The sequence below is a fragment of the Polaribacter gangjinensis genome (assembly GCF_038024125.1).
Classification (GTDB): Bacteria; Bacteroidota; Bacteroidia; order Flavobacteriales; family Flavobacteriaceae; genus Polaribacter; species Polaribacter gangjinensis.
In genome coordinates this window covers 2,825,515-2,883,185 of the sequence record NZ_CP150662.1, presented here as the reverse complement: position 1 = coordinate 2,883,185, position 57,671 = coordinate 2,825,515, and the positions used below count along the sequence as shown (strand labels likewise).

At 31.7% G+C, this 57,671-nt stretch carries 49 protein-coding genes (2 of these 49 only partly in view); 28 read left to right on the top strand and 21 right to left on the bottom strand.

Going from position 1 to position 57,671, the window contains the following annotated elements; all coding sequences use genetic code 11:
• The 3 genes in view from murQ to WHA43_RS12655 are tightly spaced (each overlapping or abutting the next) and all read left to right on the top strand, a layout consistent with a single transcriptional unit that may run on beyond the window.
• Nucleotides 1-537 carry the 3' portion of an N-acetylmuramic acid 6-phosphate etherase gene (murQ, locus tag WHA43_RS12665; RefSeq protein WP_105045096.1) on the top strand. The gene continues 276 nt to the left of window position 1, outside the view, so 537 of the gene's 813 nt are visible here — the last part of the coding sequence; its start codon lies beyond the left edge, outside the window; it ends in the stop codon at nucleotides 535-537.
• Complete coding sequence (locus WHA43_RS12660; protein ID WP_105045095.1) at nucleotides 534-779, top strand: DUF6095 family protein; 246 nt, start codon at nucleotides 534-536, stop codon at nucleotides 777-779. Before murQ ends, WHA43_RS12660 begins: the two co-directional genes overlap by 4 nt.
• On the top strand, nucleotides 769-1,839 hold the full coding sequence (locus tag WHA43_RS12655) for a D-alanine--D-alanine ligase (protein ID WP_105045094.1): 1,071 nt from the start codon (nucleotides 769-771) through the stop codon (nucleotides 1,837-1,839). The genes WHA43_RS12660 and WHA43_RS12655 overlap by 11 nt, the downstream gene beginning before the upstream one ends.
• Nucleotides 1,840-1,848: 9 nt before the next feature.
• Here the strand turns inward: WHA43_RS12655 and WHA43_RS12650 are convergent, their stop codons facing one another.
• On the bottom strand, nucleotides 1,849-2,340 hold the full coding sequence (locus WHA43_RS12650; RefSeq protein ID WP_105045093.1) for a DinB family protein: 492 nt from the start codon (nucleotides 2,338-2,340) through the stop codon (nucleotides 1,849-1,851).
• 206 nt (nucleotides 2,341-2,546) lie between these two features.
• On the opposite strand from WHA43_RS12650, the gene WHA43_RS12645 reads away from it, so the two are divergent.
• A complete protein-coding gene (locus WHA43_RS12645) occupies nucleotides 2,547-3,365 on the top strand; it encodes a hypothetical protein (RefSeq protein WP_146104872.1) in 819 nt (272 codons plus the stop codon).
• A 148-nt stretch (nucleotides 3,366-3,513) separates the two neighbouring features.
• On the opposite strand, the gene ettA is transcribed toward WHA43_RS12645, so the two are convergent.
• On the bottom strand, nucleotides 3,514-5,205 hold the full coding sequence (ettA, locus tag WHA43_RS12640; RefSeq protein ID WP_105045091.1) for an energy-dependent translational throttle protein EttA: 1,692 nt from the start codon (nucleotides 5,203-5,205) through the stop codon (nucleotides 3,514-3,516).
• A 30-nt stretch (nucleotides 5,206-5,235) separates the two neighbouring features.
• A complete protein-coding gene (locus tag WHA43_RS12635) occupies nucleotides 5,236-5,418 on the bottom strand; it encodes a CAL67264 family membrane protein (RefSeq protein ID WP_105045090.1) in 183 nt (60 codons plus the stop codon).
• A gap of 285 nt (nucleotides 5,419-5,703) precedes the next feature.
• On the opposite strand from WHA43_RS12635, the gene WHA43_RS12630 reads away from it, so the two are divergent.
• Both WHA43_RS12630 and WHA43_RS12625 read left to right on the top strand, forming a co-directional pair.
• Nucleotides 5,704-6,513, top strand: coding sequence for an aspartyl protease family protein (locus tag WHA43_RS12630; RefSeq protein ID WP_170039474.1), 810 nt, complete (start codon nucleotides 5,704-5,706; stop codon nucleotides 6,511-6,513).
• Entirely contained in the window at nucleotides 6,513-7,481 is a 969-nt protein-coding gene (locus tag WHA43_RS12625) for a hypothetical protein (protein WP_105045088.1), read from the top strand. The genes WHA43_RS12630 and WHA43_RS12625 overlap by 1 nt, the downstream gene beginning before the upstream one ends.
• On the opposite strand, the gene WHA43_RS12620 is transcribed toward WHA43_RS12625, so the two are convergent.
• The 6 genes from WHA43_RS12620 to WHA43_RS12595 all read right to left on the bottom strand — a co-directional run bounded on the left by WHA43_RS12620 (nucleotide 7,482) and on the right by WHA43_RS12595 (nucleotide 13,030).
• On the bottom strand, nucleotides 7,482-9,506 hold the full coding sequence (locus tag WHA43_RS12620; protein WP_105045087.1) for an NADPH-dependent 2,4-dienoyl-CoA reductase: 2,025 nt from the start codon (nucleotides 9,504-9,506) through the stop codon (nucleotides 7,482-7,484).
• Between the two features lie 135 nt (nucleotides 9,507-9,641).
• Nucleotides 9,642-10,349: a pirin family protein gene (locus WHA43_RS12615; RefSeq protein ID WP_105045086.1), complete on the bottom strand. Its 708-nt coding sequence runs from the start codon at nucleotides 10,347-10,349 to the stop codon at nucleotides 9,642-9,644.
• Between the two features lie 99 nt (nucleotides 10,350-10,448).
• Nucleotides 10,449-11,318 (bottom strand): pirin family protein, encoded by an 870-nt coding sequence (locus WHA43_RS12610; protein ID WP_105045085.1) that lies wholly within the window; start codon nucleotides 11,316-11,318, stop codon nucleotides 10,449-10,451.
• Between the two features lie 53 nt (nucleotides 11,319-11,371).
• A complete protein-coding gene (locus WHA43_RS12605) occupies nucleotides 11,372-11,809 on the bottom strand; it encodes a MarR family winged helix-turn-helix transcriptional regulator (protein WP_105045084.1) in 438 nt (145 codons plus the stop codon).
• A 55-nt stretch (nucleotides 11,810-11,864) separates the two neighbouring features.
• Nucleotides 11,865-12,398: an NADPH-dependent FMN reductase gene (locus tag WHA43_RS12600; RefSeq protein ID WP_105045083.1), complete on the bottom strand. Its 534-nt coding sequence runs from the start codon at nucleotides 12,396-12,398 to the stop codon at nucleotides 11,865-11,867.
• Nucleotides 12,399-12,475: 77 nt separating this feature from the next.
• Nucleotides 12,476-13,030: an NUDIX domain-containing protein gene (locus WHA43_RS12595; protein WP_340828327.1), complete on the bottom strand. Its 555-nt coding sequence runs from the start codon at nucleotides 13,028-13,030 to the stop codon at nucleotides 12,476-12,478.
• A 222-nt stretch (nucleotides 13,031-13,252) separates the two neighbouring features.
• Here WHA43_RS12595 and WHA43_RS12590 point away from each other — a divergent pair, with 222 nt between their 5' ends.
• The 5 genes from WHA43_RS12590 (at nucleotide 13,253) to WHA43_RS12570 (ending at nucleotide 24,658) form a co-directional block, all read left to right on the top strand.
• Nucleotides 13,253-18,787: a T9SS type B sorting domain-containing protein gene (locus WHA43_RS12590; RefSeq protein ID WP_105045081.1), complete on the top strand. Its 5,535-nt coding sequence runs from the start codon at nucleotides 13,253-13,255 to the stop codon at nucleotides 18,785-18,787.
• 77 nt (nucleotides 18,788-18,864) lie between these two features.
• Complete coding sequence (locus tag WHA43_RS12585; RefSeq protein WP_105045080.1) at nucleotides 18,865-20,493, top strand: acyl-CoA carboxylase subunit beta; 1,629 nt, start codon at nucleotides 18,865-18,867, stop codon at nucleotides 20,491-20,493.
• Nucleotides 20,494-20,576: 83 nt separating this feature from the next.
• Entirely contained in the window at nucleotides 20,577-22,670 is a 2,094-nt protein-coding gene (gene pta, locus WHA43_RS12580; protein ID WP_105045079.1) for a phosphate acetyltransferase, read from the top strand.
• A gap of 2 nt (nucleotides 22,671-22,672) precedes the next feature.
• Nucleotides 22,673-23,860, top strand: coding sequence for an acetate/propionate family kinase (locus WHA43_RS12575; RefSeq protein WP_105045078.1), 1,188 nt, complete (start codon nucleotides 22,673-22,675; stop codon nucleotides 23,858-23,860).
• Nucleotides 23,861-23,941: 81 nt separating this feature from the next.
• Nucleotides 23,942-24,658, top strand: a complete 717-nt coding sequence (locus tag WHA43_RS12570) for a YebC/PmpR family DNA-binding transcriptional regulator (RefSeq protein WP_105045077.1) — start codon at nucleotides 23,942-23,944, stop codon at nucleotides 24,656-24,658.
• A 196-nt stretch (nucleotides 24,659-24,854) separates the two neighbouring features.
• Here WHA43_RS12570 and WHA43_RS12565 read toward each other — a convergent pair whose 3' ends face one another.
• On the bottom strand, nucleotides 24,855-25,313 hold the full coding sequence (locus WHA43_RS12565) for a DUF4442 domain-containing protein (RefSeq protein ID WP_105045076.1): 459 nt from the start codon (nucleotides 25,311-25,313) through the stop codon (nucleotides 24,855-24,857).
• Nucleotides 25,314-25,516: 203 nt separating this feature from the next.
• Here WHA43_RS12565 and WHA43_RS12560 point away from each other — a divergent pair, with 203 nt between their 5' ends.
• The 5 genes from WHA43_RS12560 to WHA43_RS12540 all read left to right on the top strand — a co-directional run bounded on the left by WHA43_RS12560 (nucleotide 25,517) and on the right by WHA43_RS12540 (nucleotide 29,437).
• Nucleotides 25,517-25,957: a DUF4870 domain-containing protein gene (locus WHA43_RS12560; RefSeq protein WP_105045075.1), complete on the top strand. Its 441-nt coding sequence runs from the start codon at nucleotides 25,517-25,519 to the stop codon at nucleotides 25,955-25,957.
• Nucleotides 25,958-25,967: 10 nt separating this feature from the next.
• Nucleotides 25,968-26,312: a PadR family transcriptional regulator gene (locus tag WHA43_RS12555; protein ID WP_105045074.1), complete on the top strand. Its 345-nt coding sequence runs from the start codon at nucleotides 25,968-25,970 to the stop codon at nucleotides 26,310-26,312.
• Nucleotides 26,305-27,996, top strand: coding sequence for a PspC domain-containing protein (locus WHA43_RS12550; RefSeq protein ID WP_105045073.1), 1,692 nt, complete (start codon nucleotides 26,305-26,307; stop codon nucleotides 27,994-27,996). Before WHA43_RS12555 ends, WHA43_RS12550 begins: the two co-directional genes overlap by 8 nt.
• A 98-nt stretch (nucleotides 27,997-28,094) precedes the next feature.
• Entirely contained in the window at nucleotides 28,095-28,820 is a 726-nt protein-coding gene (locus WHA43_RS12545; RefSeq protein WP_226742831.1) for a head GIN domain-containing protein, read from the top strand.
• 92 nt (nucleotides 28,821-28,912) lie between these two features.
• Nucleotides 28,913-29,437 (top strand): nuclear transport factor 2 family protein, encoded by a 525-nt coding sequence (locus WHA43_RS12540; RefSeq protein ID WP_211290284.1) that lies wholly within the window; start codon nucleotides 28,913-28,915, stop codon nucleotides 29,435-29,437.
• Between the two features lie 76 nt (nucleotides 29,438-29,513).
• On the opposite strand, the gene WHA43_RS12535 is transcribed toward WHA43_RS12540, so the two are convergent.
• The gene (locus WHA43_RS12535) at nucleotides 29,514-29,921 is read right to left on the bottom strand and encodes a DUF2721 domain-containing protein (protein WP_105045071.1); all 408 of its coding nucleotides are present in this window, start codon (nucleotides 29,919-29,921) and stop codon (nucleotides 29,514-29,516) included.
• Between the two features lie 61 nt (nucleotides 29,922-29,982).
• On the opposite strand from WHA43_RS12535, the gene WHA43_RS12530 reads away from it, so the two are divergent.
• From WHA43_RS12530 to WHA43_RS12515, 4 genes are all read left to right on the top strand, one after another.
• Nucleotides 29,983-30,651, top strand: coding sequence for a M15 family metallopeptidase (locus WHA43_RS12530; RefSeq protein ID WP_170039471.1), 669 nt, complete (start codon nucleotides 29,983-29,985; stop codon nucleotides 30,649-30,651).
• A gap of 73 nt (nucleotides 30,652-30,724) precedes the next feature.
• Complete coding sequence (locus tag WHA43_RS12525; RefSeq protein ID WP_105045070.1) at nucleotides 30,725-31,396, top strand: hypothetical protein; 672 nt, start codon at nucleotides 30,725-30,727, stop codon at nucleotides 31,394-31,396.
• Nucleotides 31,397-31,527: 131 nt separating this feature from the next.
• On the top strand, nucleotides 31,528-32,517 hold the full coding sequence (pdhA, locus tag WHA43_RS12520; protein WP_105045069.1) for a pyruvate dehydrogenase (acetyl-transferring) E1 component subunit alpha: 990 nt from the start codon (nucleotides 31,528-31,530) through the stop codon (nucleotides 32,515-32,517).
• A gap of 3 nt (nucleotides 32,518-32,520) precedes the next feature.
• A complete protein-coding gene (locus tag WHA43_RS12515; protein WP_105045068.1) occupies nucleotides 32,521-34,152 on the top strand; it encodes a pyruvate dehydrogenase complex dihydrolipoamide acetyltransferase in 1,632 nt (543 codons plus the stop codon).
• A gap of 90 nt (nucleotides 34,153-34,242) precedes the next feature.
• Here the strand turns inward: WHA43_RS12515 and WHA43_RS12510 are convergent, their stop codons facing one another.
• A complete protein-coding gene (locus tag WHA43_RS12510) occupies nucleotides 34,243-34,926 on the bottom strand; it encodes an alpha/beta hydrolase-fold protein (protein WP_105045067.1) in 684 nt (227 codons plus the stop codon).
• 202 nt (nucleotides 34,927-35,128) lie between these two features.
• Between WHA43_RS12510 and WHA43_RS12505 the strand changes: the two genes are divergently transcribed.
• On the top strand, nucleotides 35,129-35,827 hold the full coding sequence (locus tag WHA43_RS12505; protein WP_105045066.1) for a hypothetical protein: 699 nt from the start codon (nucleotides 35,129-35,131) through the stop codon (nucleotides 35,825-35,827).
• Nucleotides 35,828-35,955: 128 nt separating this feature from the next.
• Here WHA43_RS12505 and WHA43_RS12500 read toward each other — a convergent pair whose 3' ends face one another.
• The 8 genes from WHA43_RS12500 to hemA all read right to left on the bottom strand — a co-directional run bounded on the left by WHA43_RS12500 (nucleotide 35,956) and on the right by hemA (nucleotide 45,457).
• A complete protein-coding gene (locus WHA43_RS12500) occupies nucleotides 35,956-37,272 on the bottom strand; it encodes a dihydrolipoamide acetyltransferase family protein (protein WP_105045065.1) in 1,317 nt (438 codons plus the stop codon).
• Between the two features lie 181 nt (nucleotides 37,273-37,453).
• On the bottom strand, nucleotides 37,454-38,356 hold the full coding sequence (hemF, locus tag WHA43_RS12495) for an oxygen-dependent coproporphyrinogen oxidase (protein WP_105045064.1): 903 nt from the start codon (nucleotides 38,354-38,356) through the stop codon (nucleotides 37,454-37,456).
• A complete protein-coding gene (locus tag WHA43_RS12490; RefSeq protein WP_105045063.1) occupies nucleotides 38,346-39,104 on the bottom strand; it encodes an EI24 domain-containing protein in 759 nt (252 codons plus the stop codon). Before WHA43_RS12490 ends, hemF begins: the two co-directional genes overlap by 11 nt.
• Before the next feature lie 75 nt (nucleotides 39,105-39,179).
• A complete protein-coding gene (gene hemE, locus WHA43_RS12485) occupies nucleotides 39,180-40,226 on the bottom strand; it encodes a uroporphyrinogen decarboxylase (RefSeq protein WP_105045062.1) in 1,047 nt (348 codons plus the stop codon).
• A gap of 54 nt (nucleotides 40,227-40,280) precedes the next feature.
• On the bottom strand, nucleotides 40,281-41,576 hold the full coding sequence (hemL, locus tag WHA43_RS12480; protein ID WP_105045061.1) for a glutamate-1-semialdehyde 2,1-aminomutase: 1,296 nt from the start codon (nucleotides 41,574-41,576) through the stop codon (nucleotides 40,281-40,283).
• A gap of 65 nt (nucleotides 41,577-41,641) precedes the next feature.
• Nucleotides 41,642-42,604 (bottom strand): porphobilinogen synthase, encoded by a 963-nt coding sequence (gene hemB, locus WHA43_RS12475; protein WP_105045060.1) that lies wholly within the window; start codon nucleotides 42,602-42,604, stop codon nucleotides 41,642-41,644.
• 18 nt (nucleotides 42,605-42,622) lie between these two features.
• Nucleotides 42,623-44,212, bottom strand: a complete 1,590-nt coding sequence (hemC, locus tag WHA43_RS12470) for a hydroxymethylbilane synthase (protein ID WP_105045059.1) — start codon at nucleotides 44,210-44,212, stop codon at nucleotides 42,623-42,625.
• A 9-nt stretch (nucleotides 44,213-44,221) separates the two neighbouring features.
• A complete protein-coding gene (gene hemA, locus WHA43_RS12465) occupies nucleotides 44,222-45,457 on the bottom strand; it encodes a glutamyl-tRNA reductase (protein ID WP_105045058.1) in 1,236 nt (411 codons plus the stop codon).
• A 204-nt stretch (nucleotides 45,458-45,661) separates the two neighbouring features.
• On the opposite strand from hemA, the gene WHA43_RS12460 reads away from it, so the two are divergent.
• The 4 genes from WHA43_RS12460 (at nucleotide 45,662) to WHA43_RS12445 (ending at nucleotide 48,845) form a co-directional block, all read left to right on the top strand.
• Complete coding sequence (locus tag WHA43_RS12460) at nucleotides 45,662-46,546, top strand: helix-turn-helix domain-containing protein (RefSeq protein WP_105045057.1); 885 nt, start codon at nucleotides 45,662-45,664, stop codon at nucleotides 46,544-46,546.
• 32 nt (nucleotides 46,547-46,578) lie between these two features.
• Complete coding sequence (locus tag WHA43_RS12455) at nucleotides 46,579-47,115, top strand: TrmH family RNA methyltransferase (protein ID WP_105045056.1); 537 nt, start codon at nucleotides 46,579-46,581, stop codon at nucleotides 47,113-47,115.
• A 91-nt stretch (nucleotides 47,116-47,206) separates the two neighbouring features.
• Nucleotides 47,207-48,223 (top strand): ferrochelatase, encoded by a 1,017-nt coding sequence (gene hemH, locus WHA43_RS12450; protein WP_105045055.1) that lies wholly within the window; start codon nucleotides 47,207-47,209, stop codon nucleotides 48,221-48,223.
• A gap of 67 nt (nucleotides 48,224-48,290) precedes the next feature.
• Nucleotides 48,291-48,845: a CopD family protein gene (locus WHA43_RS12445; RefSeq protein WP_105045054.1), complete on the top strand. Its 555-nt coding sequence runs from the start codon at nucleotides 48,291-48,293 to the stop codon at nucleotides 48,843-48,845.
• A gap of 69 nt (nucleotides 48,846-48,914) precedes the next feature.
• On the opposite strand, the gene recR is transcribed toward WHA43_RS12445, so the two are convergent.
• Nucleotides 48,915-49,532 (bottom strand): recombination mediator RecR, encoded by a 618-nt coding sequence (gene recR, locus WHA43_RS12440; RefSeq protein ID WP_105045053.1) that lies wholly within the window; start codon nucleotides 49,530-49,532, stop codon nucleotides 48,915-48,917.
• Between the two features lie 91 nt (nucleotides 49,533-49,623).
• Here recR and WHA43_RS12435 point away from each other — a divergent pair, with 91 nt between their 5' ends.
• The 3 genes from WHA43_RS12435 to WHA43_RS12425 form a co-directional block, all read left to right on the top strand.
• Nucleotides 49,624-51,060, top strand: a complete 1,437-nt coding sequence (locus tag WHA43_RS12435) for a sodium:solute symporter (protein WP_105045052.1) — start codon at nucleotides 49,624-49,626, stop codon at nucleotides 51,058-51,060.
• A 259-nt stretch (nucleotides 51,061-51,319) separates the two neighbouring features.
• Complete coding sequence (locus WHA43_RS12430; protein ID WP_105045051.1) at nucleotides 51,320-51,574, top strand: hypothetical protein; 255 nt, start codon at nucleotides 51,320-51,322, stop codon at nucleotides 51,572-51,574.
• A 117-nt stretch (nucleotides 51,575-51,691) separates the two neighbouring features.
• Nucleotides 51,692-57,671, top strand: the 5' portion of a protein-coding gene (locus WHA43_RS12425; protein WP_340828325.1) for an Ig-like domain-containing protein. The gene runs 2,747 nt beyond the window's last position; only the first 5,980 of its 8,727 coding nucleotides appear in the window; it begins with the start codon at nucleotides 51,692-51,694; its stop codon lies beyond the right edge, outside the window.

Below are 57,671 nucleotides of genomic sequence, written 5' to 3'. Positions count from 1 at the left end.
GTAATTGGTTTGATTGCTGGTGGTGATACTGCAATTAGAAAAGCAGTTGAATTCGCTGAAGATTCCACCACACAAGGTTGGGAAGATTTACAAAAATTTTCCGTTTCAACAAATGATGTTGTTATTGGCTTAGCAGCCTCAGGAACAACACCTTATGTAATTTCTACTTTGCAAAAATGCAATGAACATAATATTACAACTTCCTGCATCACCTGTAATAAAAATAGTCCGTTAGCTGCAGTTTCTAAATTTCCAATTGAAGTAATTGTAGGTCCAGAATTTGTTACAGGAAGTTCAAGAATGAAAGCTGGCACTGCTCAAAAGTTGGTTTTGAACATGATTTCAACATCAACTATGATTCAATTAGGAAAAATAAAAGGTAATAAAATGGTTGATATGCAACTTTCAAATAATAAATTAGTAGAAAGAGGTGAAAAGATGTTAATGAATGAACTTCAGATAAACCGAAAAGAAGCCAATGAACTATTGAAAAAATATGGAAATGTTAGAAATGCACTCTTAAATTATAAAAAATGAGCATCGACATAAATTTATTAAGAAAGGGATTGATTCGTTTAGCAATATTAGTAATTCTATTTATTGTAACTCCGATAATTACAACTATGGGATTTAAAGGAATTGAAAAGTTTACTGAGAGTCCACAATTATATGTGTCTTATTTTCTGATATTTTTAGGACTTTCTGGAATTATTTTTACAATTTATTTCGCTTTTAAAGCTTTTTCAATTTTGAAAAAAGCTTTTTTTAATGAAATTTAATTCATTGAAATACAGTTATTTACACAAGATATTTCATTGGGAATATTGGCCTACATCACTTTTTTACATTCCGAATTTACCATATGCTTTTTATTTAGCATTGAAAGCAAAAAATTTGACATTTTTTAGTGCGGCAAATCCAGGGATAAAAAGTTCAGGAAATGGATCTGAAAGCAAATTTCAAACTTTAGCCTTGATTCCTGATGAATACAAACCAAAAAGTATTTTTCATAAAAAAGGAGAAGTTTTTGATACAACACTCAAAAAAATCCAAGAAAAAAACATCCAATTTCCTGTAATTGCAAAACCTGATATTGGTTTTCGTGGGTTATTGGTTGAAAAAATCCATTCTGAAAATACCTTAAATAAGTACCTAGAAAAATTTGAAATCGATTTTATAATTCAAGAATTTATTGATTTTAAAAATGAATGTGGGATTTTTTATACAAGAAATCCAACAGAACAAAACGGAATGATCTCCTCAATAACTTTAAAAAAGTTTTTAACAATTACTGGAGATGGAATTTCTACTATTAAAAAATTAATAATTTCGGATAAAAGAGCTGTTTTATATAAAGAGTTGATTTTTGAATATCATAAAGAGATGTTGGATTTAGTTTTAGAAAAAAACAAAGAATTTCAGCTTTCTGTTATAGGAAATCATTGTAAAGGAACACAGTTTATAAATGGAAATCACTTAATATCCAAGGAATTAACAAGCTCTTTTGATAAATTGAACTCAAAAATTCCTGGTTGGTTTTATGGGAGAATTGATATTAAATATGATGATTTTGAAACATTAAAAAATGGTAAAAACTTTAAAATTTTAGAAATTAATGGCATCATCTCAGAACCAACACACATTTATGATGCGCAAAAATCATCCTATTTTGGTGCATTAAAATCCATCAGAAATCATTGGAAAATCTTATTTAAAATCTCTACAACAAATCACAAAGTCTATAAAATTCCTTATAAAAATTCAGTTGATTTTTGGAGAGAAACTTTAGATCTTAAGAAATATTCCAAAAAAATAACAGCCTTTCATGCTATAAAATAAAGCTAAAATCTACTTTAAAATATTTTTTGGAGTTGTGGGATTATAGCCAAAATCAGCATCAGGTAATTCAACTCCTAATTGATAAATGCAATATCCAATACTTGCAAAATGGTGAATTGCATGGCTATGAGCCTGAATTAAAACTGCTGCTAACGTAGTTTTAGCTCCCATTTTCCCTAATCCTAAATCGTCAATAAGAATAATTTCAGATTGCAAATCTTCTTCAGAAAATGAGCGTATTTTAAAAATAATCTCTTCAAAATAGGCAATTCCAAATTCAATATTTTGCTCTATTGATTGATTTCTTTCACGATTTGTCAAATCAACTTTTTTAGCTTCAAACCCCTTTAATATGCAAGAAAATACATCTAAAATGTGACGAATATGACATCCAATACTCGAATAATATGGTGGAATTGATTCGTTTGTGTACTCAGGTTCTGAGAGATTTTGCAACAATTTTATTCCTCTCTGCAAATTGAATTCTATGGCATCTATCATGAAATAAATTTAAGTATAAGTCGTATAAATGTACATTATTTACAATCTCAACACATTATTTATTTCAAAAAAAATATTGAATTTAATCTTCTTTTCAAAAACATCATTTCAACAAATTAATTTTTGGCATGCTATTTGAAAATTAAATTACAAATGCGGAAGCTGAAAAGCAAATAGAGTAAGCAAAATCAAAAAAACCTCAAATCATGAAAAATAATATTTTTTTTTTAGTAGGAATCTTAGGAATGTTTGCTACTAATATTGCAAAGGCTGAGGCAAAAAACCCTATAAATTTTGAAGTAAATTTCAACTATGACCATGCTGTAAATTTCTTTGAAAGAGGCATTGAATTTTTTGTTTTTACCAATGGAGATTTTGATTTTGATACTTCCAATAGTTATCATAGAGGTGTAAGAATTGATCGAGATTTTAGAGGAAGAATTCGAAGTGTTGGAAATGTTTTTATCAATTATGATCGTTTTGGAAATGTAACTCGAATTGGTTCGGTTTTCATCAATTATCATCGAGGGCAATTGATAAGTGTTGGTGATTTACGAGTGTTTTATGACAGGTATGGATATCCTGTTTTTAGAGGAAATGTACATGATTTTTATTATGATAATGGCATTCGATTTTCAATAAATTTTGGAAGAGTTTACAATTTCAATGATGTATTTTTTTCCCATAGAGATTTTGATAGAAACTATGTAAGATTCAGAGAAGATCGCAATTTTTACTATTACAAATCAAATAGAAACAACAATTTTGCAGACGAAAATTCGATTATAAAAAGAAGAAAACCCTCTTTTGATAGTAACAATAGAAGAGAAACAGCAAGAAATTTGAATAGTTATAGAAAATCAGAGATAAAAGAGAATGGCAGAAGAGAAGTTATAGGCAAAAATGATGCAAATAGAAAGTTTGGGGAATCTAACAACAGACGAATTATCACTGAAAGAAATGAAACTGGAAATAGAAAAAATGAAGCAAAAAAGTTGGAAAGAAGAAGAGTTGAAAGAAATTAAAAAAGGTATTTTTCCTGCATAAAAAACAGTGTTTTTCCTGTAAATGCATTTAAAGCCCATTTGTAATTTTACCTCATTAAACAATGGATTCAAAAACTATTTGAAAAAGAGAAAACTAAAAATCCTCATTTTATAATGAGGATTTTTTTTATCTAATTAACTTTTTATATTTCAATCTCTTAGGAATTAAATCACCTCCCAAACGTTTTTTCTTATTCTCTTCATAATCAGAGAAAGAACCTTCAAAAAAGTACACTTGGCTATCTCCTTCAAATGCTAAAATATGAGTACAAATCCTGTCTAAAAACCATCTATCGTGAGAAATAACCACAGCACAACCCGCAAAATTTTCCAATCCTTCTTCTAAAGCTCGTAAAGTATTTACATCCAAATCATTGGTTGGCTCATCTAATAACAAAACGTTGCCTTCTTCTTTTAAGGTCATTGCCAAATGCAAACGGTTTCTTTCACCTCCAGATAAGGTAGAAACTTTTTTATTTTGTTCATTTCCAGAGAAATTGAAACGACTCAAGTACGCTCTTGAATTTACTTGTCTTCCTCCCATTAAAACTAAATCTTGTCCATCTGCAAAATTTTCCCAAATTGTTTTATCAGGGTTAATATTCGAGTGATTTTGATCTACATAAGCAATTTTTGCGGTTTCACCAACCATAAAACTTCCTTGATCAGGAGTTTCTTCTCCCATAATCATTTTAAAAATCGTCGTTTTTCCTGCACCATTTGGACCAATAATTCCTACAATTCCTGCTTGTGGCAATCTAAAAGCCAAGTTTTCATATAACAATTTATCTCCATATGCTTTTGAAACTCCAGTAGCTTCAATAACATTTGTTCCTAAACGTGGTCCATTTGGAATGTAAATTTCCAACTTTTCATCAACCTGTTTTTGATCTTGACTTAATAACTTGTCATAATTATTCAGACGTGCTTTTTGTTTTGTTTGGCGACCTTTTGCTCCTTGACGAACCCACTCTAGCTCACGTTCTAATGTTTTTTGACGTTTAGAAGCTACTTTGCTTTCTTGCGCCATTCTTTGAGATTTCTGATCTAACCAAGAAGAGTAATTGCCTTTCCAAGGAATACCTTCTCCTCTGTCCAATTCTAAAATCCAACCAGCTACATTATCTAGAAAATATCTATCGTGAGTAACTGCAATTACAGTTCCTTTATATGTTGCCAAATGATGCTCTAACCAATGAACAGATTCTGCATCTAAGTGGTTTGTTGGCTCATCTAATAATAAAATTTCTGGCTCTTGTAATAATAATCTGCACAAAGCAACACGTCTTTTTTCTCCTCCAGAAAGAATTCCGATTTTTTTATCAGAATCAGGAGTTCGTAAAGCATCCATGGCAATTTCTAGTTTAGTATCTAATTCCCAAGCATTTGCAGCATCAATTTTGTCTTGCAATTCTGCTTGCCTTGCCATGAGTTTGTCCATTTTATCAGCATCAGAATAGACCTCTTCTAAACCAAACATATCGTTTATTTTGTTGTATTCATCTAAAATAGCAACCGTTTCTGCAACACCCTCTCTTACAATTTCTATGACTGTTTTTTCTGGATCTAATTGCGGCTCTTGCTCTAAATAGCCTACTTTATAACCTGGTGAAAATGTGACTTCACCTTGATAATTCTTTTCAACTCCAGCAATAATTTTTAACAAAGTTGATTTTCCTGAACCATTTAAACCAAGAATCCCAATTTTAGCTCCGTAAAAAAAGCTTAAATAAATATCTTTTAATACTTGTTTTCCTGTTGATTGATAGGTTTTAGAAACCCTATTCATCGAAAAGATGACCTTCTTATCGTCTGACATTTTTTATAAAATTAAATTGAAAAAAAAGAATTATACGCGCCCTTTCAAAGCATTAAAAACCCATGCAATTGCAAAAAAGCCAATACCAACTGAGGCAAAACCCCAACCTGCAACATCATCATATCTAAAAGCACCCAAAGCAATCAATGCCAAGCCAACAATAATCATAATCAATGTTGCCCAACCCAAAACTGTGTTTTTATTCATTCCCATAAATTGATAATCGTTTATTTTAAAGGACAAATATCGTTAATTATTTTGATTTCTATAGTTGTTTATTTAAAGAAGCTCTCATAAGATGCGTAACAAAAAGATGTTTTTTGTCGTCTTTGTTTCATGAAAAATAGTCATTTTATTTTCACTGTAGTTCTATTTTTGAGTTTCAAAACTCATTGTGACAATATTGTATCTAATTTTGACCCATCAATATATTTTACAAAATCAAAGAAAGTTAATAAGTTCACTTCACAAATTCCTTTTAAAATTGTTGATAGATTGATGATTATTGAAGGAGAAATAGACAATAAAAAAGGAAATTTTATTCTTGATACAGGTTCAGAAACTTTGATTTTGAATAAAAAATATTTTAATTTTTATCAATTTAATTTTGAAAAAAAAGGAGAAACTTTTGGTGTTACTGGAAGCTTAGAAAATCCGATTGAAAAAACAATTGGAAAAATGCGTTTAAATAATTTAGATTTGAATGATTTAAATTCAGATGTTATTGATCTTTCGCATATTGAAAAGAGCAAAAAAATAAAATTATTAGGCATCATTGGATTTTCGATTTTAAAAGATTTCGAAATATTTATTGACCTTTATTTAAATCAAATTACACTGACAAAAATTGATAAATTTGGGCAAAAACTAATTAAAGAAGATTATTTAGAGGAAATTATTGATACTGTTCAATTTTCATTAAAAAAACACACAATTGTAATTGAAGTAACAATTAATAACGAAAAATTACTTTTCGGACTTGATACAGGTGCTGAATTGAATCAAATAAATTCATCCATCAATAAGAAAGTACTTTCGTCATTTCGTCCCAAAAAGAGAATAAAGTTAATTGGTACAAGTTCCCATGAAATTGAAGTAATTTATGGAAATTTACATAAAGTAAAATTAAACGATAAAAATTATTTTGGACCAATGAAAACCATTTTAACCAATTTATCGAATTTGAATAAAGCATTTGGAACAGATTTGGATGGTATTTTAGGACATGATTTTTTTGCACAAAAAAGAGTCATTATTAATTATAAAAAACAAGAATTATATTTTATCAAATATCCTATTTTTAGATAATGAAAAACTGGATTTTACATAGTATCTATTTAATTTTCTTGAGTGTGATTTTTACAAATTATGCTCAAGAAAAACCTATTATGGGATATAAAATTGAAGGTGATTATATCGTTTTTACTTTTGATAAAAGAGATTATGATAATGGTTCGCATCATCAAGGAAAAAATCAATTAGAATTTGATGATTTTGAGATAAAAAATGTTGTTGTTGCAGGTAACTTTAATAATTGGTCTAGAAGTAAATGGAAAATGAAAAAAATTGATGAAAATATTTATCAATTAAAAAAGAAAATTGAAGATTTTGATGATCAATTTAATTGGGAATTTAAATTTGTAGTTAACAATAATTATTGGGCTGAACCAAACAAAAAATCGGCAAATTTAACTCCCTCAAAAACATCTTTTGGATATATTTTACCAACCTACAATTATAAAATAATTCCTATTGAAATTAATGAAAATGGGAATGCTTCCTTTTTTTTAAATGGCTATAAAAATGCTAAAAAAGTAGTTTTAAGTGGTTCTTTTAACAAATGGGATGAAGAACACTTTTTGATGAAAAAAACTGAGAATGGTTGGAAATTAACACTACAACTCAAACCAAATTTATATGAATATAAGTTTATTGTGGATGGTAAATGGATTGAAGATCCTAGCAACAAAAATAAAATAGAAAATGAATATGGTGAGTACAATTCTGTTCTTGATATTCAGCAAGAAATTAATTTTTTACTAGAGGATTTTCAAAACGCAAAAGAAATATTTTTAGCAGGTGATTTTAACAATTGGTCTAAAGATTCCTTTAAAATGGTAAAGACCAAAAATGGATGGAAATACACCACAAAACTCTCTTATGGTAAACATCATTATAAATATATTGTTGATGGTATTTGGAAATTAGATCCTAAAAACCCAGTAAAAGAATACGATTTTTCTGGAAATATCAACTCTGTAAAAATGGTAAAATAATTACAAATTTGCAGCCAATCTTGCTCCTTGATTGATGGCTCTTTTGGCATCTAATTCAGCTGCAAAATCTGCACCTCCAATAATGTGAACCTTTTTTCCTAAATCTACCAAAGGTTGGTACAATTCTTTGAAAGGAACCTGACCTGCACAAATAATAATGTTATCAACTTCTAAAATTTTATCTTCTTGATTTTGAGTATAATGCAATCCTTGATCATCAATTTTTTTGTATTCCACTTCATTGATAAACTGTACATTTTTCTTTTTCAAATTCGCTCTGTGAATCCAACCTGTAGTTTTTCCCAAATTTTCTCCAAATTTTCCTTTGCTTCTTTTGAGCATGAAAATCTCTCTTGGCGAATTTTCAAAAACGGGTTTCATTCCTTCAATTCCAGCTCTTGCGTTTAATGACTTATCAATTCCCCATTCTTGTAACCAAGAATCAATATCTTGCGAAGTTGATATTCCTTCATGAGATAGATATTCTGACACATCAAAACCAATACCTCCTGCACCAATTACAGCTACTTTTTTTCCAACGGATTTTTTGTGTTTCAACACATCAATATAACTCAAAACTTTTGGATGATTAATTCCTTCAATTTTAAGATTTCTGGGTTGAATTCCTGTTGCAATGATAATTTCATCAAAATCTGATTTTTCTAAATCAGCTACAGATATTCTTTTATTCAATTGCAAATCAACCTGATGCAATCCAATTTGTTTCTTAAAATAACGAATTGTTTCATAAAATTCTTCTTTCCCTGGAATCTGTTTTGCCATATTAAACTGTCCTCCAATTTCGGAATCAGCATCAAAAAGGGTTACAAAATGACCTCTTTTTGCTGCAATTGTTGCCGCTGACAAACCAGCAGGACCTGCTCCAATTACCGCAATTTTCTTTTTGATTTTAGTTGGAAAATAATTCAATTCTGTTTCATGGCAAGCTCTTGGATTTACCAAACAACTTGCTACTTTTCGTTGAAATACATGATCTAAACATGCTTGATTACAACCAATACACGTATTTATTTCATCATCTTTTTCTTCTTTGGCTTTATTAACCCACTCAGGATCAGCTAAAAAAGGACGTGCCATAGAAATCATATCAGCATGACCCTCTGCTAAAATTTTTTCAGCAGTGTCTGGCATATTAATTCTATTAGAAGTGATTAAAGGAATTTTAATTTCTTCTTTCATTTTTTGAGTAACCCATGTAAAAGCAGCTCTTGGAACGGATGTAGCAATAGTTGGAATTCTGGCTTCATGCCAACCAATTCCTGTATTTATAATAGTTGCTCCTGCTTTTTCAATTTCTTTTCCAAGTTGCACAATTTCTTCCCAAGAACTTCCATTTTCAACCAAATCTAACATTGACAATCTGTAAATTATGATAAAATTTGAACCTACAGCTTCTCTAATTTGTTTTACAATTTCAATAGGTAATCGCATTCTATTTTCATAATCACCTCCCCAATTATCCTTTCTTTTATTGGTTCTTTTGGCAATAAATTGATTGATTAAATATCCTTCTGAACCCATGATTTCAACACCATCATAGCCTGCCAATTTTGATAATTCAGCCGAATTTACAAAATCTCTGATGGTTCTTTTGATTCCTGATTGTGTTAATTTAAATGGCGTAAAACGATTTATGGGTGCTTTAATTTTTGAAGGTGCTACATTAAAAGGATGATATCCATAACGTCCTGAATGTAAAATTTGCATGCAAATTTTTCCTCCTTCTTTATGCACAGCTGTTGTTATTTTTTGATGCTCAACAGCATGCTTTTTATTTGACATTCTTGCAGCAAAAGGCCCAGTCCAACCTTGAATATTTGGCGAAATTCCTCCAGTTACGATCAATCCAACTCCACCTTTAGCACGTTCTGCATAATAGGCTGCAATGCGTTCAATTCCGTTTTTTTCTTCCTCTAAACCTGTATGCATAGAACCCATTAAAATTCTATTTTTTAAGGTTGTAAAACCTAAATCTAAGGGCTCAAAAATGTGTTTGTATTTCATATAATCAGCATTAATTTATTATGCACGCATAACAACTGCAATATATACTTATTTTATGAAATTAAAAAGCCAAAGAAATTGATTCTTTGGCTTGGTTTTTTAAATAAATCGCTTTTGAAATATTCTCAAAAAAAATCAATTCATTGGAACATCAATCACTAATAACTTACTGTTTTTCAATGCTTTAATAGATATTTTTTCTAAACCTTCAATTCCTAAAGCATCTCTTTTTTCTAAAGTTTCATCTGCAGCTACAATTGCACCATCAATTAAGAAGAAATAGGCTCCATTTTTTAATTCATAGGATATTTCAAATCCTTCTTCTAAATCAATCATCGAAATATATCCTTGTTGATTGATTGGCAAAGAACCTTCCACTTGTTTATCTTTAGGAGAAACTAAGGTTTGGAATTTGTTTTTTCTTTCAGCTTCATTGAATCGTTTTTGATTGTAATAAGGCTCAACTTCATTCTTTTCTGGAATAATCCAAAGTTGTAAAAAGTTGGTTTCAGCAGTTTTACTATCATTAAATTCTGAGTGTGTTAAACCTGTTCCTGCACTCATTACTTGAACCTCCCCAACTTCAATAGAACGTTGATTGTTCATGCTATCTTTGTGAGAAAGTGCGCCTGAAATCGGAATAGAAATGATTTCCATATTTTTATGAGGATGTGTTCCAAAACCCATTTTTGGCTGAACAATATCGTCATTTAAAACACGTAACATTCCAAAATTCATTCTCTCTGGATTGAAATAATTTGCGAAGCTAAATGTATGATATGATTTTAACCAACCATGATTGGCAAATCCTCTTGAAGCTGCTTTGTGAATTGTTTTTTTCATAATTTTAAATTTAGACTGTAGTCTTTAGACTTTGGACTGTAGACAACTGACTACTGAATACTGACTACTGTTTACAGTCAACAGTCTACAAACTTTATACTAATACAAATACCCCATTTTACCTTGATTGTAATCGCGCATTGCTTCTAAAATTTCGGTTTGCGTGTTCATAACAAATGGACCATACTGCGTAATTTTTTCGTTGATTGGTTCACCAGATAAAATCAAAATTGTACTTTGTTTTACAGCTTTGAATTGAATTGAATTTCCATCTTGATGAAATGTAATCATTTGATTTCCTCCTTTTTCAAGAATTTCTGAATTATTTACTAAAATTTCACCTTCCAAAAGATAAATTAATGATTGATGATTTTCTGGAATATAAATCGTCATTTCTCCATTTTCTTTGGCAATTGCAGAAAAAACATTGACTTCAGTTTGGGTTTTAATCAAACCTGTTTTTGTTGATTGATTTCCAGCAATGATGTTTAATTGCACTTTTTTATCATCAGAAAAAACTTTTGGAATTTGCTCATCCTCTAAATGCTGATAATTTGCAGGCATCATTTTGCGATTTGCAGGTAAATTCAACCATAATTGAATGCCTTCTAAATCTCCTCCTTTTTTCACAAACTCTTTGGTAGGTGCTTCTGCATGAATAATTCCACGTCCTGCAGTAGTCCATTGAACACCTCCAGCTTTTACAACCATTTCATTTCCTAAAGAATCTCTATGAAATTGTTCTCCTTTAAAAAGTAATGTAATTGGTTCAAAACCTCTGTGAGGATGTGGGCCTAAATCAAAAGGATTGTTGAATTCTGAGATGGCATAAGGACCATAATGATGCAATAACAAAAAAGGATCTACATTTTCAATTCCCTGAATTGGCAATGGTTGTCGCAATTTTATAGGCCCCATATTTACAAAAGGACTTGGTACTATATGCTGAATGGTTTTTAAAGTTTTCATTGAGTTTTTTTATTAAAATAATTTCCTTGGAAACTAATTTTATAATTTTTTTTTTATCTGATTTTATCTAACAAATCACTTAATAACGTTGCCTCTTCTTCCGTTAGTTTTTCTAAAAATGACATACTTTTATTATCATCAATAGTGGCTAACATTTCGAGACCCAATTCAGAAATTTTAACATAAACAACTCTTCTGTCATCTTCACAACGCGTTCTTTCAATAAGCTTTTTATCACATAATTTATCCATTAAACGTGTGGCATTTGGAGCACGCTCAATCATTCTGTCTTTAACAATTTGAACTTTTACACGGTCTTTTGCACCTCTTAAAATTCGCAAAATATTGTACTGTTGAGGCGAAATTCCGTAAGGTTTAAAAAAATCAATTTCTTTACTACTCAACCAATTGGAAGTGTATTTGATATTGATTAACGCCTTTACTTTATTGTTTTTAAAACTCGATTTAATGTCTTTTGAAATATCGCCCATGATTGGTTTAATGTTTAAAGTTCAAGACTTAAAGTTTAGAATTGTTCAATAATTTTTAATTATTCACTGCATTCTCAAACTGAGAAATTTTTTCTTTTAAGGTAGATACTAATGATTCGTTTACAATTTTTCCATCTTGAAAATTATCTTGAAAACTAGGTAATGAAAAAGTAATTACTTCCTTTGCTCCCATTCTTGCAAAACGATCTGCACCTGCCTCTAAAACTGTTAATCCACCTCTTGGTCCTGGTGAAGTTGCCATTAATAATAATGGTTTATCTCTAAAAACGTTGTTATTGATTCTTGAGCTCCAATCATAAATATTTTTAAAAGCTGCTGCATAAGACCCATTGTGTTCTGCAAGAGAAAGAATAAATCCATCATAATTATCTAAAAGAGATGTGAACTTTTTTGCGTTTTCAGGAAAACCAATTTTTTCTGCATCCGAACTGTATATTTCCATCGGAAAATCACGTAAATCAATCACATCAAAGTCAGTATTTTTTAAATTTTGTGCGGTAAATGTTGCTAATTTTTTGTTGATAGATGTTGAACTTGTACTTCCTGCAAATGCTAAAACTTTTTTCATATTTTCTAATTTAGAGTACAAAGTTACGATAAATTATTTTATTTTCCAAGGAATATATTTCTATGGAATTAATTTAATTAAAAAGTAATTAGTTGGTTTATTTTCAAATACTGAAGTAGCATGATGGTTCTTGCATCAATAATTTCTTCTCTATCAATCATTTGTAATGCTTCAAAAAACGGAATTTCTAAAACTTCTATTTCTTCATTTTCTTCATAGACTCCTCCTCCATTTTTAGTATTTTGCTCTTCATCATATTCACCAATGAAAAGATGTACTTTTTCTTTTAAAATTCCTGGAGATAAAAAAGCTGTGGTCACTTTTTTAATTTCATTGATTCTATATCCAATCTCTTCTTCTGTTTCTCGAATTGCAGTATTACCAGGGGTTTCATTTACATCCATAGCACCACCTACAACTTCAATTGAATATCCTTGATTGATTCCTGCTACATAAACTGGCATTCTGAATTGCTTAGTTAACAATACATTTTGGGATTTTGAATTGTATAATAAAATGGCAATACCATCGCTTTTTCCATAAACTTCATGAGTAAGATTTACAGATTTTCCGTTATTAAAAGTAAAATCAAAATTAATTCGCTCTAAAGTCCCCCAAAAATTTGAAATCATATTTGAGGTAACATTTTTAACTTTCGATGAAATATTCATGCTTTTATGCGTTATAGATTTTCAATAAACTAAGGTACTCATTTCCGTAGGAAAACTAAATATTTTCAAACAAAAAGCATATTAAAATTCTAGAAACCTAAACAAATTTGAAACCATTAATTTCTATATTAAAATGTTTTATAAATTCTTGTTACATTTACAAATCGATACTTAATATTTATCATGTTTAAATTCATTTTACGCTTTTTAAGCCTTTTATTGTTCGTTTTTTTTACACAAATCACTGTAGCTCAATTAAGTAAAAAGCATTTTATTCCGCCATTAACTTCAGGAGATGATTTCGGCGAGCAGTACATATATATATCAACTCCAAACAAAAGCAATGTTAGTTATAAAATAACAGCAATTGGCAAACCAAACTTAGCCACTTACTCTGGAGTTGTATCAAATAGCAACCCAGTTATTCAAATAATTCTAGATGAAACTGGCAATCCTGATTTAGATAATGACACACAACTTCATATTAATAGAACAAATTTAAATGGTAATAAAATAACCGATAAAGGATTAATTATTGAAGCTAGTGATGTTATTTATGTTTCAATTAGGGTTAATTCTTCACAAAGAAATAATACTGGACCAATCCATGGAGGTGCCCTAGTCAGTAAAGGTTCTTCTGCTTTAGGTAAAGAATTTAGAATTGGCGGTTTTGTCAATGAACCCGAAGTTCCTTTTAGTCATACTACATTCGTAAGTATGATTGCAACTGAAAATAATACAACTATTGATTTTTCTGATATTCCAACTGGAACATTGTTACCTAGTGGAGTAGTAATTCCTCAAAGTGTAATATTAAATGAAGGTGAAAGTTATATAATTGCACTAGGAGGAAATGAAGATCCCAGAAATTTAATTGGCAAACTTATTAAAAGTGACAAACCAATAGTTGTCAATTCAGGCTCTGCATCTGGAAGTTTTGCTGATAATCCGCCGGCTGGTGGCACTACACAAGATTATGGTTTTGATCAAATTGTAGGTGCTGATAAAATTGGAAATGAATACATTTTAGTTAGAGGAAATGGAACAAACCAAACAGAAAATGTTTTAATTATTGCTCATTTTGATAATACAGAGATTTCAATAAATGGCTCAGTATTTACAACAATCAATAAAGGGCAATATTACGTTGCCGAAGGAAATTTTTTTAGTTCACAAGGAAATATGTATGTAAAAACAAGTAAAGATGTTTTTGTATATCAAGGAATTGGGGGAACAAACTCTAAGGCAAATCAAGGATTATTTTTTGTACCTCCACTAAGTTGTGAAAATAAAGGTAATGTTGATAATATTGCCAGTATTGATAAAATAGGTGATTTCACACTAACAGGAGGAGTTACAATAGTGACAAATAAAGGTGCTAAAATTAACATTAATGATTTGGAAATTTCTAATTTCAATCCACAAGGTCCATTTGATGTTACTGGAAATTCTAACTATGTCACCTTTACTGTTACTGGTTTATCTGGTAATGTAAGCGTTAGTAGTGACCAAGAGCTATATTGCGCATATTTCAATAGAAACGGAGCTGCGACAACAGGAGCTTTTTATTCTGGTTTTCCTTCGGCACCAGAAATTAATTTCGAAACAACTGTTGCCAGTCTTGGAAGTTGTATTCCAAATGTTACTTTAGAAGCTGCAAATACTGATATTTTTGATAGTTTTGAATGGCAATATTTTAATGAAATTTCGGGTCTTTGGGAAAAAAGATCTACAAATCCAAGCTATAAACCTTTAGATTCAGAACCTGGAAGGTATAAATTAATAGGAATTGTAAATTGTACAGGAGCTACTTTCGAATCTGTAGAAATTCCTGTAAGTATTTGTCCTGATGATTTTGATGGTGATTTAATCATCGATAATTTAGATGTAGATATAGACAATGACGGAATTTTAAATAGTACTGAATCTCTTGGAAATGCAACTTTAAATTTAGCAGACAAAGACAATCCCCAAATAATCTTTCAAGATGCAACAACAAACTCAACTATCATTTCTAGCGTTTTTACTTCAAGTGAAGCTACAAATACCTTTACAGGTCAAAATACGGGAGATTTTATTTCTGTGGTAAATGCAGCTCCATCATCAAACGAAATTTACGAATTGAACTTCACGCAAAAAATCAATTTTTTATTCAAGCAAAGCACTTTGGGAAATCATGTGATAAATGAAGGTGAATTTTTTAGTTTAAAAATTGGGCCGAGCAATAAAAATATCACCCTTTTAGATCCTGATGACCAACTTTTAATTGATACAAATTTTGATGGCGAATTTGAACCAAATATCACTTCAATTTCAGCTTCTGAGATTCGTTTTAAATTCAAAGCAAATCTTGCTGGAAATCAAAGTACTTTTCAATTTGTTGCAAATCAAGTTGATCAAATTATTTTTGAACACAATTTAACTGGCGCAAATAGCTCTTCTACTTTCAATGGCTTTCTTCAATTAACCACTTTTGCTAAAGATTCTGATGGTGATGGAATTGAAGATATGTTTGATGTGGATTCAGATAACGACGGGATTCCAGACTTTTACGAATCAACTGCTACTAAAATAACTTTATTAGGAACTGATGCAAATTTAGATGGTTTGGATGATGTTTTCAATGGAATCATAACAGGAATTGATTCAGATAATGACGGAATTCCAAATTATTTAGATGTAGATTCTGATAACGATGGAATTTTCGATTTAGTAGAAGCTGGTCACGGAAATTTAGACGCCAATAATGACGGAATTTTAGACAACGCAAATGCATCAACTGTCGGAATTAACGGAATTTTAAATGCTTTAGAAACATCTGCTGATACTAAAATTGTTGATTTAAATTACACAATTGCAGATACTGATTCTGACAATATTTTCAACTTTTTAGAGCTTGATAGTGATGACGATGCTTGTTTTGATGTTATTGAAGCTGGATTTACTGGAACCAATCTTGGAATTTTATCTGCGAATCCTTTTGCAGTTTCTTCAATTGGAAAAGTCATCAATAATACAGATGGTTATACAACTCCAAATGCAAATTACATCACAATTGCACCTATCATTTTAAATACTCCTTTTGAAAATGCTGTTTTTTGTGAAAACATTACAGATGTTTTATCCATAGATTCAACTGCTGATGGTTTTCAGTGGGAAGTTTCCAGTGATAATGGTACAAATTGGACTACCATTGTTGATGATGCAGTGTACACAGGAAGCACAACTAAAGATTTACAAATCACAAATCCACCAATAACATTCAATAATTATTTATTTAGAGTGTTGTTAACCAGAACAGGAAATTCTTGTGATACTACATCAAACAGTATTTCTTTACGAGTAAATCCAGAGCCGGTAACAAATAATATTGTAGATTTATTACAATGTGATGACGATTTAGATCGAATTTCAACCATCAATTTAACAGAAGCTGAAATCAGCATTTCTGCCAATTATCAAAATGAAACGTTTACTTATTTTGCCACAGAAGCTGATGCTATTGCTGGAACTCCAGAAGTTGCAGACAAATTGCGTTATCCTGTAAATCAAATTGGTGAAGCTTGGGTTAGAACAATTTCAGCTGATGGTTGTTACCGAATTTCAAAAATCAATTTGCGAGTTGATGCTTCTGCAGACGTGGCTTATAACAAAGAATTTGATGCTGTTTGTGATGACTTTTTACAAGCTGATGGTACAAACGGACCTTTAAATAATGATACGGATGGCATCACAAATTTTGATTTTAGCGTTGCAACTTCCGAAATTTTAGCATTCTTTCCAGTCAATTTACAACCTGATTTAGAGGTTTCCTTTTACGAAACAACTGAAGATAGAACTGCTGTAATCAATAAAATTGCAGATATTTCAAACTATAGAAACATCAATTTTCCATCAACAATTACAAGACAAACTATTTACTTTAAAATCACCAATAAAAATAATAATGATTGTGCTGGTACAGGTGAGTTGTATTTAAAAACAAATGCTGTTCCTGAAGCAAATCCTGTTGCTGATTTAGAGTTGTGTGATGAAGCAATTGATGGTGATGCAACCAATGGAATTGTGCAAAATTTTGATTTAGAATCGCAAACTTTGTTGATTTTAGGAACTCAAAATCCAGCTGATTTTACAGTAACATATCATTTAAATTTAATAGATACTGAAACAGGAAACAATCCTTTAACATCTCCTTTTGCAAATACTGTGCGCGATTCACAAACTATTTATGTGCGCGTAACCAACAATGCAACAGGTTGTTATACAAATCACACATCATTTAATGTGATTGTAAATCCTTTACCAATTGCCAATTTTGTAAACGATTTAGAAGTTTGTGATGACAATTCTGATGGTTCAGCAAGAAACGGTTTTTCACAAACTATCGATTTAGAAAGTCAAACTGCTGGTATTTTAGGAAATCAAGATCCTTCATTATTTCAAGTAACTTATCACAGAACTTTAGCTGATGCACAAGCTGGTAATAATCCTTTAATTTCTCCCTATTCTAACATCACTCCAAATAGAGAAACTATTTTTGTTCGAGTTTTCAATTCAGCAACTCAGTGTGCAAACGGAATTTCAAATTTTGATGTAATTATCAATCCTGAACCCGTTTTTGATGCACCAACAAATTTAGCATATTGTGATAATAATGATGATGGTGATGATACAAATGGCATCATTCAAAACATTGATTTAGATAGTAAAATTCCTCAAATTTTAGGAACAACTCAAAATCCAGCTGATTTTACAGTTACTTTTCATGCATCACAAAATGATGCAACAACAGGAATTGGGGCAATTTCATCACCGTATACAAACACAAATTCAACAGAAACAATTTTTGTACGAATCCAAAATAAAAGAACAGGTTGTGTAAATGACGATGCTTCTTTTGAGGTAATTGTAAATCCATTACCAAGTTTTACAGTAACTTCTCCTCAAATTATTTGTTTGAATGATTTACCACTGAATATTTCTGTCGAAAATCCAATGGATATTTACACCTATCAATGGACAAATGAAAATGGAAATCCTTTAGGAAATGATGATAATATAAACATTACAACTGGAGGTAAATATTTTGTTACGGCAACAGCAAGCAATGGAACTTTGTGTTCAAGAACTGAAATGATTGAAGTAAATGAATCGAATATCGCCACGCTTCAAAACAATTTTGTGACCATTATTGATGAATCAAACAACATTGGAAGTCAAAATAATTTATCAATTTCAATTGATACAGTGACCAATAATTTAGGTCCTGGAGATTATCAATTTGCCATCAGAAATACAGATACCAATGAGCGTTTTCCTTTTGCAGGTTTTCAAGATAAACCATTGTTCGAAAATTTAGAAGGTGGTATTTATCAAATTATTGTAAACGATAAAAATGGTTGTTCACCAGATGCAACTTTGTTGGTTTCTGTAATTCAATTCCCAAAATTCTTTACACCAAATGGTGATGGAGAAAATGATACTTGGGTTGTAAAAGGCGCTAACAGAACTTTTTATCCGAATGCAAGTATTAATATTTTCAATAGATTTGGAAAATTAGTAGCGCAAATTCCAATTGATAGCCAAGGTTGGGATGGAACTTATAACGGAAATTTATTACCTTCAGATGATTATTGGTATAACGTAACATTAATTCCTTCTGATACTACAAAACCTACCATCAATAAAAAAGGAAATTTTTCATTACTCAGAAAATAACGGACAATCAGTACCAACTTTATGAATCCTTTCACAGGAATATTTCTTAATTTAGCGACAAATTAAGAAATATTTCTATGGATTTAGACTTCAATAAAAACGAAGATTACAACAAACTTTTAGCTTCAGATTTACGCGTAAAACTATCAAAAATAAAATTAGGAGGTGGTCAAAAAGGTATTGACAAATTGCACGAACAAGGAAAATTAACGGCAAGAGAACGTATTGATTATTTGTTAGATAAAAATTCAGAATCTATAGAAATCGCCGCTTTTGCTGGTGATGAAATGTATCCTGAACATGGTGGTTGTCCTTCAGGTGGTGTAGTTGTAAAAATTGGATATGTCAAAGAAAAACTTTGTATTGTTGTTGCTAATGATGCTACTGTAAAAGCAGGTGCTTGGTTTCCAATTACAGGAAAAAAGAATTTACGTGCACAAGAAATCGCAATTGAAAATAAACTTCCCATCATTTATTTAGTTGATTCTGCAGGTGTGTATTTACCAATGCAAGATGAAATTTTTCCAGACAAAGAACATTTTGGACGCATTTTTAGAAACAATGCCATTATGAGCAGTTTAGGCATCACTCAAATTGCAGCAGTTATGGGAAGTTGCGTTGCTGGTGGTGCATATTTACCAATCATGAGTGATGAAGCTTTGATTGTTGATAAAACCGGAAGTATTTTTTTAGCAGGAAGTTATCTTGTTAAAGCCGCAATTGGCGAAACTATTGATAATGAAACTTTGGGTGGAGCAACCACACATTGCGAAATTTCGGGAGTTACAGATTACAAAGCTAAAGACGATAAAGATGCTTTGGATAAAATCAGAAATATTGTAGATAAAATTGGAGATTTTGAGAAAGCTGGTTTCAACAGAATTAAAGCTGTAAAACCTCAAGAAAATCCGGATGATATTTTTGGAATTTTACCAAAAGCCAGAAACGAACAATATGATATGCTAGAAATTATCAAACGATTGGTTGATAATTCTGAGTTTGAACAATACAAAGAAGGTTATGGAAAAACCATCTTAACAGGTTATGCACGAATTGATGGTTGGGCAGTTGGAATTGTTGCCAATCAACGAAAATTGGTAAAAACAAAAAACGGAGAAATGCAATTTGGCGGAGTTATATACAACGATTCTGCTGACAAAGCAACTCGTTTTATTGCCAATTGTAATCAGAAAAAAATTCCATTGGTTTTTTTACAAGATGTTACAGGTTTTATGGTTGGAAGCAAATCCGAACATGGAGGAATCATTAAAGATGGCGCTAAAATGGTAAATGCCGTCAGCAATTCTGTAGTTCCAAAATTCACTGTTATTATCGGAAATTCTTATGGTGCAGGAAATTATGCCATGTGTGGAAAAGCGTACGACCCAAGATTGATTGTTGCTTGGCCAAGTGCTGAATTGGCTGTGATGAGTGGAAATTCAGCCGCAAAAGTGCTGTTGCAAATAGAAACTGCTTCCTTGAAGAAGAAAGGCGAAATCATCACTCCTGAAAAAGAACAGGAATTATTTGACAAAATAAAATCGCGCTATGACAAACAAATCTCCCCTTATTATGCTGCTGCACGAATTTGGACAGATGCTGTCATCAATCCTTTAGATACTAGAAAATGGATTTCTATGGGGATTGAAGCTGCCAATCACGCACCTATTGAAAAGAAATTTAATCTGGGAATTTTACAAGTTTAATAAAAAGCTATAAACTTTTAAAACATGACTAATATCAATTTTAGTCATGTTTTTATGGTTTATTTTTGCATAAAATTTTAAAAATGAGTAAATCAATTTACATCACAACTATAGAATCCAATAGCGGAAAATCATTAGTTTCATTGGGTTTATTACGAATGATGCTTAACAAATCATCAAAAGTTGGGTATTTTAGACCCATCATCAACAAAGGAAAAAATAGTGCTTTTGATGATCATACAAACACAGCCATCAAATATTTTAATTTAGATATTAAATACGAAGATTGCTACACCTATGAACAAAGTGAAATTGTTGCTTTGTTAAGTGAAGGAAAATCGGATGAAATCATCCAAAAAATCATCAATCACTATAAAAAACTGGAAACTAAATATGATTATGTTCTCATTGAAGGAACTGATTTTTCTGGTGATGGTGGTTTTACAGAAGTTGATGTAAACTTGATGATTGCCAAAAACTTAGGAGTTCCTGTTTTGATTGTTGGTGCTGGAAATGGCAAGAAAAAACAAGATTTTATCAACACAATGCAATTGACCTATAAATCGTTTATTAAAAAAGATGTGGCTGTTATTGGATTGATTGCCAATAAAATAGAAGCTGATGAGTTGGATTTTATTACTCAAGAATTGAAGAAAACAATTCCATCAGAAGTTCCTATTGATGTAATTCCGAATATCAATTTCTTAGCAAATCCAACAGTCAAAGAAGTTGTGGAAATATTGAACGGAAAAGTATTATTTGGACAACAATTCTTAGACAATTCTATCGAAAGTTTTAGCACAGGTGCTATGCAATTGCGAAATTATTTGACACGAATCAAAGAAAATTCACTTGTAATTACACCAGGAGATAGAGCTGATATTATTTTAGGCGCTTTGCAAGCAAATGCTTCTACAAATTATCCGAAAATTTCAGGAATTATTCTAACAGGTGATTTAATGCCTGAAGATTCCATTTTAAAACTGATTGATGGTGTACAAGCAACTGTCCCAATTGTTGCTGTTTCAGGAGGAACCTTTGATGTATCAAACAAAATTGGCGCTGTAAATCCGAAGATTTATGTTTCCAATCGTAAAAAAATATTATTGGCTTTAGACACTTTTGATACTTACGTAGATGTCAACAGGCTTTCAAGAACCTTGTATTCTTTTAGCTCTAACAAACTGACTCCTAGTATGTTTCAGTACAATTTATTACAAAGAGCCAAAGCAAACAGAAAACATATTGTATTGCCAGAAGGTGATGACGAACGAATTTTAGAAGCTGCTGCTCGTTTGCAATTATTGAATATTGTAGATTTGACCTTGTTGGGTGATGCCAAAATTATTCAATTAAAATGCGATCAAAAAGGGTTACAAATCGATTTGTCTAAAATCACGATTTTAAATCCTGAAGATTCTATTCACAATGAAAATTTTGCAAAAACGTTGTTTGAAGCCCGAAAACACAAAGGGATGACAGAAACAACAGCCTTAGATTTAACAAGAGATGTTTCGTATTATGGAACATTAATGATTCACAATGGTTTGGCTGATGGAATGGTTTCTGGAGCAATTCACACAACAATGCATACCATAAAACCTGCATTGCAAATCATCAAAACGAAACCTGGAGTTTCTGTAGTTTCATCCGTATTTTTTATGTGTTTATCAGACAGAGTTTCTGTCATGGGAGATTGTGCTGTAAATCCAAATCCGAATGCTGAAGAATTGGCAGAAATTGCAATTTCATCAGCAGCTTCTGCAGAAGCTTTCGGAATTGAAGCAAAAGTAGCCATGTTATCTTATTCTTCAGGTTCATCAGGAATTGGAGAAGAAGTTGAAAAAGTGAGAAAAGCTACAGAAATTGTAAAAAGCAAATTTCCTGCACTAAAAATTGAAGGACCAATTCAATATGATGCTGCTGTAGATATGTCTGTTGCAAAAACGAAATTACCAAATTCAGAAGTTGCTGGACAAGCATCTGTTTTGATTTTCCCTGATTTGAATACAGGAAATAATACATACAAAGCCATTCAAAGAGAAACTGGAGCTTTGGCAATTGGCCCAATGTTACAAGGTTTAAACAAACCTGTAAACGATTTAAGCAGAGGTTGTACAGTTGATGATATTTTTAACACGGTTTTATTAACTGCTATTCAAGCAAATCAAGCATAATTATGAACATTTTAGTACTCAATGCTGGTTCATCATCCTTAAAATATCAAGTGATTGAAATGCCTTCACAACAAGTAAAATGTGTGGGTTTGATTGAAAGAATTGGTATGAATGATGCCATTTTTTCACATCAAAAAGAGGATAAAAAAACTACTGAAATTTTACCAATTAAAAATCATGAAATTGGTTTACAAAAAATTGCCACTGCTTTGTTAGATGCAAAAATTGGCGTTTTAAAATCCGTTTCAGATATTGTTGCTGTTGGTCACAGAGTAGTTCATGGTGGGAAAAATTTCAGTAAAACTGTTGTTATTGATGAAGATGTAAAAAACAACATCCGAAATTTATTTGAATTAGCACCATTACACAATCCTGCAAATTTAACAGGTATAGAAATTGCAGAAACCATTTTTCCTGATGCCAAGCAAATTGCCATTTTTGATACCGCTTTTCATCAAACAATGCCCAAAAAAGCCTATCAATATGCTATTAAAAATGAGTTTTTAGAAAAATATCATATTCGTGCTTATGGATTTCACGGCACAAGTCATAAATATGTTTCCGAAAAAGCGATTGCTTATTTGGGTGAACAAAATTCCAAAAAAATAATTACAATTCATTTAGGAAATGGTTGTAGTATGACCGCTATTGAAAACGGAAAAAGTGTAGATCATTCTCTTGGTTTTGGGCCAATGAATGGCTTAATTATGGGAACTAGAGCTGGGGATATTGATCAATCTGTGATTTTTTATTTGATGAATTCTTTGCATAAAACTGCTTCAGAAGTCAATAATTTATTGCAAAAAGAAGGCGGAATGTTGGGTTTAACAGGTTTTTCTGATTTGAGAGAAATTTCTGAAAATGCCGAAAAAGGAAATGAAAATTGCGAAAATGCTTTGGAATTGGCAAGTTATCGCATCAAAAAATATATTGGTGCGTATGCAAGTATTTTAAATGGTTTGGATGCTATTGTTTTTACAGCTGGAATTGGAGAAAACTCAACATTAATGCGAAAAATCGTTTGTGAAAATTTAGATTTTTTAGGAATCATTTTGGATGATGAAAAAAATAACATCAAATCAAAAGAATTGAGAGAAATTCAATCTGTAAATTCTAGCGCAAAAATCCTGGTAATTCCAACTAATGAAGAATTAGAGATTGCCAAACAAGCGTATCAAATTTTGACATAAAAATAAATTAAAAGCAAACTTAAAATTGGTAAAGAATTACGTAATTTTTACATTTGCAAGCATTTAAAATTTCAAAAAATAATGGGAAGAGCGTTCGAATTTAGGAAAGCAAGAAAAATGAAGCGTTGGTCAGCAATGGCAAAAACTTTCACAAGAATTGGTAAAGACATTGTGATGGCTGTAAAAGAAGGTGGTCCAAACCCTGAAACAAACTCACGTTTACGAGCAGTTGTGCAAAATGCGAAAGCCGCTAATATGCCAAAAGATAATGTTGAACGTGCTATCAAAAAAGCTACAGATAAAGATACCGCAAATTTTAAAGAGGTATTATTTGAAGGTTATGCTCCTCATGGAATTGCTGTTTTGATTGAAACCGCAACAGACAACAATAATCGAACTGTTGCAAATGTAAGAGCTGCTTTTAATAAATGTGATGGAAACTTAGGCACCTCAGGATCAGTTGCTTTTATGTTTGATCATACCTGCAATTTTACGTTAAAAAAGGAGGATATTTCTATGGATATGGAAGAATTAGAATTAGAATTGATTGATTTTGAAGTCGAAGAAGTCTTCAATGATGAAGAAGGAATCATTATTTACGCACCTTTTGAACAATATGGAGCATTACAAGCTTATTTTGAGAACAATAACATCGAAATTTTATCTTCTGGATTTGAAAGAATTCCCTCTACAACAACAAAATTAACAGAAGAACAACAAGCTGATGTTGAGAAACTATTAGATCGCTTAGAAGAAGATGATGATGTACAAAACGTATATCATTCCATGGAAATGTAGAAAATAAATATTCTGAAAAATAAAAAGTCGTGATTTGCATCACGACTTTTTTTAATTGCTATGTAATAAAATCCCCCAATTAATTACATAATTTTTCAATTATATGCTGCAAATATAGCAAACAACTTTAATATGAAGTTAATTTATTTGAAAAAAAATTATGAATTATGAATTTTTCAAAAAACAAACACATTCTTTACAAATCTTTAACTTTTAAGCTCCATTGAAAACGAAATTTTGATACTTCTACCCCATTTTCGTTAACACCTATTGAAATTAACTCTACTTTTTGCCCATCTCCTGAATCTATAGACTTTTGAATTGCCTCTTGTATTTTCTCTCCATCACTACAAGAAAATAAAATAGTTCCAAACGCTTTTTTAAAAAAATTCCCTTCTTGATGAGTAACCAACATAGAAACTTTTCTGTTCGAATTTTTAATCTCTTTCATTACCAAAACACCTGTACTCATCTCTGCAGCCATACCTTGAGCCGCCCAAAACATACTTTGAAAAGGGTTTTGATTCAACCAACGATGTTTTATTTTCACTACACAAGTTGTAGTATCTAAAAAAATAACACGCATTCCAGATAACCATCCTAAAGGAAGTTTAAAAAACATAAAACGATTGATGTTTTTAGGTGTAATTTCCATATAATATTGAATATAGTTACTAACGAAAGTAATTAATTTTAAAGAGAAACAATAGAAAAAGAATGATTATAAACTAAAAAGTTATTTAATAAGTAAAATCATAAATTTGTTAATAAAATGTTAATTTAAGGTACTTTGTTATACATATTACCTTCTTTTATAAATATATTTGCATAAGAAAGTAGTATATCAATCAAAAAAACATGAAAACAAATACCGAAAATACCAATGCTTTTTTAATCCATATTTGTGGATTTGGAGGATTTTTATATCCTTTTGGAAGCATTATAACACCATTAATAGCGTGGCAAACGCTTAAAAATAGAAGTACATTTTTAGACGAACAAGGAAAAGAAGCTGTGAATTTTAACATCAGTTTTTCACTGTATAAATTTTTAGTTGGAATAATTTTTGTTCCATTTGCTATCGGAAGTTTTTTCAAAAACTGGGATAATTTTAATCACATTAATTGGAATTTTAATGATTTCGATTTTTATTCATCTGACTTTTTTGGATTTTTAGGATTTGGATCACTTATCGGAATTTTAGGAATCATCAGAATTATCCTTACCATAAATGCAGCAGTAAAATCAAAAGAAGGAGAAAATTACAAATATCCTTTCACTATAAAATTTATAAAATAAATCATACTATATGAAAATCGAAAACGCAAAAGCACAAATGCGAAAAGGGGTTTTGGAATTATGTATTTTATCCATTTTAAAAAATGGAGATGCTTATACTTCCGAAATACTTTCTGGACTCAAAAGTGTTGAAATGATTGTGGTTGAAGGCACTATTTACCCGCTGTTAACTCGTTTAAAAAACGCAGGATTATTAACCTACAGATGGGAAGAATCAACCTCAGGACCACCAAGAAAATATTACGTTTTAACCGAAAATGGTGCACTATTTTTAAAAGAATTAGACAAAACGTGGAATAATTTAGTAAATGCTGTAAACCAAGTAATTAGCTCAAAATCAACTACTCATGAATAAGACAATCAACATTAATTTAGGCGGATTTTTCTTTCACATTGATGAAACTGCTTATCAAAAATTAAAAAAATATTTAGAATCTATTGCTAAATCTTTGAGTGATGATCCTCAAGGAAAAAACGAAATTATTGCTGACATTGAAGCAAGAATTAGCGAATTGTTATCAGAAAAAATAACAGATTCAAGACAAGTGGTTAATGACCAAGATATTGATGATATCATCAAAATAATGGGACAACCTGAAGATTATGCTGATGGTGATGAAACATTTAAAGAGACAAACTTTTCGTATCAAACAAATTACAATGCTACCAAAAAATTATTTAGAGATGGTGAAGATAAAATGCTAGGTGGTGTTGCATCTGGAATGGCTCATTATTTAAACATAGATACAATTTGGATTCGTTTAGCATTCATATTTTTTGCAATTCCTGGTGGATTTGGTTTCATAACATACATCCTTTTGTGGGTTTTATTACCTGAAGCAAAAACAACTGCCGAAAAATTGCAGATGGAAGGAACTCCTGTAAATATTGATAATATCGAAAGAAAAATTAGAGAAGAATTCAATAATGTTTCTGAAAATTTGAAAGATGTTGCCAACAAAGCTTCCGATAAATTGAAAGAAGGAGCCAATGAAATTTCAGAAAAATTCAATTCTGCATTTTCTGGAAAGCAAAAAAAAAATAATGGATTTCAAGAAATTTTAGATGTCATTGTTTCTATCATTCAAACATTTTTTAAAGTCATAGGCAAAATTATTGGAGTGTTCTTCATCATTATTGCAGCATCTGTAATAATATCATTAATTATTGGAGGATTTTCTATTGGAAGTTTAGAGTGGTTGAATGTTGATGGAAATTTTTTACATTATCCACCATTCTTTTATGATTCTGTTATTCCAAGTTGGTTATTAACAACATTTGGGCTTTTCCTAATTGGGATTCCGTTTTTGTTATTATTCATTTTAGGATTGCGAATGTTGTCTAGCAACATCAAAAATATTGGTAAAGCTGCATCATTAACCTTGTTAGGAATTTGGATTGTGTCTTTGCTAGGAATGATTTTTGCTGGATTAGATTTTGCAACTTCATATGCACAAAATGGTGAAATTACTGAGAAAAATCAACTCCAAATTATAGCAAATGACACCTTATTTGTAAAACTAAAAAATGACGAAACCATTCTATTCAGACATAATTTAAGGAGAAGTTCTCAAAAAGAAGAGGTCTTTATTAATGGAAAAAAAATGGCGTACTCAAATTATGTTAAAGTAGATGTCCAAAAAAGTACCAGTGAAGAAAGTTATTTTACAATCACAAAAAGTTCAAGAGGAAAAAATAAAATGAATGCAAAATCGAATGCAAAAGAGATTCAATATCATTTTACCATTGATAATAATACCTTGATTTTAGATGCCTTTTATTTGTCAGATATTAAAAATATTTGGAAAGATGAAACTATTGAAGTAACCATTTATTTACCAGAAAAAGCTACTGTTTTCTTTGATGAAAGTGCTAAAAACTTTTTATATGATGTAAAAAATGTAGATGAAATTTACGATACTGACATGGCAAATCATCATTTTATAATGACAAACTCAACCTTGAAATGTACAGATTGCGCATCTCTTTTAGAAGGCAAAAACGAAGATAGTTTGAACACTAATGAAACTAGTATGTAAAACAATTCAGTAATAAAAATCAACAATTCAGTAAGTAATTTTTAAATAACAATCATCAATCAAAGACCTTTGAAACAACAAACATAAAATTCAAAATCATGAAACTAACAATTATCAAAACAGTATCAATTCTTTTCATTACCCTATTTTTTAGCTCTTGTGGTATAGAAATGTTTAATGGTATTCGTGGAAACAACAATGTAATTACAAAAGATAGATCATCAACAGCTGAATTCTCAAAAATAAAAGTCAGTAATGGTTTGGATGTAGAGATTTTTCAGGGCAATGAAAATAAAATCATTTTAGAGGCTGATGAAAATTTACACGATATTATTTTTACAGAAATTGAAAATGGTGTTTTGCGAATTTATTCTGAAAAAAGCATCTGGAAAGCTGCATCAAAAAAAGTATTCGTAACTGTGAAAAATCTAAACGAAATTAATGCCACAAGTGGTGCTTATCTTAAAAACGACAGCACATTTAAAGCTGATACTTTGCTAGTGATTGCAACAAGTGGCGCCAATATTAATTTTGCTGTAAAAGGAAATTCAATTACTACAGTTGCAACTAGTGGTGCTGATTTAAAAGTTTCAGGATATACAAATTATCACAATGCTACAGCAACAAGTGGCGCATCAATCAAAGCAACATCCTTAGAAAGTGCTGATGTAACTGCAACTGTTACAAGTGGAGCTGATATTGATGTCTTTGCATCAGAAAGTATCAACGCAACAGCTACAAGTGGTGGTGATATTGATTATTTTGGAAATCCAAAAAAATCAACCAATAAAACTACTTCTGGAGGAAGTGTTTCAAACAAATAATTGCCAATTAAAAAATTAATCAACCAAAAAAATCGTTTTCTTGGAATTATAAAAACTCCAAGAAAACGATAAATTCAACTCATTAATTATTCATGAACTCGTTTTTAGCTCCTTTCAAAGAATCAATATTGCTTAAAATAATCATTGCCATTTTTGCGTTTTTATATTCATTTATCATGAATGCACAAGTCGAAAAATCAACGGATTTATTTAAAATTCTAGCTGCAAAAGACAGCATTCTTTTTGAAAGAACTTTTAACAAATGTGAAATTGAAAAACTTGACCCAATTATTGCTGAAAATTTTGAGTTTTATCATGATGTTGTTGGTATTCAAAACAAGGCTGAGTTTGTAAATGCAGTAAAAAATAATATCTGTAAAAACCCAGGAAATATGAAAAGAAACCTAGTATTTGGCAGTTTAGAAGTATTTCCATTGCTGAATAATGTTGAAATTTATGGAGCCATTCAAACTGGCAAACACACGTTTCAAGAAAAACAACAAGGCAATTTTAAAACTGTAGGAATTGCCAATTTTACTCACGTTTGGATTTTAGAAAACAAGCAATGGAAACTAAAAAGAGTATTGAGCTACAACCATTTACCTTACACAGAATAGCATTTCATTATAAAAATTACTAATACTTGGTTTTATTAGTTTACTTGGTAAGTCGTCGTTTTGCAAAAAACGGCGCTTACTTTTTTGTGAGATATTCTTCAATATCAGCAATATGATGCTGCAAAGCTTGATTGGAAATATGGATTTCTTTAATCAACAAAGCCAAAGAAAGGATTAATAAAATCAATGCCAATCCAAAAATGTAGGCCGCAAAAATATCTTCATCTACATATATCAAAAACATCGTTAATACACATAATAACAAACTCGAAATTCCGAAAATTTGCATCCATTTTGTAAGTTGTAAACGCTTTTTTAAATTTTGAATTTGACGCAACAAGGAATCGTTTCTTTTTTCTAAATACTTATCATGCAAATTTCTAATCACTGCTGCGTAAGCCAAAAATCGATTTGTATATGCCAGCATAATCAATGAAATCGCAGAAAATAATAAAGCTGGCGTTGTTAGTGTAATTGTTTCCATGGTTCAAAATTAAACATAATTTCATCAAATAATCCGATGTTTTTTTATGTATTTTTGAATCATGAAAAAAATGATATTATTCCTATTTATTGGATGTTCTCTCGGAATTTCCGCCCAAAAAATGCACAAAGATTTTGTGTATTTGAAAGATATTGATGAAAGTATCCAAACAGAACTTCGTTATTTCTCGAATCAAAATTTTATTGGAAAACCGATTGATGGATATCAAAAAGATTGTGTAATTTTAACAAAACAAACTGCAGAAGCTTTGCAAAAAGTACAAGCAATCTTGAAAAAAGAAGGCTTAAGTTTAAAAGTTTTTGATGCTTACAGACCTCAACAAGCTGTCAATCATTTTGTAAGATGGGCAAAAGTGTTGAATGACACTTTGATGAAAAATGAATATTATCCAAAAGTACCAAAATCACAATTATTTCAATTGGGATTTATTGCTTCAAAATCAGGACATACCAGAGGAAGTACAGTTGATTTAACTTTGGTAAACATCAAATCAGGCAAAGAACTTGACATGGGAAGTGCTTATGATTTTTTCGGCGAAGAATCGCATCCTTTTTATAAAAAAATCACCAAAAAACAACAAGAAAATCGTTTGTTTTTGCGCAAAATCATGCTCGAAAATGGTTTCAGTCCTTATGATAATGAATGGTGGCATTTTACCCTAAAAAACGAACCATTTCCTGATACGTATTTCAATTTCCCAATTCAATAAAGTTTTAACAGTATTTAAACTTAGTCTTAAAAATTAGGCATTATTTTTGTGTTTCACTGAGAAACAAATCCTTATGAACTATTCACTTTTTAAATTTACATTTTTTTCACTCCTCTTTTTTGCTACATCAATTACATTTTCACAAGTTGATGGAAACAATGGAAATGAATCAGGTGAAAAGAAAAAAGTGGTCATTTTAAACAAGGCAAAAGAAGTTAAAAAGCCTGAAGTTATTGACTTAAATAGCGAAAACGGATTTAAAAAAGCTTTTGAAAAAGAACAAGAAAAGCTAAAAAAACAACAAGATGAAGACCTCAGCAAAAAAGGAATTTTAACACAAGCAAAATTGAATGAAGAACGGTTTTTAAAATCATTCAAAAAAATAAATGGTCAATACATCATCCCAAAAATCGACCAAGATTTAGGAAGTTTTAGAACTTCATCACAAAGTGTCAACATCATTTGCAGAGATTATCAATATCCTGATGGAGATAGAGTAACCATTTTTGTGAATGATATTCCAGTAATCTACAACATTACCTTACAAGAAAGTTGGCAAAAATTCAATATTCCATTAGAAGTTGGCATCAATAAAATTCAAATTTTAGCGTTGAATCAAGGAACTTCTGGACCAAACACCGCTGCTTTTAAAGTTTTTAATGATGCAGGCATGCTTATTTCTTCGAGCGAATGGAATTTAGCAACCGATGCAAAAGCAACATTAATCATTGCAAAAGACAAATAAAAAAGCAACGAAATCGTTTGCGGGAAAAATCCCAAAATCAAGTTTTTTTATTGTTTATAAAACCGCTATTTTTGTATTTCGATTTTAAAAATACTATTTTTTAATTTACACTATTTTCAACAATATCAAGAATGAAAAAAATCACCAAACAAACCTATTTAGATTGGTACAAAGACATGCTTTTTTGGCGCAAATTCGAAGATAAATTAGCTTCGGTTTACATCCAACAAAAAGTAAGAGGTTTCTTGCATTTATACAATGGTCAAGAAGCTATTTTAGCAGGTGCATTACATGCTATGGATTTGTCAAAAGATAAAATGATTACTGCTTACAGAAATCACGTTCAACCAATTGGAATGGGTGAAGATCCCAAAAAAGTAATGGCTGAATTGTATGGAAAAGCAACAGGAACATCTAAAGGAATGGGAGGTTCTATGCATATTTTTTCAAAAGAATTTGGTTTTTATGGTGGTCATGGAATTGTGGGTGGTCAAATTCCTTTAGGTGCAGGAATTGCTTTTGCAGATAAATACAAAGGTAGTGATGCTGTAACCTTAACTTGTTTTGGTGATGGTGCTGCAAGACAAGGTTCTCTACATGAGGCTTTTAACTTAGCAATGTTGTGGAAATTACCCGTAATTTTTATTTGTGAAAACAATGGTTATGCCATGGGAACTTCTGTAGAAAGAACTGCAAATCATGGTGATATTTGGAAACTTGGTTTAGGATATGAAATGCCTTGTGGACCTGTAGATGCCATGAACCCAATAAAAGTTGCTGAAGCTGTTGATGAAGCTATTCAAAGAGCAAGACGTGGTGATGGACCTACATTTTTAGAAATGAAAACCTACAGATATAGAGGACATTCTATGTCTGATGCACAACATTACAGAACAAAAGAGGAGGTTGAAGAATACAAAAAAATAGATCCAATTACACAAGTGTTGGATATCATCATTGAAAATAAATACGCAACTGACGATGAAATTGCTGCTATTGATAAGCAAGTAAAAGACATGGTTGCAGAATGTGAAAAGTTTGCTGAAGAATCTCCATATCCTGAAACACAACAAATGTATGATATGGTTTATGAGCAAGAAAATTATCCTTTTATAAGTTAAGATATGGCTACAGTTATAAATATGCCCAGATTGAGTGACACCATGGAAGAAGGTGTTGTTGCAAAATGGTTAAAAAAAGTGGGAGACAAAGTAGAGGAAGGTGAAATTTTGGCAGAAATTGAAACTGACAAAGCCACTATGGAATTTGAATCTTTTCACGAAGGAACCTTGTTACATATTGGTATTCAAGAAGGTGAAACTTCGCCCGTTGATAAATTATTAGCGATTATTGGTGAAGAAGGTGAAGACATTTCTGGACTTTTAAGTGGTGCTGCTGAAACTCCAAAAACAGAGGTAAAAGAAGTTTCAAACGAAACTCCAAAAAGCGAAACTCCTGTTGAAAAATCAGCTCCAAAAGCTGCTGTAATTCCTGATGGTGTTCAAGTAATTACCATGCCACGTTTAAGTGATACCATGACTGATGGAACTGTGGCAACTTGGTTGAAAAAAGTTGGTGAAGAAGTTTCTGAAGGCGATATTTTAGCTGAAATTGAAACTGACAAAGCTACTATGGAATTCGAATCTTTCTACGAAGGAACCTTATTACATGTAGGAATTCAAGAAGGAGAAACTGCTCCTGTTGATAGTTTATTGGCTATTATTGGCCCAAAAGGAACAGATGTTTCAGGAATTATTGCTGGAGATTTTACAGTTAGCAGTGAAACTGCAAGCGAAAAAACTCCTGAAAAATCAGTAGAAAAACCCGCTGAAGTTTCAAACGATGCAACTTCAACTGTTACCTCAACAACTTCAAACGGACGCATTTTTGCATCGCCTTTGGCAAAGAAAATTGCTTCCGATAAAGGTATCAATTTGTCAGATGTAAATGGTTCTGGAGAAAATGGACGAATTGTAAAAAAAGATATCGAAAACTTTACGCCTGCTACAAAAGTAGTAGAAGCTCCAAAAACTGAAAGCGCAAAATCAACTGTAACTTTTGTTGCTTCAGGTGAAGAAAAATCAGAAGAAGTTAAGAATTCTCAAATGCGAAAAGCAATTGCGAAATCATTAGGAAATTCTAAATTTACTTCTCCAGATTTCAGCTTAACTATTGAAGTTGATATGGATAATGCCATGAGTTCTAGAGCGCTTATCAATGCAATTCCTGATACCAAAGTTTCGTTCAATGATATGGTTGTAAAAGCATGTGCAATGGCGTTGCAAAAACATCCACAAGTAAATACTTCTTGGACAGAAAATAACACAATTTATCACAGTCATATTCATGTTGGTGTGGCAGTTGCTGTAGAAGATGGATTGCTAGTTCCTGTTATCAAACACACGAATCAATTGAGTTTAACTCAAATTGGAGCGGCTGTAAGAGAATTAGCTGGAAAAGCAAAAAATAAGAAAATTACGCCTGCAGAAATGCAAGGAAGTACGTTTACCGTTTCTAATTTAGGAATGTTCGGAATTGATAATTTTACATCAATCATCAATCAGCCAAATTCAGCAATTTTATCAGTTGGTGCTATTGTTGAAAAACCTGTGGTTAAAAAGGGACAAATTATGGTTGGAAATACTATGAAATTGACATTAACTTGCGATCACAGAACTGTTGATGGTGCTGTTGGTGCTCAGTTTTTACAAACATTAAAAACATTTATCGAAAATCCAGTAACGATGTTAGCATAGTTTTTTGGATGCGTAAAACTAAAAAAGCTCGATTTGAAAATTCAAATCGAGTTTTTTTTATAGAATTACTTTTAAAAAAACAGCTTAGAATTAGTTTCTTTTTTGTTGAAAAAGCCAATCATACATGGCATCTTGATGAAAAAGACGCTCAACACTTCCATGATTTCCTCCATTGATGACAGAAAAAATAAGTTTCCCATTATCATCACATTTTTTGATGGCATCTACTACAATTTTTGATTCAGAAATTGGCACAATAAAATCATTATCTCCATGTTGAATCCAAAGTGGAATGGTGCTTAATGTACACGCATCTTTTACATATCCACCACCACAAATAGCAACAGCTGCTGTGATTTTGTCTGCGTATTTTCCAGCAAAATGAAGCGTTCCATAACCACCTAAACTCATTCCACAAACATAAATACGAGTAGTATCAGTATTGTAATTTTTTTGAACAAATTCTAAAATTTCCAACACTTTATCAGGATTCCAACTTCCTTTTGCCAACTGAGGAGCCACCACAATTGCAGAAATTTCTCTGCCTCTTTCCATGGCTCTGAGCACGCCATATCTTTTTACACGATTCAAATCTGTACCAGAAAGACTTCTTCCATGCAGAAATATCAAAATGGGTTGTTTCTCTGTTTTTTCAGCTTCTGGAACGTGAATCCAAAAAGGGTAGGTTGTTTTGTCAGTAATCGTTTTCAATTGCGAAAACCCAACAAAAAAAGTAAACAAAAAGAAAAATGTAGTGATATGGTTTAATTTCATTTGCTGGAAATGGATTTTAAAAAATTGGCTGTGAAAGTACAAAAAAGCGACTTGAGTTGGAGATTGTATTGCAAAAAATAAAAGGGTGTTTTTCCTGTTGGTTTTTTGGGTGAAATGAACGAACTTCGCTAATGACTGATTTAAGTTATTGAAATCAGGTTATATTATTTTAAGTTGAATAAAATTTTTAAAAATTAAAATAATGGAATTATCAAAATATAGTTATTTATTAGCGTATATTGATTCGTCTGAAAATATTTTTGGTAACGCTACTGGCTTTTTAATTAAGAATAACAATTTAGCATATTTATGTTCTAATGTTCACGTTTTATTTGGAATTTCAGTAGATGATTTGACTGTCTATAAAGATTTAATTGGTTATGGTAACTATAAAATCTCTTTAAGATACAGAGATAAAAGTGGAACATATCATCTTTTTGATACTGAAATAGATAAAAAAAGAAATTTTTATAAAGAATTTCTTTTTCCTAAAATGCTTGACTTATTTATTTATCCTTTACCTGAATTACCAAAAAATGGAGAATTTAACTATATAAATGAGGATTTTGAAATTGAAAGTTCTGAAGAAAATAAAAAAATTGTTGCATTAGGTTATCCATTTTTAGATTGGCTAAATGAAAAAAACATTCTAAAAAGAATTTGCAGAACAAAATCAGGTTCTACAATTGGAAATTTGACAGAAAATGGAAGGCGAATTAACACATCTTTGTATGTTGAATCAGGAATGTCTGGATGTCCAATTTTTTCTTTATCTGAAAATAATGGACAAACTATTTATAAGTTTATAGGAATTGGAGATGGATTTGACCCAAAGACTAATCATTCTTTTATAACTCGTTTTTATGGTTCTGAGCCAAACAGGAAAATATTTACTGAATAAAATATTTTTTTAATATAGTGGTTAAAGTTCAATATCTGAAAATTATTAGGTATTTTCAACACAAACAATATCAAAAAAAAACGCTTGGAAATTCCAAGCGTTTTATCATTTTATAAAAATAGTATCTTTTAAAAATCCTGATTCAAATCCCAAGATTCCAGAATATCTTTTAAGGTACTGATAAACATCCCACCAAGTGCACCATTTACCACTCTGTGATCATACGAATGTGACACAAACATTTTTTGTCTGATTCCGATAAAATCACCCTCAGTAGTTTCAATCACAGCAGGCACTTTTCTGATAGCTCCCAAAGCCAAAATTGCCACTTGTGGTTGATTGATAATAGGTGTTCCCATCACAGAACCAAAACTACCAACATTGGTAACAGTGTACGTTCCATTTTGAATTTCATCTGGTTTTAGTTGATTGATTCTTGCTCTGTTTGCCAAATCATTTACTTGTTTTGTCATACCCACCAAATTCAATTGATCTGCATTTTTAATTACAGGAACAATGAGATTCCCATCTGGTAAGGCAGCAGCCATTCCTAAATTGATATTTTTTCGTTTGATGATTTTATCACCATCAACTGTAATATTAATCATTGGATATTTTTTGATGGTTGATGCTACAGCTTGCATCAAAATCGGTGTAAAAGTCAACTTCTCTCCCTCTCTTTTAAAGAAAGCATCTTTCACTTTATCACGCCATTTTACAATATTGGTAACATCAATTTCAATAAACGATTGCACATGAGCCGAAGTTTGCACAGAATCTACCATGTGTTTGGCAATCAATTTGCCCATTCTAGACATTTCGATAATTTCGTCACCACCATTTACAGAAACTGGAACTTTTGGTTGTTCTTTTGGCGTGCTTTCTACAACTTTTTTCGGAGTTTCGACTTCTTTATTAGTTGTTTTAGGAGCAGATTTTTTATTGGCTACAAACTGTAAAATATCTTCTTTGGTAACTCTGCCTTCTTTTCCTGAACCTTCAATATTTTCCAAATCTTCCATAGAAATACATTCTGTTTGTGCGATATTTCTCACTAAAGGCGAATAGAATTTTCCAGAATCAGAAGTTTTTAAAATAGGAGTTGCCACAATTTCAGCAGCTTTTTCAATTGTTTTTTCAACTTCTTGAACCTCTTTTGGTTCTTCAACAACGGTTTTTGCAACAGTTGTTGGATTTACATCAGCACTTGTTTCAATAATAGCAATGGTTTCGCCAACTTGAACTATAGCATCTTTTTCAAATAAAATTTCGATTAAAGTTCCTGAAACTTCACTTGGGACCTCAGAATCTACTTTGTCAGTTGCAATTTCTACAACAGCCTCATCCATTTCAATAGTGTCGCCAACTTCTTTTAACCAAGAAGTGATGGTTGCTTCAGCAACACTTTCGCCCATTTTCGGTAACTTAACTTCAAATCTTGCCATGTAATTCTGATTTTTCTAATTGCAAAAATACAAAAAAAGGGATGACATTTTTTGAAAAAAGAATTGAAAATTGAAAGATTTTTCGAAATAAAATTATCGTATTAACAATTTATTATGGTTTTACACATAAAAAGTTATCAAATAAACAATGAAAATCCCGTTTTGTAAAAAAATAAAAAAACTAAATCCAATTCTTTGGATTTTTTAGAACGCTGATAAGTTTTGCTTCTTCTGAATTTTCTACAGGATGAACATCATATTTCCATTGCACTTTTGGTGGCAAACTCATCAAAATACTTTCAATTCGTCCGTTTGTTTTTAATCCGAAAAGTGTGCCTTTATCATGTACCAAATTGAATTCTACATAACGACCTCTTCTGATTTCTTGCCAATCTTTTTGCTGTTGATTGTAGGTGAAATTTCTTCTCTTTTCAACAATCGGAACATAACTTTCTAAAAAGTTATTGCCTATTTCTGTGACAAAATCGAATCTATTTTCTAATGAAAATTGGTCTGTTTCTTTTAAATAATCAAAAAATAATCCGCCAATTCCACGTGCTTCATTTCTGTGAGCATTCCAAAAATAATCATCACATTGTTTTTTAAATTTTGGATAAAAATCAGCATGATGTTTGTCGCAAGCAATTTTACAAACCTGATGAAAATGAGTAGCATCTTCGTCAAATAAATAATAAGGCGTTAAATCTTGTCCACCTCCAAACCATTGTGTAACTATCTCACCTTGAGAATTATACATTTCAAAATAACGCCAGTTTGCATGAACTGTAGGAACAAATGGATTTGTTGGATGCAACACCAAACTCAAACCACAGGCAAAAAAATTGCCTTCTTTTACTCCAAATTGATTTCGTAAAACTTCAGGCAATTCTCCATGAACAGCAGAAATATTTACTCCGCCTTTTTCAAAAATAGCTCCATTTTCAATCACTCTTGTTTTGCCTCCTCCACCTTCTTCACGTTGCCAAATATCTTCTTTGAATTTGGCTTTTCCATCGATTTTTTCTAAAGTAGAAGTGATGGAATTTTGTAAATTTTCGATGTAATTGTAGAATTTATTTTTCATAAACAAGCTCGTGTTTGTCATGCAACAATTTGATGGTATTTACAGTGGCAGCTGTTACTGATAATGGCAACACTAAAATAATTCCAACAACAGGAATTAATAAAAACAACATAAAAACAATGCCATTTCCAATGGCAAAACCTTTGTTTCTTTTTACGAAACTGATGCTTTCTTTATACGTTAAATGACGCTCTAAGGTATAATCCATATTGCCAAAACCAGCATAATATGCTTGAACTAACAGCAATAAAATGGTGGAAAAAATATTAATTATTGGAATAAATTTCAATAACAAAATAGGAATACTTATCAATAATTCTCTCAATAAATTTCGGATATTGATGCTGATTCCTCTCCATAATTGACTTAAAAAAGAAGTTTTTCTATGTAAATGAGAAACATCTCCATAAAAATGTGCTTCAATTTTTTCGGAAACTGGACTCATAAATGGCGCAGAAAATGCCATGATGATGTGTTTGTAAAGAATAAATCCTAAAAAAATGATAATGATTGCGCCCACAAAATTACTGATGGCTGTAAATCCTTCTTTTCCCCAATCCCAAATCCAAGCTTTTGATATAAAACTACCAATATTATCAGACAAAACATAGGCTTCAATTCCGATAAAAATAGCAGTTAAAATACTGATCAAAACAGGAATCACAAAATATTTCCAAAGTTTCAATTTTGAAATTAATGCAAAAGCTCCTCCATAAGCTTTGATTCCAAGAACGATATTTTTAATCATAATCCTATCCTTAATCCTTTCCAAAGGAAAGGAAATTCTTATGTTTTAAATTTACATTTTTTCCTTTTATCAGGATTAAAATGCGCTTTTATATTCCTTTACAGCATCAACAAAAGCTTTCGCATTTTCGAGTGGAATGTTGGGTAAAATTCCATGACCTAAATTCACAATATATTTGTCTTTTCCGAATTCATTGATCATTTGATGTACCATTTTTTTGATTTCAGCAGGTGGAGATAACAATCTTGCAGGATCAAAATTCCCTTGCAACGTGATATTTCCTCCTGATAAGTAACGTGCATTTCGTGCTGAACATGTCCAATCTACACCCAAAGCTGAAGCTCCAGATCTTGCCATAGTATGCAATGCAAACCAGCAACCTTTTCCGAAAGCAATTACTGGAATATTATCTTTTAAAGCATCAATAATTTGTTGAATGTATTGCCAAGAAAACGTTTCGTAATCTGTTGGTGATAACATACCTCCCCAAGAATCAAAAATTTGAACTGCATCAACTCCAGCTGCAACTTTTGCTTTTAAATAAGCAATAGTTGTATCTGTAATTTTTTGTAATAATGCATGTGCCACAACAGGATTTGTAAAACACAATTCTTTGGCTTTGTCAAAGGTTTTTGAACCTTGACCTTGCACACAATAACATAAAATTGTCCATGGTGAACCTGCAAAACCAATCAACGGAATTTCGTTGTTGAGTTTTTCTTTGGTCATTTTTATAGCTTCCATAACGTAACCCAATTCTTGGTTTACATCAGGAATAATAACGCTGTCTAAATCTTTTTGATTTCGAATTGGATTGGGCAAATAAGGTCCGAAATTAGATTTCATTTGCACTTCAATATTCATGGCTTGTGGCACCACCAAAATATCTGAAAATAAAATGGCAGCATCCATACCAAACCTACGAATGGGTTGCACTGTAATTTCTGATGCTAATTCGGGAGTTTGGCAGCGTGTAAAGAAATCATATTCTTCTTTAATCGCCATAAATTCGGGCAAATAACGTCCTGCTTGACGCATCATCCAAACTGGAGGTCTTTGAACAGTTTCGCCTTTTAAGGCTCTTAGAAATAAGTCGTTTTTAATATGATTGCTATTAGCCATTAGTTGTTAGCTTTTAGTTTAGTGATAAGTTTATTAATCATTTCTGATTTATATTTAATTTTCCATTTGAGAAACAGCTAACATCGATTTATCAACAGCATTCGCAAATATTTTAATATCTTTTTCTGAAATTGCCGATGATAAAAACCAAGCTTCAAATTGAGAAGGAGGTAAAAAGACTCCGTTTTTAATCATTTCCCAAAAGAAAACTGCAAACTTTTTGGTATCTGAAGTTTGTGCATCTTTAAAATTGGTTACTTGATTTTTTGTGAAAAAAGGATTCATCATAGAACCAAATCTGTTTACTACCAAATCTACATTGTATTTTTTGGCAGTTTCTAACAAGATTACCTCTAAAATTGCGCCAATTTCATCAAACTTTTGATACGGATTTTGTCTTTTCAATTCGGTTAATGTTGAAATTCCTCCCGCCATTGCAATTGGATTTCCACTCAAAGTTCCTGCTTGATACATGCCACCTAAAGGTGCTACTTTTTCCATGATTTTATTTCTTGCTCCATAAGCGCCTACTGGAAATCCACCTCCAATTACTTTTCCTAAACAAGTAATATCTGCTTCAACTCCCAATAATTCTTGAGCGCCACCAAATTTCGAACGAAATCCTGTCATTACCTCATCAGCAATTAACAAAGCTCCTTTGCTTGTTAAAAAATCTTTCAATTCTTTTAAAAAATTATCTTGTGGAATTGCAACTCCCATATTTCCACAAATAGGCTCAATAATTACGGCTGCAATATCATCATGATTTTCAAAATGTGCTTTTACACTTTCTAAATTATTGTATTCTGCAATCAAGGTATTTTTCACTGCACCTTCTGGAACGCCCAAACTTCCAGGTAAACTCAACGTTGCTAAACCAGAACCAGCTGCAACCAACAAAGCATCTTGATGTCCATGATAACATCCAGAAAATTTTATGATTTTATCTTTTCCTGTAAATGCTCTTGCCAAACGAATGCCACTCAACACAGCTTCTGTTCCCGAATTTACAAAACGAACTTTGTCCATCCCAGGAAAAGCATCACATACAATTTTTGCTAATTTGATTTCATTTTCAGTTGATGCTCCAAAAGAATAGCCATTTTTTAATGCCTTGTGAACTGCTTTTTGGACTTTTTTATGACGATGTCCAATAACCATTGGACCATAAGACAATACCAAATCTAGATATTCATTTCCATCAACATCAATGATTTTGGAACCTTTTGCTTTTTTGATAAACAACGGATTTCCACCAACAGAAGCAAATGCTCTTACAGGAGAATTTACAGCTCCAACAAGATTTACCAATCCTTTTTCGTATAGTTTTTGCGATTTTGAGAATTTCATTTTTTTTAGCTTTTGGTTTTTTGCTGATAGCCATTAGCAAATTACTAATACCTAAAAACCGAATATTATTTATTTAAAACCTTTGCTGCTTCTTTTGCAAAATAGGTGATGATAATGTCTGCTCCAGCTCTTTTCATGGATAACAAACTTTCCATCATGACTTTTTCACCATCTATCCAACCTTTTTCAGCAGCAGCTTTGATCATGGCATATTCACCACTTACATTATAACAAGCAATGGGTCTGTCAAAATTATTTTTCAAATCGCGAATGATATCTAAATAAGACAAAGCTGGTTTTACCATCAAAATATCTGCGCCTTCTTCATCATCAAAAGTGGCTTTTCGTAAACCTTCTTCTCTATTTGCAGGATCCATTTGATAAGTTTTTCTGTCACCAAAAGTAGGTGCAGAATCTGCTGCATCTCTAAAAGGTCCGTAAAAAGCTGAAGCATATTTTACAGAATATGCCATAATTGGCAAATCAGCAAAACCTGAATTATCTAAAGATTGACGAATCATATCAATAGTTCCATCCATCATTCCAGAAGGAGCAACCATGTCAACGCCCGCTTTTGCATGCGAAATAACTTGCTTGGCAATATTTACCAAAGTTGCATCATTATCAACATCATTTTCGTGAATGATTCCACAATGTCCGTGAGAAGTATATTCACAAAAACAAACGTCTGTAATTACATATAAATTAGGATAATTTTGCTTGATAAAACGGATCGCTTTTTGCATAATTCCGTTTTCGTTCCATGTTTCTGTGCCTTCATCATCTTTGGTTGATGGAATTCCGAATAACAACACAGCAGGAATTTTTAAAGCAACAACTTCATCCAATTCTATAGCAATTCTATCCAAAGAAAAACGTTTTATTCCTGGCATTGAAACGATTTCTGTTTCGATATTGGTGCCTTCTTCAATAAAAAGTGGATAAATAAAATCGTTCACAGAAAGTGATGTTTCTCTAACCAACTTTCTGATAGCATCCGTTTTTCTGAGTCTTCTGGTTCTAAACACTATAATTAGTTTAAAAATTTAAGTTGTAATAAAATGGTTTTTAACTAATGTTAGCAAACTTTCAACGTCTGGTGAGTTGGCTACTTGCACATTTTTAAAATATTTTTTTGCCACATCTGCAGTAGATTCTCCAATGCAAAAAGCAACTTTATCTGGATCATTTTTTTTCAAATAACTTTCAATTCCTGATGGACTATAAAACAACACTCCTGAAACATCATCTGCAATTTTCAAAGGACTTAACATGGTTTTATACGCCTCAATTTCAGTTAATTGAATGTTTTTTTGATGCAAATAAGCAGGTAAAATCTCCATTCTGATGTCACTACAAAAATAAGTTACTTCTTTGTTTTTTAGATTTTTAACTAAATACTCAGCCAATTGCTTTGCATTTTTTGCAACGAAAGTTACTTGTCCTATAGATGTTTCTATCATTTTTTTTGTTCTTCGACCAACACAATAAATATTTTTGAAATTGATTTCACTTTTGGTAAATGAATTTAAAATAGATTCAACGCCATTTTGACTAGTAATAACGACATTTTCGATTTCTTCTTTCATCACTTTTGGAGCAATTCTATTGAAACGAATTTTGATAAAATCGCTATCTTGAATTTCAATAGTTCTTGGAAGTAATTTTTTTTGAGCTTCTGAAAGTTTTTTGGTAGAATAGACAATTTTCTTAGTGATGGTAACTTCTTGGTCTTCCATCATCAATTCTTTACCTCCTTTATTGATAATAAAATCTGCGCAATCTTTTGCCAAATATCTGTGGCGTCCTAAAGGATTTGTTTTGGTAACAGTGATTTTTTTAGAACCGTCCTTTTTTAACAAAATTCCCTTAAAATTTATTTCTTGGGTTTTTTGATCAACATATGCTAACGCTCCAATTGGAGCTGTACAACCACCTTCTAAAAGATGTAAAAATTCACGTTCAATTCCTACACAAACTTGGGTTTCATAATCATTCAATTTTGAACAAGCTTCTTTGACAAAAGAATCACTTTCTAAACAAGAAACCATAATTGCACCTTGTGCAGGCGCGGGAATCATCCATCCCAAATTGATTGCTCCAGCAGGTCTTTTACCCAATCTTTCCAATCCTGCTGCTGCAAAAACAGCTCCATCCCAATCGTTATTTTCTAATTTTTCTAATCTTGAATTTACATTTCCACGCAAATCAACGACTTTGTGAGTTGGATAACGATTGAGCCATTGTGCTTTTCTTCGCAAACTTCCTGTAGCAATTGTTCCTTCTGGCTGACCAAAAAATTCTTCTGTTCCTTTTAAAACGAGAATATCATTGTAATTTGCTCTTTTTAAAACAGCAGCTTGTACAATTCCTTGTGGCAAAACTGTTGGCACATCTTTCATAGAATGAACTGCAATATCAATTCGTTTTTCTAGTAAAGCAATGTCTAAATTTTTGGTAAAAATTCCTGTAATTCCTAATTCATACAAAGGTTTGTCTAAAACAATATCTCCAGTAGATTTTATAGGAACTATCTCTGTTTCAAAGCCTAAAGCCTCTAACTCTTTTCGCACTTTATGAGCTTGCCAAAGTGCTAATTGGCTGTCACGAGTTCCTATTTTTATAATTTTTTGCATGAAATTATTTTAAGATTGAAATACTTTGTTGATCAATTGAATGCTTTGCGCAACAGAAATATCATCCTCTTTTAAATGTTTTACGAATTGAGTAGTAATTTTTTGGATAATTCGTGAAGTTAAAATTTCTGCCTGATTTTCGTCAAAATTAGGCAATTTCTTTTTTTGAAAGTTAATTTCGTCGTTTTTAATGGATTCCAAAGAATTTTTCAATGCAGTAATTGTTGGCGCCAATCTTCTGTGATTTTGCCAATCTGTAAATTCTTTGGTATGAGTTTCGATAATTGCCTCAGCTAAAGGAATTTCTTGCTGACGAATTGCCAAAGTTTCATCCGTAATTTTTGAAAGTTCATCAACATTTACCAACTGCACATCAGAATAGTCTTGTACATCTAAAGCCACATTTTCTGGCATCGATAAATCTAAAATCAATAATTTTTTATTTGGTGAAATATGATTTTTAGTAATTGTTGGTTTTTCAGCTCCTGTTGAAACGATTAAAACATCGGCTTTTTCGATTTCTAAAGACAAATTTTCGATAGTTGCTGTTCTGATGGATGAAAAATCTTTAACGAATTCAGTTGCCTTTTCTTCAGTTCTGTTAATCAAACAAACATCGTTGATATCTGTATACTCTGTTAAGTTTTTACAAGTATGTTTTCCCATTTTGCCCAAACCAAAAACCAAGATGTTTTTAGAATTGTAATCTGGTAAATTTTTAGTGATGTATTTTACAGCAGCATACGAAACTGAGGTTGTGCCTGAGCTTAACATGGTTTCATTTTTCACTTTTTTACTGGCTTGCAATACACTATTCATCAATCGCTCAACATAAGCGTTTGTAGTTTTCATCTTTTTTGCCAACTTGAAAGCTTGTCTTAATTGACCAACTATTTCATAGTCGCCCAAAATCTGACTCTCTAAACCTGTACCAATTCTGAATAATTGATTTATTGCTTCTTGGTTTTTATAAACATTAGAAAACTTTGCAAATTCTTGAATAGAACCTTCTGTAAATTCGCACAACAATTCGATTAATTGACATGGACGTTCAGCAAAACCGGTAATTTCTGTTCTATTGCAAGTTGAAAGCACAAATATCCCTTCAAAACCTCTTTGATTTGCAAGCTTTAATAACGCAATCTGATTTTCTTTTGATAAAGAAAATTTGCCACGAATAGCAGCGTCTGCTTTTTTGTAGCTGACACCTATATTGTAAAAATGCTGTTGTTTACTCTCTTGCATATTTTCTAAAAAACGCACAAAAATAAAAAGTTCATTCAGAAAAAAGTGTCGCGGAAAGTACTTTTAATAACGTTGGATGTTTTTTAGGAAAATTTTATAATTTAAACCCTTGTAAATCCATATTTTTGCAAGTAAATCAGGTATTTTGAATTAATTAATATAGAATGATTCTAAATAAAAGAAATCTGAAAAACAAAATTTGATATGTTTAAAAATGTCGGTGAAAGTACCATTGAAGAAATAAATTTAGAGAACGGATTTTACGTACTTCATTTTCAAAACGAAAGCTCTGAAAAACAAACCTTTGAGAGAGATATCAAAAGTACTTTCATACAAATGCACTTTTGTTTACGAGGAAATTCAAAATTTCTTTTTAACAACAGCTCCTATTCTTTTGATGTGTTGGATAATCGTTGTATTTTATTGTACAATCCTCAAAGAACATTGCCAATTAATTTAGAAATTCAGCCAAAAACAACTTTAATTTCGCTTTTAATTTCTATTGAAAAATTTCATTCGTTATTTTCAAAAGAATCAGGATACATTACTTTTTTGAGCAATGAAAATAGCAATAAAAAATATTATGATGATGCAGAAATAAAACCAACTGTTGCCATTGTTTTGCAGCAAATCATCAATTCTAATATCAATAGTTCTATCAGAGAATTGTATGTAAAGGGGAAAATTTATGAATTATTGAGTTTGCATTTTCAAAAAGATGAAGCTTCTATGGGTGAATACTGTCCGTTTTTGGTGGATGAACAAAATGTTTTAAAAATCAGAAAAGCAAAAGAAATCATCATTTCAAGAATGTCAGAACCACCTAGTTTACAAGAACTTGCAAATGAAATTGGTTTGAATTTAAAAAAATTAAAAGAAGGTTTCAAACAAATTTACGGAGATACAGTGTATAGTTTTTTGTTTGATTACAAAATGGAACACGCTCGAAAATTATTGGAAAGCAATCAATACAATGTTAATGAAGTGGGTTTGCAAGTTGGGTATAGCACAGCAAGTCATTTTATTGCTGCTTTCAGAAAAAAGTTTGGAACAACACCAAAAAAGTATGTAATGAGTTTTCAAAGTTAGACTTTAGAAGTTAGATATAAGAAGTATATAAAATGACACAACTCTCTCACAACGAACGTAAAAACAAGCAGCAAAAATTTCCAATTCATATTTTGTGTGATGCCATTAGAACTCCCGAAAACATTGGAATGTGTTTTAGAGTGGCAGAAAGTTTTGGTGTAGAAAAAATGTATTTACACGAAAGTTCTCCATTTATTGAAAATAGAAAAGTGGTAAAAACTGCCAGAAATACCATCAATCAAATTGAATGTGAATTTTATAGTGATTTTGATGAAAAAATAACGACTCTCAAACAACTTGGTTACACTATTATTGGCATAGAAATAACTGATAAAAGCATCGAAATTCAAGATTTTGATTTCAAAAATTTGAAGAAAATCGCATTAATTTTGGGCAGTGAACGCAATGGAATTTCAAATTCTAGTTTGGCAGATGCAACTATTGAAATTCCTATGTATGGAAGAAATTCGAGCATGAATGTGATTCACAGTTTGGCAATTACGTTGTATGAAATTACGAATCAAATTGCCCATCCTAACCTTCCCAAAGGGAAGGAATTAAACGGTTAAAAAAAATTATAAATAAAATTCTACTATTTCAGAATAAAAAAAAGGATTTCATCCTTTAAACTTTAAACTTTTAAACTTTTAAACCTTACTAATGAAAGGAATATTATTAAACAATTTAGGTTCACCAGATTCAACAAAAATTAAGGATGTTAAAACCTATTTGGATGAATTTTTAATGGACGAACGCGTTATTGACATTGATTATTGGAAACGTTATTTGTTGATTAAAGGAATCATTTTAAACTTCCGTCCAAAAAAATCAGCAAAAGCTTACAAAAAAATCTGGTGGGATGAAGGTTCACCTTTAGTTGTTATTTCTGAGAGATTTACTGAAAAAATCAAACAAAAAATAGATATTCCTGTTGAACTTGCCATGCGTTATGGAAGTATGAGCATGGAAAAAGGCATCAAAAATTTGGTTGATCAAGGTGTTACAGAAATCTTTTTAGTGCCTTTGTATCCTCATTATGCCATGTCATCTTATGAAACTGTGGTTGTAAAAGCAGAAGAAATTATTGCTGAAAAATATCCAAATGTAATTTTGGATGTGTTGCCACCATTTTATAACAAACCTGATTATATCAAAGCAATGAGTGATAATATTGCAAATCATTTGAAAGATTTTGAATACGATCATGTGCTGTTTTCATACCATGGAATTCCTGAACGTCATATTAAAAAATCGGATCCAACAAAAAGTCATTGCAAATTAGATGGTTCTTGTTGCGAACGAAATTCGGTAGCACATCACACTTGTTACAGACATCAATGTTTTGAAACTACAAAAGCAATTGCCAAAGAATTAGGCTTAAATGAAACAAATCATAGTAATTCTTTTCAATCAAGATTACTAAAAGATCCTTGGTTAAAACCCTATACAGATTTTGAATTGGAAAAATTTCCTGAATTAGGTAAAAAGAAATTAGCGGTTGTTACACCTGCATTTGTATCTGATTGTTTAGAAACTTTGGAGGAAATTGCAATGGAAGGAAAAGAGGAATTTTTAGAAGCTGGAGGAACAGATTATAAACACATTCCTTGTATGAACGACAATGATGATTGGGTTGATGTGATGGTTTCTTGGATTAATGATTGGAAAAGCAAGTAATTTTTAGTTTGAAACATTGCATCTCTGTAACTTTGTCTCTTTGTAACTTTTAAACTAATTTTACAAAATGGATTTTTTATACATAAAAGCACTTCACGTAATTTTTGTAATCACTTGGTTTGCAGGTTTATTTTATATTGTTCGCTTGTTTATTTATCAAGTAGAAGCTGAGGACAAAACAGAACCTGCTAAATATATTTTACAAAATCAATACAAATTGATGAGTAAAAGATTGTGGTACATAATCACTTGGCCTTCTGCTATTTTAGCGAGTATTTTTGCTTTTTGGATGTTATTTCAAAATCCATATTACCTTTCAGAACCTTGGATGTTGGTAAAACTATCTTTTGTTTTTGCCTTGTATTTGTATCATTATTCTTGTCAAAAAATATACAGTCAATTGCAAAAAGATATTATTAAATATTCCGCTTTCAAACTCCGAATTTGGAATGAAGTTGCTACCATAATTCTTTTTGCAGTTGTTTTTTTAGTGACCTTAAAAAGCGCTATCAATTGGATTTGGGGAGTTGCAGGAATCTTCGTTTTTGGAATTGTTTTGATGCTTAACATCAAATTATATAAAAGAATTCGAGAAAAAAATTCGTGGGAAAAAGAAAAATAGTTTTCAGTTATTAATTTTGAGTTTTTAGTGAATATCCAAAACTAAAAACTTAACATTCAACACTTAAAACTATCCTCTAATACTTTGCTCAAAAGGAATTCTATGTACAATACTTCTTCCTAAAGTAATTTCATCAGCATATTCCAATTCATCACCAACAGAAATTCCTCTTGCAATCGTAGAAATTTTGATATTGAATTTTTCTATTTGTTTGAAGATGTAAAAATTGGTAGTATCACCTTCCATAGTTGAACTTAGTGCAAAAATCAATTCTTTCACTTCTTCATTTGCAACTTTTTTTATCAAAGAATCAATTTTTAAATTTTGAGGTCCAATTCCTTCAATAGGTGAAATTTTACCTCCTAAAACGTGATACAATCCATTGAATTGTGACGTGCTTTCAATCGCCATAACATCTCTAATATCTTCTACAACACAAATAATTTCTGAATTTCTTTTAGGATTATTGCAAATCGCACACAAAACAGTATCTGAAATATTATGGCATTTTTCGCAATTTTTCATATCATTTCTAAGATGCAATAACGCTTCAGATAGATAAGCCGTATTTTCTTTGGGCTGTTTCAATAAATGCAGCACCAAACGCAATGCAGTTCGCTTACCAATTCCTGGCAAACGCGACATTTCATTGACAGCATTTTCTAATAATTTTGACGAAAAATCCATAGAGTGCAAAATTACAATTTCAATTGAGATTTTTAGCTATATAAATATTAAAAACTATATTCGTATCACAATTCGTAATTCATAATTTTCAATGAATCCAATACACATCATTCTTTTAATTTTCGGATATTTTTCAGTATTGATTCTGATTTCCTATTTCACAGGAAAATCTGCTAACAATGCTACTTTTTTCAAAGCAAACAATGCTTCACCTTGGTATTTAGTCGCCTTTGGTATGATTGGAGCATCACTTTCAGGAGTCACTTTTATTTCTGTACCAGGTTGGGTTGAAGCGCAAAGCATGAGTTATATGCAAATGGTTTTGGGATACATTGTTGGTTATGCAGTAATTGGATTGGTGTTATTACCTTTATATTATCGACTAAATTTAACATCCATTTACACCTATTTACAAAGTCGTTTTGGAGAGTATTCTTACAAAACGGGTGCAAGTTTTTTCCTACTTTCTAGGACCATTGGCGCTTCATTTCGATTGTTTTTAGTCGCAAATGTGTTGCAAATTATTTTGTTTGATGCATTGGGAGTTCCTTTTTGGATAACAGTTTGTATTACCATTTTATTAATTTGGATTTATACTTTTAAAGGAGGTATTAAAACGATAGTTTGGACAGATACTTTGCAAACATTATTCATGTTAATTGCAGTCGGAATTTGTATTTATACAATTGCAGATGAATTAGAAATCAGCAATATTTTTAGCTATGTTGCAGAAAGTAACTACGCTAAAATTTTCTTTTTTGAGGATATAAAAGCAAGTAATTTCTTTTGGAAACAGTTTTTAGCAGGAGCATTTGTAGCAATTGTAATGACAGGTTTAGATCAAGATATGATGCAAAAAAACCTAACATGCAGAAACTTGAAAGATGCTCAAAAAAATATGTTTTGGTTTACGATTGTACTAGTTATTGTGAATTTTTTCTTTTTGGCATTAGGGATTTTATTAACAGATTTTGCTCAAAAAAATGGCATTGATGCTCACAAAGACGGTTTATTTCCAATGGTTGCAACCTCAGGAATTTTAGGATTTACAACAGCTGTTTTTTTTATTTTAGGATTGATTGCTGCTGCTTATTCGAGTGCAGATTCTGCATTGACAGCCTTGACAACTTCTTTCAGTATAGATATATTAGAAATTGACAAAAAGAAAAATCAATCAGAACAAGAAAACATCCGAAAAAAAATACATATCCTGTTTTCAATTATCCTCATTTTAACAATTTTAATATTCAAATATTTTATAGCTGATGAAAGTGTAATTGCTAAAATATTTACGTTTGCGAATTATACTTATGGTCCACTATTAGGATTGTATGCATTTGGTTTATTCACTAAATATGCTGTAAAAGACAAATTAGTTCCTGCCATATGTTTAATTTCGCCAGTATTAACTTATTTTACAAATACTATTTTTTTGGAAATTATGAATTTTGATTTTGGTTTTGCTTTGTTAATCTTAAATGGATTTTACACGTTTCTAGGATTGTATCTCATTAAATCAAAAAAATAATTTTTCTAGTCAACTTATACATAAAATATATCATTTCAGAACATTAGATAAAATATTTTTTCTTTTTTTATGTAAATATTGAAAATTGTTTGTATGTTTGTATGTTCTTAATCCCTTAATATTTAAGGCTTTAAAAAAAGTTCTATTTTTGAGAATATTTTTCTCAAAAAAAACCATTGTGATTCCCTCGCTTTAAGGTTTTTTAAACCTTACTAGCTCACAATTTATTTTGTTAAATTAGTTAGTAAAAAAGAATAATATGACAGTTACCCCTACAAAACGTCTTATTATCTTGATTTTGGGAATTACAACAAACCTAAGTCTAGGTAATATGCCTTCAGCATCTGCAAGAAATGCAGAAACAAACAGTAATATAACTTTATTGTCTAATAATATTGAATTTGATAAACTTAATTTATCAAACGTAACTTTCAATGTTCAAAACTATCAAAATTTCAGTTGCGAATATATAATCGAAATTTCAAAAAAAGAAACTAGTTATTTGTCAATTTAGCACCATTATTTGTAGTGCTAAATTTTCATCCTGTAATTCCCCAATTTAAAAAGTAAAAATCAATCAAACAATCTTTTATAAAGGTTGAACAAAAAATGAACCCTTAAAAAAATGAGTATGAAATCAAAATTACACAAAAGCTTAATAGCCCTTTTGTTTGTTACCTATTCGCAATTTATTACAGGAAATAGCTTATTTGTGACAAAAAATAGCTTAGGTTATGAAGAATCTTCTTCTTTTTGGAATAAACACGAATCAAATTGGGATAATATTGAAAAATTCAATCAAGATTCATTTTGGAAAAAATCATCAAAAAATCTTAAAAATAAATTCGAAGATACTTTTGTCAATGAGTTGATTCCAACTGGTTCATTAGTAATCCCAATGGATAACACACTACAATCAAGTGGTGGTGTTTTCAATTTAAAAGCCTATGGTTTGGCTGTGAGATTATTACATGCAGGAATTCCTTTAAAATGGGCTATAAAATCAGGAAAAGCAAAAGATGCTATTGATTTTACTGCGAATGCAAAACGTGTTTCACCAAGCGCTTTATCTTCAGCTAGTAGAAATTTTCTTTCAGGTCCATTAATCATTGATGCTGCCAATAAAACTGCTGCTATGACAATCATTACCAATTTTGGAAATGGTGTAAATGTATATGAATTAACTGAAGATAAAACAGTTGAAATAAAACACACATTAACACATAAACCAAAAGCTGCGGTTTTAGATAATGGAGGAAATGCAAATATCCACACAGCAATATACGCAAACGCTGGTTTAATTTATGGAACTCATTATGTTGAAGATGATGCTTCAAATATCAATGGAAATTCATGTTATACTTTTGTAAGTGAACCTCACACAAAACCAAGTGACATCAATACAACTTTGGTTAACAATATAAAAACATTCTTAAATAGTGGAGGAAACTTTTTAGGACAATGTGAGGGTGTTGAAGCCTATTCTAACTCATCAAATGGTTCACTTTTAGCTACTTTTTCAAGCAAACCAGATATTGATGGCAATATTATTTATGACAATGCTGACGAACCATTTATTCAAATTCATGGAGCTTTAAATGATGAAGGGGGCTCTGTAGAATCTTTTAAATTTACATCAAATCCAGGCCTAAGAGTTGCTTACGATAGTGATGATGGAGGTAACTACAAAGCCTATGTTGGTAAATTAGCTTCATCAGGGGCAAGTGTTGGAGGTTATGTACATTATTTAGCAGGGCATAGTTATAGTTATAACAGTACAGAAGTAAATGGATTAAGAATGTTATTAAATGCATTTTTAAGACCTTCTGACAAGGTTTTAGGAGCAGAAAACAATACACCCTCAACAAATATTACTGAAAATGAAACCAAAACGTTGGTTGGCTCTCCTGCTGGCGGAACTTGGTCTATAGTTTCTGGAGGTGGTACAATCTCTGGCAATACTTATACACCTGCAAACATATCCTCAAATACAAGTGTAACTATAAGATATACCATACCTAATGGTGCTGGTTGTTCTCCTAGTTTTGCAAATGTTACTTTTACTGTAACTCCAGTGAATGAATGTGATCCTATTGCCTCTGGAAATTTAGATACTGATGGAGATGGTATTTCTGATATTTGTGATTTAGATGATGATAATGATGGAATTTTAGATACAGATGAAGGTGGAGGATGCGATAACTCAACCTATGACATAAATATACTAGGTAATTTTGGTGTAAAATCAATAAGCAATTCTGATGATGGAACTTACAATACCACTCTTTCAGGAACAAATTACACTGTTGATTTTAATGAAAGTGGAGGAACAAGCATTTCAACACAAAATCTAAGCGGATCAAATCAACAAGGGCCAATATTTAAGTTTAATGGAGGGTCTGATGATTACGGCTTTATAGATATTTCTTTTAATAATTCAATTGAAAAAGCAAATTTCAAACTTACAGATTTAGATGAAGAAGAAGAACTGACAGTACTCGTTTATGATGAAAATAATAACATCATCAATTTAGGTGGAGGCCAATACACTACAAAAGGTTCTCAAGTTTCACAAAACGGAAATGTTTTTAATTCCATAAATCCTGTAAATGTTGATGGAGATTCAAAATCTAGTGATAATGTAGGTTCAATTTTATTTGACTTTAGTGGAAAACTTGTAAAAAGAATAAAAGTTTCTATTGTTCATGACAGAGGATCATCAATAAGATTTACTCAAATTGGTGGAGTTAGTTGTGCTACAACTGATACAGACAAAGACGGAATAATTGATAGTCTTGACAATGATTCCGATAACGATGGTTGCCCAGATGCAATCGAAGGAAGTGCTAATATTTCATCTTCAAATTTAGATGTAAATAACAGAATTACAGGTGGTGTAAATGCAAATGGAATTCCTACCCTTGCTGCAGTTAATGCTACTACAGGTCAAGCTACAAATACATCTGTAACCACTGCTGAACAAATTACGATTTCTTCACCTCCAGCAAATCAAACAGTAAATGTTGGTGCAAATAGCACATTTTCTGTAACTGCAACAGCTGTAAAAACTACATCTTATAACTCTGGAACACCAAATTATAACACTCCTCCAGGGATTGTTTCTACAAATTCTTTAACATACAAATGGCTTAAAAATTCTGCCCCAAATACAACAATTTCAACATCTAACTCATTAAATCTAAATAGTGTTTCGGTTGCAAATGCTGGAAACTATACTGTTCAGATTTTTGGAGCAAATAATTCATGTTTTGAAGAGAGAACAGTTACTTTAACAGTGAATGACTTGCCTACTGCTGTCAATGATACTGCAAACGTGAATGAGGATTCTGCAAATACTTCTATTCCTGTCCTAGTGAATGATTCTTTTGGTGGGGATGGTCCGAATGTGGGTAGCATTGCTGTGCCTTCTGGTTCTTCTGCTAATGGTGGAACTGTGGTTGTGAATGATAATGGAACGCCTAATGATCCTACTGATGATACCATCTTATACTCGCCTGCTGCTAACTTTAATGGGGTGGATACTTTTGATTATACCATCACTGATGCTAATGGGGATACGTCTACAGCTACTGTAACTGTAACTGTAGCTCCTGTGAATGACTTGCCTACTGCTGTCAATGATACTGCAAACGTGAATGAGGATTCTGCAAATACTTCTATTCCTGTCCTAGTAAATGACTCTTTTGGTGGAGATGGTCCGAATGTGGGTAGCATTGCTATACCTTCTGGTTCTTCTGCTAATGGTGGAACTGTGGTTGTGAATGATAACGGAACGCCTAATGATCCTACAGATGATACCATCTTATACTCGCCTGCTGCTAACTTTAATGGGGTGGATACTTTTGATTATACCATCACTGATGCTAATGGGGATACGTCTACAGCTACTGTAACTGTTACTGTGGCTCCTGTGAATGACTTGCCTACTGCTGTCAATGATACTGCAAACGTGAATGAGGATTCTGCAAATACTTCTATTCCTGTCCTAGTAAATGACTCTTTTGGTGGAGATGGTCCGAATGTGGGTAGCATTGCTATACCTTCTGGTTCTTCTGCTAATGGTGGAACTGTGGTTGTGAATGATAACGGAACGCCTAATGATCCTACAGATGATACCATCTTATACTCGCCTGCTGCTAACTTTAATGGGGTGGATACTTTTGATTATACCATCACTGATGCTAATGGGGATACGTCTACAGCTACTGTAACTGTTACTGTGGCTCCTGTGAATGACTTGCCTACTGCTGTCAATGATACTGCAAACGTGAATGAGGATTCTGCAAATACTTCTATTCCTGTCCTAGTAAATGACTCTTTTGGTGGAGATGGTCCGAATGTGGGTAGCATTGCTATACCTTCTGGTTCTTCTGCTAATGGTGGAACTGTGGTTGTGAATGATAATGGAACGCCTAATGATCCTACTGATGATACCATCTTATACTCGCCTGCTGCTAACTTTAATGGGGTGGATACTTTTGATTATACCATCACTGATGCTAATGGGGATACGTCTACAGCTACTGTAACTGTTACTGTGGCTCCTGTGAATGACTTGCCTACTGCTGTCAATGATACTGCAAACGTGAATGAGGATTCTGCAAATACTTCTATTCCTGTCCTAGTAAATGACTCTTTTGGTGGAGATGGTCCGAATGTGGGTAGCATTGCTATACCTTCTGGTTCTTCTGCTAATGGTGGAACTGTGGTTGTGAATGATAACGGAACGCCTAATGATCCTACAGATGATACCATCTTATACTCGCCTGCTGCTAACTTTAATGGGGTGGATACTTTTGATTATACCATCACTGATGCTAATGGGGATACGTCTACAGCTACTGTAACTGTTACTGTGGCTCCTGTGAATGACTTGCCTACTGCTGTCAATGATACTGCAAACGTGAATGAGGATTCTGCAAATACTTCTATTCCTGTCCTAGTAAATGACTCTTTTGGTGGAGATGGTCCGAATGTGGGTAGCATTGCTATACCTTCTGGTTCTTCTGCTAATGGTGGAACTGTGGTTGTGAATGATAACGGAACGCCTAATGATCCTACAGATGATACCATCTTATACTCGCCTGCTGCTAACTTTAATGGGGTGGATACTTTTGATTATACCATCACTGATGCTAATGGGGATACGTCTACAGCTACTGTAACTGTTACTGTGGCTCCTGTGAATGACTTGCCTACTGCTGTCAATGATACTGCAAACGTGAATGAGGATTCTGCAAATACTTCTATTCCTGTCCTAGTAAATGACTCTTTTGGTGGAGATGGTCCGAATGTGGGTAGCATTGCTATACCTTCTGGTTCTTCTGCTAATGGTGGAACTGTGGTTGTGAATGATAATGGAACGCCTAATGATCCTACTGATGATACCATCTTATACTCGCCTGCTGCTAACTTTAATGGGGTGGATACTTTTGATTATACCATCACTGATGCTAATGGGGATACGTCTACAGCTACTGTAACTGTAACTGTAGCTCCTGTGAATGACTTGCCTACTGCTGTCAATGATACTGCAAACGTGAATGAGGATTCTGCAAATACTTCTATTCCTGTCCTAGTAAATGACTCTTTTGGTGGAGATGGTCCGAATGTGGGTAGCATTGCTATACCTTCTGGTTCTTCTGCTAATGGTGGAACTGTGGTTGTGAATGATAACGGAACGCCTAATGATCCTACAGATGATACCATCTTATACTCGCCTGCTGCTAACTTTAATGGGGTGGATACTTTTGATTATACCATCACTGATGCTAATGGGGATACGTCTACAGCTACTGTAACTGTAACTGTAAATCCAACAGTTGATGTTGTTGATGATGTAGCTTCAACAAATGAAAATACACCTGTTGTAATTAATGTGATTGCAAATGATAATGATGTTCCGTCAATAGGTACAATTGTTATAAACACTCCTCCTACTAATGGAATTGTTGTCATTACCGATCCAAATAATACGCCAAATAATCCAAATGATGATGTAGTAACTTATACACCAAATCCTAATTATAGTGGTCCAGATTCATTTGAATATACTGTTTGTGATGCAAATAGCATTTGTGATACAGCTGTTGTGAATATTACAGTAATTCCATCTGGAATCCCTTATTCACCAATTGCTCCTGCAAATTGCTTCAATGTATTCATTGAAAACAATGTAACTGTTGCTGGTGGAAGTACTAATGGTAGCTTGGCTATGGGTGGTGATTTAATTATCAATGGAAACTATAGCGTTGCTGCACAAGATTGTGGTTGTTTTGATGTAAATGGTGTGAATATTGGTTTATTAGTTAATGGAAATGTAAACTATACTCATAATGGAACTCCAACTCCAGCAGTAGTAACTGTTGCTGGTGCAAATCAATATGTAAAAATTGGTGATGCAAATGGATCTCTTACTTGGTATAAAGATGAATTGAATGCGCCTGCACCAATTAAAATTACACCTGATGCAACTTATGGAAATTCAACATACATCCAATTAACAGGTACTAGTCCTAGTTTGGGTGTTGATGCGAATAATAATCCTGTATTTGAATCAAATGTATTTGATTTTGGAAGTGCTTTCCAAC

Excerpts from the sequence above, each read along its gene's own strand:
- WHA43_RS12660 (WP_105045095.1), top strand. The coding sequence starts at position 534 with ATGAGCATCGACATAAATTTATTAAGAAAGGGATTGATTCGTTTAGCA.
- WHA43_RS12655 (WP_105045094.1), top strand. The coding sequence starts at position 769 with ATGAAATTTAATTCATTGAAATACAGTTATTTACACAAGATATTTCAT.
- WHA43_RS12650 (WP_105045093.1), bottom strand. The coding sequence starts at position 2,340 with ATGATAGATGCCATAGAATTCAATTTGCAGAGAGGAATAAAATTGTTG.
- WHA43_RS12645 (WP_146104872.1), top strand. The coding sequence starts at position 2,547 with ATGAAAAATAATATTTTTTTTTTAGTAGGAATCTTAGGAATGTTTGCT.
- ettA (WP_105045091.1), bottom strand. The coding sequence starts at position 5,205 with ATGTCAGACGATAAGAAGGTCATCTTTTCGATGAATAGGGTTTCTAAA.
- WHA43_RS12635 (WP_105045090.1), bottom strand. The coding sequence starts at position 5,418 with ATGGGAATGAATAAAAACACAGTTTTGGGTTGGGCAACATTGATTATG.
- WHA43_RS12630 (WP_170039474.1), top strand. The coding sequence starts at position 5,704 with ATGATTATTGAAGGAGAAATAGACAATAAAAAAGGAAATTTTATTCTT.
- WHA43_RS12625 (WP_105045088.1), top strand. The coding sequence starts at position 6,513 with ATGAAAAACTGGATTTTACATAGTATCTATTTAATTTTCTTGAGTGTG.
- WHA43_RS12620 (WP_105045087.1), bottom strand. The coding sequence starts at position 9,506 with ATGAAATACAAACACATTTTTGAGCCCTTAGATTTAGGTTTTACAACC.
- WHA43_RS12615 (WP_105045086.1), bottom strand. The coding sequence starts at position 10,349 with ATGAAAAAAACAATTCACAAAGCAGCTTCAAGAGGATTTGCCAATCAT.
- WHA43_RS12610 (WP_105045085.1), bottom strand. The coding sequence starts at position 11,318 with ATGAAAACTTTAAAAACCATTCAGCATATAGTACCAAGTCCTTTTGTA.
- WHA43_RS12605 (WP_105045084.1), bottom strand. The coding sequence starts at position 11,809 with ATGGGCGATATTTCAAAAGACATTAAATCGAGTTTTAAAAACAATAAA.
- WHA43_RS12600 (WP_105045083.1), bottom strand. The coding sequence starts at position 12,398 with ATGAAAAAAGTTTTAGCATTTGCAGGAAGTACAAGTTCAACATCTATC.
- WHA43_RS12595 (WP_340828327.1), bottom strand. The coding sequence starts at position 13,030 with ATGATTTCAAATTTTTGGGGGACTTTAGAGCGAATTAATTTTGATTTT.
- WHA43_RS12590 (WP_105045081.1), top strand. The coding sequence starts at position 13,253 with ATGTTTAAATTCATTTTACGCTTTTTAAGCCTTTTATTGTTCGTTTTT.
- WHA43_RS12585 (WP_105045080.1), top strand. The coding sequence starts at position 18,865 with ATGGATTTAGACTTCAATAAAAACGAAGATTACAACAAACTTTTAGCT.
- pta (WP_105045079.1), top strand. The coding sequence starts at position 20,577 with ATGAGTAAATCAATTTACATCACAACTATAGAATCCAATAGCGGAAAA.
- WHA43_RS12575 (WP_105045078.1), top strand. The coding sequence starts at position 22,673 with ATGAACATTTTAGTACTCAATGCTGGTTCATCATCCTTAAAATATCAA.
- WHA43_RS12570 (WP_105045077.1), top strand. The coding sequence starts at position 23,942 with ATGGGAAGAGCGTTCGAATTTAGGAAAGCAAGAAAAATGAAGCGTTGG.
- WHA43_RS12565 (WP_105045076.1), bottom strand. The coding sequence starts at position 25,313 with ATGGAAATTACACCTAAAAACATCAATCGTTTTATGTTTTTTAAACTT.
- WHA43_RS12560 (WP_105045075.1), top strand. The coding sequence starts at position 25,517 with ATGAAAACAAATACCGAAAATACCAATGCTTTTTTAATCCATATTTGT.
- WHA43_RS12555 (WP_105045074.1), top strand. The coding sequence starts at position 25,968 with ATGAAAATCGAAAACGCAAAAGCACAAATGCGAAAAGGGGTTTTGGAA.
- WHA43_RS12550 (WP_105045073.1), top strand. The coding sequence starts at position 26,305 with ATGAATAAGACAATCAACATTAATTTAGGCGGATTTTTCTTTCACATT.
- WHA43_RS12545 (WP_226742831.1), top strand. The coding sequence starts at position 28,095 with ATGAAACTAACAATTATCAAAACAGTATCAATTCTTTTCATTACCCTA.
- WHA43_RS12540 (WP_211290284.1), top strand. The coding sequence starts at position 28,913 with ATGAACTCGTTTTTAGCTCCTTTCAAAGAATCAATATTGCTTAAAATA.
- WHA43_RS12535 (WP_105045071.1), bottom strand. The coding sequence starts at position 29,921 with ATGGAAACAATTACACTAACAACGCCAGCTTTATTATTTTCTGCGATT.
- WHA43_RS12530 (WP_170039471.1), top strand. The coding sequence starts at position 29,983 with ATGAAAAAAATGATATTATTCCTATTTATTGGATGTTCTCTCGGAATT.
- WHA43_RS12525 (WP_105045070.1), top strand. The coding sequence starts at position 30,725 with ATGAACTATTCACTTTTTAAATTTACATTTTTTTCACTCCTCTTTTTT.
- pdhA (WP_105045069.1), top strand. The coding sequence starts at position 31,528 with ATGAAAAAAATCACCAAACAAACCTATTTAGATTGGTACAAAGACATG.
- WHA43_RS12515 (WP_105045068.1), top strand. The coding sequence starts at position 32,521 with ATGGCTACAGTTATAAATATGCCCAGATTGAGTGACACCATGGAAGAA.
- WHA43_RS12510 (WP_105045067.1), bottom strand. The coding sequence starts at position 34,926 with ATGAAATTAAACCATATCACTACATTTTTCTTTTTGTTTACTTTTTTT.
- WHA43_RS12505 (WP_105045066.1), top strand. The coding sequence starts at position 35,129 with ATGGAATTATCAAAATATAGTTATTTATTAGCGTATATTGATTCGTCT.
- WHA43_RS12500 (WP_105045065.1), bottom strand. The coding sequence starts at position 37,272 with ATGGCAAGATTTGAAGTTAAGTTACCGAAAATGGGCGAAAGTGTTGCT.
- hemF (WP_105045064.1), bottom strand. The coding sequence starts at position 38,356 with ATGAAAAATAAATTCTACAATTACATCGAAAATTTACAAAATTCCATC.
- WHA43_RS12490 (WP_105045063.1), bottom strand. The coding sequence starts at position 39,104 with ATGATTAAAAATATCGTTCTTGGAATCAAAGCTTATGGAGGAGCTTTT.
- hemE (WP_105045062.1), bottom strand. The coding sequence starts at position 40,226 with ATGGCTAATAGCAATCATATTAAAAACGACTTATTTCTAAGAGCCTTA.
- hemL (WP_105045061.1), bottom strand. The coding sequence starts at position 41,576 with ATGAAATTCTCAAAATCGCAAAAACTATACGAAAAAGGATTGGTAAAT.
- hemC (WP_105045059.1), bottom strand. The coding sequence starts at position 44,212 with ATGCAAAAAATTATAAAAATAGGAACTCGTGACAGCCAATTAGCACTT.
- hemA (WP_105045058.1), bottom strand. The coding sequence starts at position 45,457 with ATGCAAGAGAGTAAACAACAGCATTTTTACAATATAGGTGTCAGCTAC.
- WHA43_RS12460 (WP_105045057.1), top strand. The coding sequence starts at position 45,662 with ATGTTTAAAAATGTCGGTGAAAGTACCATTGAAGAAATAAATTTAGAG.
- WHA43_RS12455 (WP_105045056.1), top strand. The coding sequence starts at position 46,579 with ATGACACAACTCTCTCACAACGAACGTAAAAACAAGCAGCAAAAATTT.
- hemH (WP_105045055.1), top strand. The coding sequence starts at position 47,207 with ATGAAAGGAATATTATTAAACAATTTAGGTTCACCAGATTCAACAAAA.
- WHA43_RS12445 (WP_105045054.1), top strand. The coding sequence starts at position 48,291 with ATGGATTTTTTATACATAAAAGCACTTCACGTAATTTTTGTAATCACT.
- recR (WP_105045053.1), bottom strand. The coding sequence starts at position 49,532 with ATGGATTTTTCGTCAAAATTATTAGAAAATGCTGTCAATGAAATGTCG.
- WHA43_RS12435 (WP_105045052.1), top strand. The coding sequence starts at position 49,624 with ATGAATCCAATACACATCATTCTTTTAATTTTCGGATATTTTTCAGTA.
- WHA43_RS12430 (WP_105045051.1), top strand. The coding sequence starts at position 51,320 with ATGACAGTTACCCCTACAAAACGTCTTATTATCTTGATTTTGGGAATT.